53 protein-coding genes (2 of these 53 cut by a window edge) are annotated in these 56564 nt (G+C 62.6%); 14 read left to right on the top strand and 39 right to left on the bottom strand.

Translation table 11 applies throughout. From position 1 onward, the window contains the following. Together QQJ96_RS18715 and tldD are read left to right on the top strand one after the other, a co-directional pair. Positions 1-603, top strand: the 3' end of a protein-coding gene (locus QQJ96_RS18715; protein ID WP_284333550.1) for a YhdP family protein. It extends 3249 nt beyond the left edge of the window; 603 of the gene's 3852 nt are visible here — the last part of the coding sequence; its start codon lies off the left edge, out of view; its stop codon occupies positions 601-603. A 105-nt stretch (positions 604-708) separates the two neighbouring features. Further along, entirely contained in the window at positions 709-2148 is a 1440-nt protein-coding gene (tldD, locus tag QQJ96_RS18710; RefSeq protein WP_284333549.1) for a metalloprotease TldD, read from the top strand. A gap of 76 nt (positions 2149-2224) precedes the next feature. Here tldD and yjgA read toward each other — a convergent pair whose 3' ends face one another. Further along, entirely contained in the window at positions 2225-2749 is a 525-nt protein-coding gene (gene yjgA / locus QQJ96_RS18705; protein WP_284333548.1) for a ribosome biogenesis factor YjgA, read from the bottom strand. Further along, positions 2746-2997, bottom strand: a complete 252-nt coding sequence (locus tag QQJ96_RS18700; protein ID WP_284333547.1) for a DUF1653 domain-containing protein — start codon at positions 2995-2997, stop codon at positions 2746-2748. Before QQJ96_RS18700 ends, yjgA begins: the two co-directional genes overlap by 4 nt. Before the next feature lie 103 nt (positions 2998-3100). On the opposite strand from QQJ96_RS18700, the gene pmbA reads away from it, so the two are divergent. After that, the gene (gene pmbA, locus QQJ96_RS18695) at positions 3101-4471 is read left to right on the top strand and encodes a metalloprotease PmbA (protein WP_284333546.1); all 1371 of its coding nucleotides are present in this window, start codon (positions 3101-3103) and stop codon (positions 4469-4471) included. Between the two features lie 219 nt (positions 4472-4690). Continuing rightward, a complete protein-coding gene (locus tag QQJ96_RS18690; RefSeq protein ID WP_284333545.1) occupies positions 4691-5125 on the top strand; it encodes a DUF4870 domain-containing protein in 435 nt (144 codons plus the stop codon). Positions 5126-5300: 175 nt separating this feature from the next. On the opposite strand, the gene QQJ96_RS18685 is transcribed toward QQJ96_RS18690, so the two are convergent. After that, positions 5301-5558: an exodeoxyribonuclease VII small subunit gene (locus QQJ96_RS18685; RefSeq protein WP_284333544.1), complete on the bottom strand. Its 258-nt coding sequence runs from the start codon at positions 5556-5558 to the stop codon at positions 5301-5303. Positions 5559-5770: 212 nt separating this feature from the next. Between QQJ96_RS18685 and QQJ96_RS18680 the strand changes: the two genes are divergently transcribed. Next, entirely contained in the window at positions 5771-7066 is a 1296-nt protein-coding gene (locus tag QQJ96_RS18680) for an MFS transporter (protein ID WP_284333543.1), read from the top strand. Positions 7067-7075: 9 nt separating this feature from the next. Here the strand turns inward: QQJ96_RS18680 and tilS are convergent, their stop codons facing one another. The 23 genes from tilS to pyrH all read right to left on the bottom strand — a co-directional run bounded on the left by tilS (position 7076) and on the right by pyrH (position 34840). Further along, positions 7076-8368, bottom strand: coding sequence for a tRNA lysidine(34) synthetase TilS (gene tilS, locus QQJ96_RS18675; RefSeq protein ID WP_284333542.1), 1293 nt, complete (start codon positions 8366-8368; stop codon positions 7076-7078). Positions 8369-8372: 4 nt separating this feature from the next. Further along, on the bottom strand, positions 8373-9122 hold the full coding sequence (locus QQJ96_RS18670; RefSeq protein WP_284333541.1) for an NYN domain-containing protein: 750 nt from the start codon (positions 9120-9122) through the stop codon (positions 8373-8375). Between the two features lie 71 nt (positions 9123-9193). After that, a complete protein-coding gene (locus QQJ96_RS18665; protein ID WP_284333540.1) occupies positions 9194-10687 on the bottom strand; it encodes an adenosine deaminase family protein in 1494 nt (497 codons plus the stop codon). A gap of 135 nt (positions 10688-10822) precedes the next feature. Further along, complete coding sequence (locus QQJ96_RS18660; RefSeq protein WP_284333539.1) at positions 10823-11209, bottom strand: VOC family protein; 387 nt, start codon at positions 11207-11209, stop codon at positions 10823-10825. A gap of 11 nt (positions 11210-11220) precedes the next feature. Continuing rightward, on the bottom strand, positions 11221-12177 hold the full coding sequence (locus tag QQJ96_RS18655) for an acetyl-CoA carboxylase carboxyltransferase subunit alpha (protein ID WP_284333538.1): 957 nt from the start codon (positions 12175-12177) through the stop codon (positions 11221-11223). Between the two features lie 220 nt (positions 12178-12397). Then, entirely contained in the window at positions 12398-13153 is a 756-nt protein-coding gene (locus QQJ96_RS18650; RefSeq protein ID WP_284333537.1) for a Mut7-C RNAse domain-containing protein, read from the bottom strand. 54 nt (positions 13154-13207) lie between these two features. Beyond that, complete coding sequence (locus QQJ96_RS18645) at positions 13208-16180, bottom strand: ATP-binding protein (protein ID WP_284333536.1); 2973 nt, start codon at positions 16178-16180, stop codon at positions 13208-13210. A 64-nt stretch (positions 16181-16244) separates the two neighbouring features. Next, entirely contained in the window at positions 16245-16661 is a 417-nt protein-coding gene (locus tag QQJ96_RS18640) for a response regulator (RefSeq protein WP_284333535.1), read from the bottom strand. Between the two features lie 104 nt (positions 16662-16765). Continuing rightward, positions 16766-20311 carry a DNA polymerase III subunit alpha gene (dnaE, locus tag QQJ96_RS18635; RefSeq protein ID WP_284333534.1) on the bottom strand — a complete coding sequence of 1182 codons (3546 nt, stop codon included), beginning with the start codon at positions 20309-20311 and terminating at the stop codon, positions 16766-16768. 155 nt (positions 20312-20466) lie between these two features. Continuing rightward, the gene (locus tag QQJ96_RS18630; RefSeq protein WP_284333533.1) at positions 20467-20661 is read right to left on the bottom strand and encodes a hypothetical protein; all 195 of its coding nucleotides are present in this window, start codon (positions 20659-20661) and stop codon (positions 20467-20469) included. A gap of 214 nt (positions 20662-20875) precedes the next feature. Next, positions 20876-21529, bottom strand: coding sequence for a ribonuclease HII (rnhB, locus tag QQJ96_RS18625; RefSeq protein ID WP_284333532.1), 654 nt, complete (start codon positions 21527-21529; stop codon positions 20876-20878). Continuing rightward, the gene (lpxB, locus tag QQJ96_RS18620) at positions 21519-22721 is read right to left on the bottom strand and encodes a lipid-A-disaccharide synthase (RefSeq protein WP_284333531.1); all 1203 of its coding nucleotides are present in this window, start codon (positions 22719-22721) and stop codon (positions 21519-21521) included. The genes rnhB and lpxB overlap by 11 nt, the downstream gene beginning before the upstream one ends. A gap of 21 nt (positions 22722-22742) precedes the next feature. Then, positions 22743-23516, bottom strand: coding sequence for an acyl-ACP--UDP-N-acetylglucosamine O-acyltransferase (lpxA, locus tag QQJ96_RS18615; RefSeq protein ID WP_284333530.1), 774 nt, complete (start codon positions 23514-23516; stop codon positions 22743-22745). Continuing rightward, positions 23513-23986, bottom strand: coding sequence for a 3-hydroxyacyl-ACP dehydratase FabZ (gene fabZ, locus QQJ96_RS18610; RefSeq protein ID WP_284333579.1), 474 nt, complete (start codon positions 23984-23986; stop codon positions 23513-23515). Before fabZ ends, lpxA begins: the two co-directional genes overlap by 4 nt. Next, complete coding sequence (gene lpxD, locus QQJ96_RS18605; protein WP_284333529.1) at positions 23986-25008, bottom strand: UDP-3-O-(3-hydroxymyristoyl)glucosamine N-acyltransferase; 1023 nt, start codon at positions 25006-25008, stop codon at positions 23986-23988. The genes fabZ and lpxD overlap by 1 nt, the downstream gene beginning before the upstream one ends. Positions 25009-25450: 442 nt before the next feature. Beyond that, on the bottom strand, positions 25451-26290 hold the full coding sequence (locus QQJ96_RS18600; protein ID WP_284333528.1) for a hypothetical protein: 840 nt from the start codon (positions 26288-26290) through the stop codon (positions 25451-25453). Between the two features lie 105 nt (positions 26291-26395). Next, entirely contained in the window at positions 26396-27256 is an 861-nt protein-coding gene (locus QQJ96_RS18595; protein ID WP_284333527.1) for a hypothetical protein, read from the bottom strand. A 128-nt stretch (positions 27257-27384) separates the two neighbouring features. Continuing rightward, a complete protein-coding gene (gene bamA, locus QQJ96_RS18590; RefSeq protein WP_284333526.1) occupies positions 27385-29814 on the bottom strand; it encodes an outer membrane protein assembly factor BamA in 2430 nt (809 codons plus the stop codon). A gap of 213 nt (positions 29815-30027) precedes the next feature. Further along, positions 30028-31377: an RIP metalloprotease RseP gene (gene rseP, locus QQJ96_RS18585; RefSeq protein WP_284333525.1), complete on the bottom strand. Its 1350-nt coding sequence runs from the start codon at positions 31375-31377 to the stop codon at positions 30028-30030. 168 nt (positions 31378-31545) lie between these two features. Beyond that, complete coding sequence (locus QQJ96_RS18580) at positions 31546-32373, bottom strand: phosphatidate cytidylyltransferase (RefSeq protein WP_284333524.1); 828 nt, start codon at positions 32371-32373, stop codon at positions 31546-31548. A gap of 85 nt (positions 32374-32458) precedes the next feature. Next, positions 32459-33205 (bottom strand): polyprenyl diphosphate synthase, encoded by a 747-nt coding sequence (uppS, locus tag QQJ96_RS18575; protein ID WP_284333523.1) that lies wholly within the window; start codon positions 33203-33205, stop codon positions 32459-32461. A 264-nt stretch (positions 33206-33469) separates the two neighbouring features. Further along, a complete protein-coding gene (gene frr, locus QQJ96_RS18570) occupies positions 33470-34027 on the bottom strand; it encodes a ribosome recycling factor (protein WP_284333522.1) in 558 nt (185 codons plus the stop codon). 90 nt (positions 34028-34117) lie between these two features. Further along, entirely contained in the window at positions 34118-34840 is a 723-nt protein-coding gene (pyrH, locus tag QQJ96_RS18565) for a UMP kinase (RefSeq protein WP_284333521.1), read from the bottom strand. Between the two features lie 196 nt (positions 34841-35036). Between pyrH and QQJ96_RS18560 the strand changes: the two genes are divergently transcribed. Continuing rightward, on the top strand, positions 35037-35465 hold the full coding sequence (locus QQJ96_RS18560; protein WP_284333520.1) for a VOC family protein: 429 nt from the start codon (positions 35037-35039) through the stop codon (positions 35463-35465). A 130-nt stretch (positions 35466-35595) separates the two neighbouring features. On the opposite strand, the gene tsf is transcribed toward QQJ96_RS18560, so the two are convergent. Together tsf and rpsB are read right to left on the bottom strand one after the other, a co-directional pair. Continuing rightward, positions 35596-36477, bottom strand: coding sequence for a translation elongation factor Ts (tsf, locus tag QQJ96_RS18555; protein ID WP_284333519.1), 882 nt, complete (start codon positions 36475-36477; stop codon positions 35596-35598). A gap of 57 nt (positions 36478-36534) precedes the next feature. Continuing rightward, the gene (gene rpsB / locus QQJ96_RS18550; RefSeq protein ID WP_284333518.1) at positions 36535-37440 is read right to left on the bottom strand and encodes a 30S ribosomal protein S2; all 906 of its coding nucleotides are present in this window, start codon (positions 37438-37440) and stop codon (positions 36535-36537) included. Between the two features lie 313 nt (positions 37441-37753). Between rpsB and map the strand changes: the two genes are divergently transcribed. The 6 genes from map to dapE all read left to right on the top strand — a co-directional run bounded on the left by map (position 37754) and on the right by dapE (position 44348). Beyond that, on the top strand, positions 37754-38518 hold the full coding sequence (map, locus tag QQJ96_RS18545) for a type I methionyl aminopeptidase (RefSeq protein ID WP_284333517.1): 765 nt from the start codon (positions 37754-37756) through the stop codon (positions 38516-38518). Between the two features lie 93 nt (positions 38519-38611). Further along, positions 38612-41260, top strand: coding sequence for a [protein-PII] uridylyltransferase (gene glnD, locus QQJ96_RS18540; RefSeq protein WP_284333516.1), 2649 nt, complete (start codon positions 38612-38614; stop codon positions 41258-41260). Between the two features lie 130 nt (positions 41261-41390). After that, positions 41391-41864: a PepSY domain-containing protein gene (locus QQJ96_RS18535; protein WP_284333515.1), complete on the top strand. Its 474-nt coding sequence runs from the start codon at positions 41391-41393 to the stop codon at positions 41862-41864. A gap of 68 nt (positions 41865-41932) precedes the next feature. After that, positions 41933-42760: a 2,3,4,5-tetrahydropyridine-2,6-dicarboxylate N-succinyltransferase gene (gene dapD, locus QQJ96_RS18530; protein WP_284333514.1), complete on the top strand. Its 828-nt coding sequence runs from the start codon at positions 41933-41935 to the stop codon at positions 42758-42760. A 64-nt stretch (positions 42761-42824) separates the two neighbouring features. Beyond that, the gene (locus QQJ96_RS18525) at positions 42825-43184 is read left to right on the top strand and encodes a Spx/MgsR family RNA polymerase-binding regulatory protein (protein ID WP_284333513.1); all 360 of its coding nucleotides are present in this window, start codon (positions 42825-42827) and stop codon (positions 43182-43184) included. 3 nt (positions 43185-43187) lie between these two features. Beyond that, positions 43188-44348, top strand: a complete 1161-nt coding sequence (gene dapE / locus QQJ96_RS18520) for a succinyl-diaminopimelate desuccinylase (protein ID WP_284333512.1) — start codon at positions 43188-43190, stop codon at positions 44346-44348. A 71-nt stretch (positions 44349-44419) separates the two neighbouring features. Here the strand turns inward: dapE and QQJ96_RS18515 are convergent, their stop codons facing one another. Both QQJ96_RS18515 and QQJ96_RS18510 read right to left on the bottom strand, forming a co-directional pair. Continuing rightward, positions 44420-46831 (bottom strand): penicillin acylase family protein, encoded by a 2412-nt coding sequence (locus tag QQJ96_RS18515; RefSeq protein ID WP_284333511.1) that lies wholly within the window; start codon positions 46829-46831, stop codon positions 44420-44422. Next, positions 46828-47640 carry a phosphodiester glycosidase family protein gene (locus QQJ96_RS18510; RefSeq protein WP_404649136.1) on the bottom strand — a complete coding sequence of 271 codons (813 nt, stop codon included), beginning with the start codon at positions 47638-47640 and terminating at the stop codon, positions 46828-46830. Before QQJ96_RS18510 ends, QQJ96_RS18515 begins: the two co-directional genes overlap by 4 nt. A 95-nt stretch (positions 47641-47735) precedes the next feature. Between QQJ96_RS18510 and QQJ96_RS18505 the strand changes: the two genes are divergently transcribed. After that, a complete protein-coding gene (locus QQJ96_RS18505; RefSeq protein WP_284333510.1) occupies positions 47736-48224 on the top strand; it encodes an NUDIX hydrolase in 489 nt (162 codons plus the stop codon). 242 nt (positions 48225-48466) lie between these two features. On the opposite strand, the gene QQJ96_RS18500 is transcribed toward QQJ96_RS18505, so the two are convergent. From QQJ96_RS18500 to parC, 7 genes are all read right to left on the bottom strand, one after another. Further along, positions 48467-49681, bottom strand: a complete 1215-nt coding sequence (locus tag QQJ96_RS18500; RefSeq protein ID WP_284333509.1) for a beta-ketoacyl-[acyl-carrier-protein] synthase family protein — start codon at positions 49679-49681, stop codon at positions 48467-48469. A 5-nt stretch (positions 49682-49686) separates the two neighbouring features. Continuing rightward, on the bottom strand, positions 49687-49941 hold the full coding sequence (locus tag QQJ96_RS18495) for an acyl carrier protein (RefSeq protein WP_284333508.1): 255 nt from the start codon (positions 49939-49941) through the stop codon (positions 49687-49689). 194 nt (positions 49942-50135) lie between these two features. Then, entirely contained in the window at positions 50136-50576 is a 441-nt protein-coding gene (locus QQJ96_RS18490) for a DMT family transporter (protein ID WP_284333507.1), read from the bottom strand. Further along, on the bottom strand, positions 50573-50932 hold the full coding sequence (locus tag QQJ96_RS18485; protein ID WP_284333506.1) for an EamA family transporter: 360 nt from the start codon (positions 50930-50932) through the stop codon (positions 50573-50575). The genes QQJ96_RS18490 and QQJ96_RS18485 overlap by 4 nt, the downstream gene beginning before the upstream one ends. Before the next feature lie 9 nt (positions 50933-50941). Then, on the bottom strand, positions 50942-51781 hold the full coding sequence (locus tag QQJ96_RS18480) for an alpha/beta hydrolase (protein ID WP_284333505.1): 840 nt from the start codon (positions 51779-51781) through the stop codon (positions 50942-50944). A gap of 177 nt (positions 51782-51958) precedes the next feature. Then, the gene (locus tag QQJ96_RS18475) at positions 51959-52438 is read right to left on the bottom strand and encodes a hypothetical protein (protein ID WP_284333504.1); all 480 of its coding nucleotides are present in this window, start codon (positions 52436-52438) and stop codon (positions 51959-51961) included. Between the two features lie 156 nt (positions 52439-52594). Beyond that, positions 52595-54835: a DNA topoisomerase IV subunit A gene (parC, locus tag QQJ96_RS18470; protein ID WP_284333503.1), complete on the bottom strand. Its 2241-nt coding sequence runs from the start codon at positions 54833-54835 to the stop codon at positions 52595-52597. A gap of 228 nt (positions 54836-55063) precedes the next feature. Here parC and QQJ96_RS18465 point away from each other — a divergent pair, with 228 nt between their 5' ends. Continuing rightward, positions 55064-55525: a hypothetical protein gene (locus QQJ96_RS18465; protein WP_284333502.1), complete on the top strand. Its 462-nt coding sequence runs from the start codon at positions 55064-55066 to the stop codon at positions 55523-55525. Positions 55526-55560: 35 nt separating this feature from the next. On the opposite strand, the gene QQJ96_RS18460 is transcribed toward QQJ96_RS18465, so the two are convergent. Both QQJ96_RS18460 and cfa read right to left on the bottom strand, forming a co-directional pair. Further along, on the bottom strand, positions 55561-56433 hold the full coding sequence (locus tag QQJ96_RS18460) for a TraB/GumN family protein (protein WP_284333501.1): 873 nt from the start codon (positions 56431-56433) through the stop codon (positions 55561-55563). 8 nt (positions 56434-56441) lie between these two features. After that, a protein-coding gene (gene cfa, locus QQJ96_RS18455) for a cyclopropane fatty acyl phospholipid synthase (RefSeq protein WP_284333500.1) crosses the window boundary here: on the bottom strand, positions 56442-56564 show its end. It continues 996 nt past the right edge of the window; 123 of the gene's 1119 nt are visible here — the last part of the coding sequence; its start codon lies beyond the right edge, outside the window — the gene reads right to left on this strand; it ends in the stop codon at positions 56442-56444.

Raw genomic sequence — 56564 nt, 5'->3', positions numbered from 1 at the left:
CAGGCGCAACTCAACGCCACCTGGCCGGGCGGGCCGTGGGCCTTCGAATTGGGCAACATGGAGGGCACGCTGGGCGTGGATGTCAGCAATGGCAGCATTCCGAAGGCCTCGCCTGGCGTTGGCCGTCTGTTTGGGCTGGCATCCATCGCGGAACTGCCGCGCCGCCTGTCATTCGACTTCAATGACGTGTTCGGCAAAGGCTTCGGCTTCGATTCGATCAAGGGCGACTTCAAACTGACGGGCGGCAGCGCGTACACCGACAACCTGAAAGTTCGTGGACCTGCCGCGGAAATCAACGTCAAGGGCCGTACCGGTTTGCGCAACCGCGACTACGACCAGCAGATGGCGGTCATCCCGCACATCGGCAGCAGCTTGCCCGTGGTTGGCGCCGTGGTGGCCGGTCCGATCGGCGCGGCGGCGGGGCTGGCGGTGCAAACCGTGTTGGGGAGGGGACTGAACCATGCCATCGTTCAGCACTATCACATCACGGGCAGCTGGGAGAAACCCGTGTTTACCAGCGTGGGCGGGGGAGCTTCCTCGCAAGCGGCCCCGGCGAGCGGTGCTTCCGCACCCGCTCCAGCATCCAGCGCGGGGCATCAATGATGTTCTGATCCAAGCCACGTCGTCGACCGTGTGTCCGGCGGGTTTTAAACTGCCGGACCCGACCCCAGATCGGTTCGACCTCCTTAAATCACCCGGCCCCCATCCATGACTTCTCTTATCGCCCAGGCCGAACACCGTCTGCTCACCCCCGGCGGCCTGGCCACCGGCGACCTCGAGCGCGTGTTTACGCAGCTGATGGGGCCGTCCATCGATGCGGCCGACCTCTACTTCCAGCATTCCCGCAGCGAGTCCTGGGTGCTGGAAGAAGGCATCGTCAAGGATGGCAGCCATTCGATCGAGCAGGGCGTAGGCGTGCGCGCCATCAGTGGCGAAAAGACCGGCTTTGCCTATTCGGACGAGATCGTTCTGCCGCAGCTGCTGGAGGCCTCCAAAGCCGCACGCGCCATCGCACACGGAGGTAACGGCGCGGGCAAGCCGTTGGCGATGCATGGCGTGAAGCCGCTTTATCCGGCGATCGATCCGGTCGACAGTTTGCCCAACCCCGACAAGATCGCCGTGCTGCGCGAAGTGGATGCCTATGCACGTTCGCGCGACCCGCGCGTGAAGCAAGTCATCGTCAGCCTCAATGCCACGCTTGATACCGTGCTCATCGCCGGTTCCGACGGCACCCTTGCTGCCGACGTGCGACCGCTGGTGCGTTTGTCCGTGCAGGTGATCGTCGAGCAGGGCGGTCGCCGCGAGCAAGGCTATGCCGGTGGCGGTGGTCGCTACGGTTATCGTGAGTTACTCGAAAACGGTCGCGCCAAGGCGTTCGCGGATGAAGCCGTGCGCCAGGCGCTGGTGAACCTGGATGCCGTCGACGCACCTGCCGGCAGCATGACCGTGGTGCTCGGCCCCGGATGGCCCGGCGTGCTGCTGCATGAAGCCATCGGCCACGGCCTCGAAGGCGATTTCAACCGCAAGGGCAGCTCGGCCTTTGCCGGGCGTATCGGACAGCGGGTGGCCGCGCCGGGCGTTACCGTGGTGGATGATGGCACGCTGCCAGGGCGTCGCGGCTCGCTGACTGTGGACGACGAAGGCACGCCAACGTCGTGCACCACGCTGATCGAGGACGGCATCCTCAAGGGCTACATGCAGGACAAGCTCAATGCGCGCCTGATGGGCATGGCGCCTACCGGCAACGGCCGCCGCGAATCCTTCGCGCAGTTGCCGATGCCGCGCATGACCAACACCTACATGCTGGCCGGCCAGCATGATCCACAGGAAATCATCCGCTCGGTGAAGAAAGGCTTGTACGCCGTCAATTTCGGCGGCGGCCAGGTGGACATCACCAACGGCAAGTTCGTGTTCTCCGCCAGCGAGGCCTACCTGATCGAAGACGGCAAGGTCACCGCGCCGGTGAAAGGCGCCACCCTGATCGGCAGCGGTCCGGACGTGCTTACGCGCGTGTCGATGATCGGCAACGACCTCGCGCTGGACGAGGGCATTGGCGTGTGCGGCAAGGATGGGCAGAGCGTGCCGGTGGGCGTCGGGCAGCCGACGTTGCGCGTGGAGAGCATGACGGTGGGCGGCACCGCGTCCTGACGTGGTGGGTAGGCTGGGATGACAATCCCAGCATCGCCATGCATGGACTACGCAATGCTGGGATTGTCATCCCAACCTACGCATTGTCCTCGGGCAGCTCTTTGAGCAGCTGGAAAATTTCCCGGTAGGCCCGTGGCGGCTTGTTGCCGTCACGCTCAATCCGCGCTTGGCGAATCAGCGAGCGCAGGTGCTGGCGATCGATGCCGGGGTGCCGGTCGATCAACTCCTGCAACACTTCGTCGCTTTCCAGCAGGCGTTCGCGCAAGGCTTCCAGGCGATGCATTGCCGCCGTCTCCTTGCGCTGCTGCTCGCGATTCTCGCCGAGCAACGCACGCGCGCCATCGAAGACTTCGTCGTCATGCCGGCGCATGACTTTGGCGAGAAAGCCAAGTTGGCGCTTGCGTGCGATATGCGAAGTAATGCGGCGCAGGTTGTCGATTTCGCGCAGCACGTCTTCCGGCAGGTTGGCGCGGGCGAGCTTCGCTGGTGGCATCTCGGCTAGTTGCGAGGCGAACGACAGCACGGCCAATGCGTCGCGACGCTGCTGCGTGCGGGTAGGGCCGTAGTCGTGGTCGGGGTCGTCGGTGTAGGTGCGGTTCACGGCGTGTTCCGGTCGGCCTGGGCGAATTGGGCCGGCATGGCTTCGATCAGGGCGAAGCGGGGAATGGGCTCGCCCTCCAGCTCCACCGTCTCGGCGAACATCGTCGCCGGGCGCACCCACAGGCCGTAATCGCCGTAGAGCGCCTGGTAGACGACCAGCTCCTCCATGGTTTCGCTGTGCCGGGCAGTGCCGATCACGCGGTAACTCTGGCCTTTGTAGTGACGGTAGATGCCGGTGGCTATGGACATGGGCCGCTCCTATGGCAACCTTTGACGTTTGGAAGTATTGGCAACGGGTCTGGGCGGCCCCACGTCTGCGTATTGTACCCATCCCCGTGCAGGAAACCCCTAAGTGAGCGACGTTGCCATCAGCCAGGACACCAGCCAGCGCGAACTCGACCGATTGGCCGAGCTGGCCGAAGACGTGATCCGCCGCGCCCGCGCCGCCGGCGCCAGCCAGGCGGAGGTTTCGGCCAGCATCGATAGCGGCCTGAACGTCAACGTGCGCCTGGGCGAGGTCGAGACGGTCGAGCACACCCGGGACCGCGGTTTCGGCCTCACCGTGTATTTCGGCAAGCGCAAGGGCTCGGCCAGCACCGCCGACCTGAATGCCGATTCGATCCAGGCCACGCTGGACCAGGCTTGCGCGATTGCCAAGTACACCGAAGAGGATCCCGCGGCCGGTCTGGCCGATGCCTCGCGCATGGCCAGCGAGTTTCCCGATCTCGATCTCTGGCATCCGTGGGCGATCGACACGCCGGCGGCGATCGCGTTGGGCCAGGAAATCGAAGCGGCCGGGCGGGCCCATGCGGGCATAACCAATTCCGACGGCGCCAGCGTGCAGACAGGCGAGAGCTTGTCCGTCTACGCCAATTCGCACGGCTTTGTGGGGCGCGAACGCGGCACGCGGCATTCGCTTTCGCTGTCATTGATCGCAGGCGATGAAGCTGGCATGCAGCGCGATGACTGGTACGACTCCGTACGCAGTGCAGGCGATTTCATGAGTGCGCGGGCGTTAGGCGACAAGGCCGCCGAACGAACACTCGCGCGCATGGGTGCGCGGCGTTTGTCGACACGACAAGCGCCGGTGCTGTTCGTACCGGAAATCGCACGCGGGCTGGTCGGCCACCTGATCGGCGCGGTAAGCGGCGGCGCGCTGTATCGCCGCGCCAGTTTTCTGCTCGATCATGCCGGCAAGCAGATCATGCCGGCATGGCTCAAACTGGTCGAACGCCCTCATCTGAAGCGCGGACAAGGCTCGGGCAGCTTCGACGCGGAAGGCGTGGCAACGCGGGATAGCGTGCTGATCGAAAACGGCGTACTCGCGCGCTACATCATGGGCAGCTATTCCGCACGCAAGCTCGGATTGGAAACCACCGGCAATGCCGGCGGAATCCATAATCTAGTGGTTGAACCGGGCCATGGCGATGGCGGCCCGGCAGACGACTTCAACGGCATGCTGCGCCGTCTTGGCACCGGGTTGCTGGCCACCGAGGTGATGGGGCAGGGCGTCAATGGCATCACCGGCGATTACTCGCGCGGCGCCGCGGGCTTCTGGGTGGAGAACGGCAAGATCGCCTATCCGGTGGAAGAGATCACCATCGCCGCCAATCTGCGCGACATGTTCTCAGGCATCGTCGCGGTGGGCGGCGACGTGGACAGGCGCTCGCATCTGCTCACCGGTTCGATCCTGATCGATCGCATGACGATCGCTGGCGAGTAGGTCAAGGGTGCCCAGATCTATTCCACGTGCCCGGCATGACGTCCAGAAGGCCCGCAGGGTGGCGGTCTGTTCAACCGCGGGGCACGCATACAGTGCAGTGACGGGTGCGTGGAATAGATCAGGGCATCCTTAAAGCCGCGCAGCAAGTTCCTGGACACCCTGCTAGGATGCCTCGTACCGGCATCGGCCGGTGTTTGCACGACTTGAAAGGAGATGCCTATGAGCGTTCCGCCCGAGTCCGTTGTACCGCCACCACCGAGTGAGCCCATCGGTGGCGATGTTCCCGCTGAAGAGCGTACCTGGGCCATGTTCGCGCATTTGTCTGCACTGCTGGGCGCCTTGTTTACCGCCTCGTTGGGTGCTGGCTGGGGGTGCTTCATCGGGCCGCTTGTGATCTGGCTGGTGAAGAAGGACACCATGCCCTTTGTCGCCGATCAGGCCAAGGAAGCGCTGAATTTCAATATTTCCGTGGCGATCGCTACCTTGGTACTGGTAGTACTGTCGGCGATTACTTTCGGGATTGGCCTGATCATCGCGATTCCGCTGTGGGCGATCATTGGCATTGGGTGGCTGGTGCTGACCATCATCGCTGGCGTGAAAGCCAACGAAGGCGTGCGTTACCGCTACCCGTTTGCACTGCGCTTGATCAAGTGAGCGGCAATCGACCCCATTACGGACGTCATTCCCGCGAACGCGGGAATCCATTTGCAAAGGTGCATTAGAGCAAAATGGGTTGACGGATTGCTCCGGCAATCCGCCCTTCGGGCCGCCTTCGGCGTTAGCTACGGCGTCCTGCCTCGCTGATCCGCTTTCGCGGGAATGACGGTCATCAGGCTTCCGGTGCAAACGGCTCGGCTTGGTCCGGCGCATCCGGATCGAGCAGCAGGCGCACCCGCAGCTCGGCCTGGTCGAGCGCCTGCTGGCAGTGGCGGTAAAGGCCGATCCCGCGTTCGAAGGCGCTGAGCGATTCGTCCAGGCTCATTTCGCCGCCTTCCATGCGCGCCACGAGTTGTTCGAGCTCGTCGAGCGAGTGCTCGAAGTCGGCGACCGGAGGCGTTTCAGCGGGGGCGGGAGTGGGCTTGGCCATGGCGGGCAACGCTAGCGCAGCGTTAGCGCGGAATCAATCGTTACAGCGAGCCGCTGTGACCCAATGAGACGTTTGCACAGTAGGCCGCGCGGATATCCCGATTTGTCAGCAGTGATAGTTCCCAGGGCTTGATTTCGATATATCGAAATACTATTCTGCCAGCCTCCCCCAAACCCGAGTGAGCCGAGGGAAGGCTCGCCTTAGGAGTTTTTGTGACGACGATTGCGTCCGCGCCTGCCGCCCAACCGGGCGGCATGGGCTTTTCCGGGTATCAGAAATTCGTGGTGGCCGTGCTGGCTTTCCTGCAATTCACCATCGTGCTGGACTTCATGCTGCTGGCTCCCTTGGGGGCTCTGGTGGTGCCGGCCTTGCACATCACGCCCGAGCAATTCGGCCGGGTGGTTTCGGCTTACGCCTTTGCCGCGGGTGTCTCGGGCATTCTTGCGGCGGGCTTTGCCGATCGCTTCGATCGGAAAAAGATCCTGCTGGTGTTCTATGCCGGCTTCATGCTTGGCACCTTGTTCTGCGCACTCGCCCACACCTATACGCTGTTGCTGCTGGCGCGCATGGTGACCGGTCTGTTTGCCGGCGTGGTGGGGGCGTCGTCGATGGCCATCGTCACCGACCTGTTCCCGCTTGCCATGCGTGGACGGGTGATGGGTTTCATCCAGTCGGCGTTCGCGGCGAGCACCGTGCTGGGCTTACCCTTGAGCCTGTGGATGTCCAGCCGTTGGGGCTGGAATTCGCCGTTCTTCCTGATCGTGGTGGTGTGCACGGTCGTAGGCGGTTCGATCATCGGGCGCCTGCGTCCGGTCAATGCGCATCTGGCGCTGCGTCCGGACAAGAACCCGCTGCATCATCTGCTGCATACCTTGACCACCCGCTCCTACCTGATCGGCTTCGCCACCACGGCGTTGCTGACCATGGGCGGCTTCATGCTGATGCCTTATTCCACCTTGTTCGTGGTGCACAACGTCGGCATTCCGATCGAGATGCTGTCCGTGGTGTATCTGATCACGGGCCTGGTGTCGGCAGTGATGGGGCCGTTGCTCGGACGGGCCAGCGACACTTTCGGCAAGTTCCGCGTATTCGCGTTTGGCTGCGCGGTGACGGTCGTGATGGTGCTGATCTATACCCGGCTTTCCAATGTGCCGCTATGGACCTTGATCGTGGTGAGCGCGTTCCTGCAGATCGGCATCTTCTCGCGCATGATTTCCTCGTCGGCCTTGATGTCCGGCTTGCCCAAGCCGGCCGACCGCGGCGCGTACATGTCGATCAGCTCGTCGCTGCAGCAGATGTCGGGCGGTCTCGCCGCCATGCTGGGCGGCATGGTGGTGGTACAGCTCAATGACGGCAGGCTGATGCACTTCGATACCCTCGGCAACATCCTGGTCTGCACTACGCTGGCCTCGTTCGTGCTGATGTATTTCGTCAATCGCCGGGTGATGGGCGCGATTGCCGCGGCTCCTGCGGCGGCGCTGGAAAGCAAAATCAGCCAGGAATCTTGAGCCGGATAATTAACGGCCCGGCCGCCAGCGCGGCCGGGCTCGTGCTTCACGGAAGATCGTTTCGGCGCGTGCGCTCAACCAGCGATCAGCCACCGCAATAAGCTGATCGCCTTCATAAAGCAGTGGACAAAAATCCCGTTGCCACGGCGGAATGGCGCCGCTCTGGAATAGCGCGCGCAGGTCGCGGGTATGGCGGTCGCCGGCCGGCTTGATGCGCTCGCCTCCGCTACGCCAGCGCACGTTGAGCGCGGTAGCCAACCGCGCACTAGGCTCCAGGGTCAATGAGCCGCCATCGGGGAGCATCAACGGCTCACCTTGCCACGCCATTTCATCCGGCGGCGATGGTTGGTTGCCAGGGGCCAAAGCCCATAAGCGGTTCTTCCACACGTGTACTTCGGCACCTGGCCATCGGATGCATGGCAACTGACCCTCCTGTGCCGTGCATTGCCGTTCAATCTGCTGACGCTGCGCCGTGGTAGGTGCCGATAAACCTTGTGCATGCAGCCAATGCGCCAGCAGCGGATTACGCAACGCGGAAGGCAGCTTGAGCCAGCCGCCTGCATCGAGGCTATTGCTGGCGTCGTCGCGCAAGTTTTCGAAGGCGGCAAGCCAATCCTGCTGCAAAGTATTGGCGGCCATGCGGCACAGTGCAGCGCTGTGCGTGATGGATATCGTTGCTTGCGGCCAAAGTGCCTTAAGCAGCGGCATTACTTCATGGCGCAGATGATTGCGGGCCAGCTGGCGGTCGTCGTTCGAAGGGTCGTGGATGCAGGGCAGGTCGTGCGCCTGGACGTAGTCGCGCAATACCTGGCGCGGCACATCGAGCAACGGCCGCCATGCCAAGCCAGGGCCGACTGGACGTTCCGCACGCATGCCGGCCAATCCTTCCGGCCCGGCACCGCGCAGCAGTTTCAACAGTACGGTTTCCGCCTGATCATCCTGATGATGGCCGAAGATCAGCCGCTCATGCGCGTGCAGGTGCTCGGCGAAGATGGCATAGCGCGCATGCCGCGCGGCGGCCTCCAGGCCGATACCGCCGGAGCGGTCCACTTTCGCGACGTGCACGTCGCAGGCGAGTCCCAGCGCGGCACTGAACGCACGGCAATGGGCAGCCCAGCGAGCGCTTTGCGCGTGCAGGCCATGATCCACGTGGATGGCTCGCAAGTCGCGCGTACGCGCTGCGGGAAGATGCGCCAAAGCATGCAGCAGTGCGGTGGAATCGGGGCCGCCGCTGTAGGCGACGCAGAGCTGCCCATCAGGATGCTCGTACAACGCCTGCCGCAGGAAATCGGATAAGGACACGCGCTCAGCCACGCGCCACCGCTTTCTTCTTGTTGCGCACATAGATCGCCTTGGGACGACCTTCGCCCGGACTGCGCCGATCCAGCTCGAACAGGTCGATCGCCGCGATCAGGTCGCTCAACTTGCCGTAACCGAAACTGCGCGAATCGAAATTCGGTCGCTGCTTGGTAATGATCGAACCCACGCCGCCCAGGCCTGCCCAGCCTTCGTCGTCGGACGCTGCATCGATGGCGTTGCGCAGCAAGTTGATCAGGCCAGTGTCCTTCTTCAATTGCGCCGGCGAGCGCGGCTGCAGCGGCTGTTCTTCATCCGGCTTGGCGGCGAGGATTTCGGTGTAGATGAACTTGTCGCAAGCGGCGACGAACGGATGGGGTGTCTTGCGTTCGCCGAAGCCGTAGACGATCAGGCCCGATTCGCGGATGCGCGCCGCCAGCCGGGTGAAGTCGCTGTCGCTGGAGACGATGCAGAAACCGTCGAAGCGGCCGGAATAAAGCAGATCCATCGCATCGATGATCATGGCCGAGTCAGTGGCGTTCTTGCCGCTGGTGTAGCTGAACTGCTGGATCGGCTGGATCGATTGCGTGAGCAATTGCTCCTTCCAGCTCTTCAACTGATTGCCGGTCCAATCACCGTAGGCGCGCTTCACGTGGGCGGTGCCGTATTTGGCCACCTCGGCCAGCAATCCGTCCGCGATGGCCGGCTGGGTGTTGTCGGCATCGATCAGGACGGCGAGCTTGATGCTGTCGCTGGCCATGGCGGCCTCCTGCGCGTGGGAAGACCGGCTAAGTGTGCCTCAGATCGGCACTCAGTCGGTCTACCTGTTGTTCAGTGGGCCTCCTCGAAGGCCTTCAGGCGACGCTCCAGTTCCCATTGGGCCGCGGCTTTTTCGCTGGAACTCAACAAACGCCGGCAAGCGGCGCCAGGCTGGCTGCCGCCCGGCGACTGGCCCTGGCAGGCCGTAGACATCCACAGGCTCTCGCCGGGCAGGAAGCTGTAGCTGAGGCTGTTGCGCGCGAACTGCTTCAAGCTGGGATAGTCGAGGTGGAAGTCTTCGGCGGCGCGCGCGTATTCATGCGTAAGATCGATGCGCGAGACGCCTTCATCATCGGTGGATAGCGCGACCGGCACCCCGTGCTGCAAGTACATCGGCAGCGGATGATCGGCGCCGCGCACGCCGAGGATCACGTCGTTGCTGGTGAGGTTGACCTCGACCAGTACATGGCGCGCGGCCATTTCATCCAGCAGTTCTTCGGGGCGATCTTCATACATCACGTCGACACCGTGGCCGATGCGTTCGGCATGGCCCACTTCCACCGCCTGGCGGATGTGGAAGCGCAGGCCGTCGGGCGGCACCAATCCAGGCGCCAGTTCTCCCGCATGCAGGCTGATATGCACCTTCGGGTAAAGGCGATGAAGGTAGTCGAGCATGCGCATCTGCAAGCTGTAGTCACGCATCGACAGATAGCCATCTTCAGGCATCACAAAATTGATGCCGACCCAGCGCGAATCGACCGAAGCCAGTTCAAAGCCGAGCAGCGTTTGCGCAAACACGCGCTCGGGTGCGGCTCCGCGTAAAACCTGATAAAGGAAGTGAATTCGCACTGCGCAGGCCGCATCGGCGCGGGCACTGCCGCAATGCTGTAAACGTTCCCGCGCGGCCAGCGCCTGGGTGAGCAATTGCTCGTCGGCGGTCAGCTCGTCCTTCAAGCCATGCTCAAGCAACTGCTGGCGCATGCGCTCGAAGTCGGCTTGCCAGCCCAGAGTACGGGCCAGCTCCCTGGCATGCGCGAAGGGCGGCGTCACCATCAATTCCAGGTATTGCTCGTTTTGCGCAGCGGCGCGAGTACTTACTTCGTTGAGCCAGTCGCCCATGTGCTGCTGCGGGGTGACGGCCTGCAAGCGGCCGAAGGTCTCAAAGAACTGGTCATGGCCCGAGTGGCCGTTGGCAGGCACGAAGCTGCGCATGGAGAATGCATCCACCAGCGTGTCGTAGAAATGCTGGTCGCCCAACGCGTCGGCGGCAGGCCGTCTGCCATTCCCGCAATTGGGAGCGCTGGCGTCGTGCTTGTCGACCAGGCTCGAGGTGGCAATGTCCACGCATAGGCCATCGGTGGCAGCCTGGGCAACCCACGATTCGGCGTACACCGCACCGCTGAGATGATTGTGCAAGTCGCCACCCTTGGGCATGGCCACAAGAAAGGCATGCAGGGCGAGCGGGCCTTGTTGGCGCGCAGTCTCGAAAGCTCTGGCCGTACGCGTCTCGGCGGCATCGGCGCGCAGCGGGACGGCCTGCGCCGAAACCTGGGCGACACATGTCATGGCCGCTGCCAGGATGGCGCAGCGCAAAAGGGAGTGGGCCTGCATGGAAGCACCGCGTGAGTGAGTGTCAGGCGATTCTTCAGCAAAACCCGAAAGGCCGCCAGCTATTCCTGGCCGGCGCTTGCAAGGGATCGCTCAGCTGCGGAAATTCAATTCCACTCCGACACCAGCGGGGTCGGTCAGGAACACTTGTACCTGCGGCGGCATGTCCACCACGTCGACGCGATAGGAGACGCCGGCGGCATCCAGCTTGGCGCGCATGGCGGGAAGACCGGTGCAGGCGAAGGCGATGTGGTCCAGCCAGCCGGTGCCTTGTGCGATCGCTTCGCCACCGCCGCGCGAGGTCAGATGCATGACTGGCTCGGCGCCGGCATACAGCCAGTAGCCTCGCGAACCGGAACGGAACGTGGGACGAGGCCCCTCGTGCAGGCCGATGATGTCCACGTAGAAGTTACGCACTCGTTCCAGCAGCTCGGCGGGTGCGCTGAGGTTGACGTGGTCAATGCCTTGCACACCCGCCATAGCGCAAGCCCTTACTCGGTATACGCGCCGTAGTTGCGCAGGCGACGGTAGCGCTGCTCAAGCAAATCCGGCAGCGGAACGGCTTGGAGTTTATCCAGCTCGTTGAGCAGCACGGCTTTCAGGCGCACCGCCATCGATTGCGGGTTGCGGTGGGCGCCGCCCAGCGGTTCGCGCACCACCTTGTCGATCAGGCCCAGCTCCAGCAGCCGCGGAGCAATCAAGCCCAAGGCTTCCGCCGCGTCTTTGGCCTTGTCCGCGCTCTTCCACAGAATGGAGGCACAGCCCTCGGGAGAGATGACCGAGTAGGTGGAGTACTGCAGCATGATCGTGCGGTCGCCCACGCCGATCGCCAGCGCGCCACCGGAACCGCCTTCACCGATGACGGTGCAGATAACCGGCACCTTCAGCTCGGCCATCTCCAGCAGATTGCGAGCGATGGCTTCGCTCTGGCCGCGTTCCTCGGCGCCGACGCCCGGATACGCGCCTGGCGTATCGATCAGGGTAAGCAGCGGAATTTTGAAGCGCTCGGCGAGCTTCATCAGCCTGAGCGCCTTGCGGTAGCCCTCGGGGCGCGGCATGCCGAAGTTGCGGCGAATCTTGCCCTTGGTATCGCGCGCCTTCTGGTGGCCGATGATCATCACCGAGCGCCCGTTGATGCGACCCAGTCCACCGACGATGGCTGCATCGTCGGCATAGGTGCGATCGCCGGCCAGCTCGTGGAACTCCTCGCACATCACGCCGATGTAATCGAGCGTATAGGGGCGGGCGGGGTGGCGCGAGAGCTGGGTGACTTGCCAGGGGGTGAGGGTGCGGAAGATATCTGCCGTCTTGAGCTTGAGCTTCTCGCGCAGGCGGCCGACTTCCTCGTCGATGTTGAACGCCTGGCTGGAGCTGGCATGCCGCAGCTCCTCGATCTTGGCCTCCAGCTCGGCAATCGGTTGTTCGAAATCGAGGAAATTGGGGTTCATTCGGTCACTTACGTGGCGCAGAAGCGGGCCAGTATACCCGGGGTCCGTGACGGGGCGGGAACGGCGGCGTATGGGGCCAGGAATGCCAGGTCATGCCGGGCGACAAGGGGCCGCAGTACGCCCTGGCGGGTCTTGCTCCAGCCGGTACGCGCGGTAAACCCAGTCCCGGCCTCGATCCGGGGGGAGGGCCAGGGGAAGCCTACCGGCCCGACAGGGGGAACTACGCATCCCTGACGCCAATGCCGGCGCTTGTCCGCAAAAAATCCCGCATGTGCCGCCAGTGCGAGCCGCCCCAGTACACGCGGTGGCATCGATCACAAGCGACGAAGCGATCCTGGCGTTGCAGCACGCTTGCCGGAACGCGTCGCCGCACTGCTGCCATGTCGATATCGTGCAGAGGGACATTGCATTGCAGGCATAGCGAGAACGGCCGGGCGCTGGCAGCAAGGTCCAGTCGCGTGACGACTTCACGCAGTTGCTGCGGCGACTTGAGCGCATGGACAAAGCATCCATGCGTGACTTCGCGCCGCTTGAGCAGTTCCCGGTCACGAGTAAGGATGATGCGCTCTTGCTCCAGCGATATTTCCACGATGCGCTCGTCCTGGAAGTGATTGTCGTACAGGGTGTCGAAGCCGCACATGCGCAGCAAGCGCGCCAGGCCACCCAAATGCGCATCGGCCACGAAGCGGGTGACGCGCAATGGCTGCGCACGCACTCGCAATAGCGGCGTGATGTCCAGTGTTTCGAATTTGGGGTACACCGCCACGCGATCGCCGTCGCGCAAAATCTGGCTGAAACCGGTGGACTGGCCGTTGACCAGCACCAGCTCGACTTCGGTATGCGGTACGCCGAGCGCTTCGATCATGTGTTTGGTGGTCGCTGCACGTGCGCAGCGCTGCCGGAACTCGCGCCGGCGCAGGGCGGGTGCGAGGAAATCGTTCAGTTCTTCATAGAAGCGGAAACTTGCCGTGACCATGGTTGTTGCGGTCGAGGAGGCGCGTGTGCTGATCCGAGCGTACGCAAAGCCAGCCTAAGGCAAGGTGAAGTAGAAAGTCGCCCCTTGGCCCTCCGCCGCATCCGCCCAGATCCGCCCGCCATGCCGGCTGATGATGCGGTGGACGGTGGCGAGGCCGATGCCGGTGCCGGGGAATTCCTTTTCGCTGTGCAAGCGCTGGAACGCAGCGAACAGCTTGTGGGCGTATTTCATGTCGAAGCCGGCACCGTTGTCGCGCACGTAATAGGCCACTTCGCCGTTTGCCTTGGTCGCGCCGAACTCGATGACGGATTCCTGCCGCTTGCTGCTGTATTTCCAGGCATTGCCGATGAGATTGTCGAGCGCCGTGCGCAGCAGGCCGGGGTCGCCTTCGGTGGTGAGTCCCGGCATCAGCTTGAACTGTATTCGTCGACCGGGCTCCTGGCGTTGCAGCACGTCTATGACCTTCCGGGTTAGATCGCTCAGATCAACTGTATCCCGTCGAAGTTCAGCGCGCCCAACGCGTGCAAGCGTAAGCAGGTCGTCAATCATCTGGCGCATGCCCTTGGCAGCCTGCAGCACATCTTCCAGCAGCCTGCGCGCTTCTATATCGAGCGTTTCGCCTTGCTGCATGAGCAGGATGCTGGTGAAACCATCGATGCTGTTCAAGGGCGTACGCAGATCGTGTGCTACCGAATGGCTGAAGGCTTCCAGTTCCCGATTGGCACGCACAAGTTCCTCATTCAAGGCGTTGCGCGTGGCAGCCATGGTCAAGTGGGTGCGCACGCGGGCGATGAGCTCTTGCGTAGTGAATGGTTTGGCCAGGTAGTCATCCGCGCCGTAATCGAGCCCTTCCAGCATCGCTTCTTCGCCGGCACGAGCAGACAGCAGGATCACGGGGATGGTGCTGGTTCTGCTTTCCGCGCGCAGCGCCCGCAGCAAGGCGAAGCCATCCAGGCCCGGCATCATGACGTCGCTGAGGATCAGGTCCGGGGGGTGGTGCAAGGCGCTTGCCAGGGCCGTCCGTCCGTCGCCGACTGCCTCCACCTCCCAAAAGGGACGCAGCAACCGGAGCAGGTATTCGCGCATGTCGCGGTTGTCGTCTGCAAGCAGGATGCGACCTGCCGCGGACACAGCTTGCCGGTCCATTTTTGAGTCGATGGCGCGGCCGGACGGGGGCGCGGCTGGAATGCCGCTTCGATGGCTCGATGCACTCCATTGGGCTGCCTCCAGGACGAGGGCCGAGGCGCTGGTCGGTCGCGTGGCTGCGACAGGTGTTTGAACGATACGGTCGGCCGGCAAATGAGCGGTGCCGGCTGGAACGGCGACAAAGAAGGTGGTTCCTTCGCCTTCGACGCTTGCGGCGTGCACGGTTCCTCCATGCAGATTGACGAGGTCCTGCACCATCGCCAGACCCAGTCCACTGCCTTCGAAGCTACGGCCCTGCGAATGCTCGACGCGATGAAAACGATCGAAGATATACGGCAGTTCGTGAGCAGGAATGCCCACTCCGGTATCGCGTACCCGCAATTGGGCGTACGTGCCATGCCAATGCAGGGAGACTTCGATCTCGCCCTTCAGGGTGAACTTGAATGCGTTCGAGACCAGGTTGAGTACGATCTTCTCCCATTGCGCCGGATCGACGTAGACCGGCTCGGGCAGAGGCGGACAGTGAATGATCAGCCGCATGTCGGCCTGTTCGACGAGTGAATCGAACGCGCTGGCCAATTCGCTCGTCGACCGCGAAAGATCCGTGGGCACGAAGGACAATGGGAGACGCCCGGCCTCGATACGGGTGAAGTCCAGCAGGCTGTTGACCAGGCGAAGCAGCCGGATGCCGTTGCGATGGACCATGTCCAGCTCATCGCCGCCCAAGGGCTTGTGCCGGGCGAGCGTGTCTTCAATCGAGCCGAGAATGAGCGTAAGCGGAGTCCGGAATTCGTGGCTGACATTGCTGAAGAAGGCGGTCTTGGCCCGGTCGATCTCAGCCAGCGCTTCGGCACGCAGTTTTTCCTCCTCCAGCGCACGCGCCTTGACCATGGCATTGGCCACTTGATCGGCGGTAGCGAGAAAGAACGCGCGATAGCGTTCATCCAGCTTCCGGTGCGGACTGATCCCGGCAACGAAAAACGCGGAGGGAGCAGCTTGGCCCGTACCGTACAGGGGAAGCACGATCGCCTGTTCCGTTCGCGCGTTCCATCGACCCATGGGCATGGGACCGAATCGGGCGGAGAGATTGTCAACGGTGACTTCCTGCGCGGATTGCATGACGGCGGCAAAGGGCCAGTCCTGGGTATTGGCCTGGTCGTTGATGGGGACTTGGGCAGCCACCGGTTGGCCGTCGATCTGCTTCCAGCCATGAGAGGCGACAAGCGTTGCGCTTTGTGCCGACTGGTCCATGCCGTACACCAGCACGAAGGGTAGATCCAGCGCGTTGGCGGCCAGTACGTCCACGGCGATCAGACAGGCTTCGTGCTCGGACTTGGCGTCGGCTACGCGCCTGGCCAGGTCGTGCAACATGCGGATCTGGCGTTCGCTTTGCACTTTCACCGTTGTTTCCTGCACGGTGTTCAGCACACCCGCAACGCTGCCATCGTCACCTCGAACAGGGCTGTAAGAGGACGTGAAATACGTTTCCTCGGCCATCTCGTCACTGCTGATGAACAGCTGCCAGTCTTCCATCCAGGTCGCGGGACGGCCTTCCTGGATGCTTCGCACCAGCGGCCCGGCCTCGTCCCATACTTCAGCCCAGCATTGCGCGCCGGGTTGAGCCAAAGAAGCAGGATGCTTGTGGCGCAGGATGGGGCGGTAGGCGTCGTTATACAGCTGCAGCAGTTCGGAGCCCCACCAGATCATCATGGGAAACCGGCTGCCGAGCACCACGCCGAGCATGGTCTTCAGGCTGCTCGGCCAGTTTTCGACGGGACCAAGCCTGGTCTTGGACCAGTCGGTGGCGCGCATCAGCGCACCCATCTCGCCGCCATCGACGAACAGGTCCGACCCAGTGCTCGCAGATGACTTATTGCTCATACCGAGTAAGGTGATATGGCTGTGTACCCTTGAGCTTATGCAGCGATGGATACTTTGAATCAGTTCACCGTTTTAGCCACTGCTGTTCAATCCGTTTGATCATCGCGCAGATCTCCCTGAATTCGGCGGGTTTGCAGAGGTAGCCGCTGGCGCCATGGTGCATGACTTCGGCTTCCACCGCTTCGGCATCGGCGCCACTGTAGATGAGCACCGGTATCTGCCGGGTCCGTTCATCGGCGCGCAATTGCGCCAGCACTTCCAGCCCATCCACCCTAGGCAGATGCATATCGAGCAAGATCAATTGCGGTAGCGCAGTCGGGCTGGTCGGGTTGCCGCCGAGCAACATTTCCAGCGCGGCCTCGCTATCGTGCACGGCCTGGACGGTGGTTTGGGACTTGTTGGCGCGCAGCGCGTACTTGAACAGGTCAGCCGTGGTGGGGCTGTCGTCGATCAGCAGGATATCCGGTGCACCCGTGCTCATTTGGCTCCCCTGGGAATGCTCTGATCCATTCCCCTACCGTCACCGCATTTTAGGCACATCTGGCGGCGTAGGCTGGGATTGCCATCCCAGCCTACGCGCTAATCCTAATCGCCGTTACCAGTCTTGACGATACGTACACTGGCGTCCAGTACGCCAGGCATGCCGCGCAGCGTACGCAGCAGCTCGGGAATGGCATGTACCTTCCATTCCTGCCCCAGCTCCAGGTCGGCCTGGGCGCTGGTGTTGCGGTAGCCGTTGAGGATGACGCTGGCGTTGCCGCCACGGTGGCCGGCGAGGGCCTGGCGGAAGGGCGCGATGAAATCGGGGTTGATGCCGTTCACCTTGACCCGCAGCAAGCGTGCAAAACGGCGGCAGGCGTCGGCCAATGACATGGCGCTGCGGGCACGCAGCTGGAAGCCGCCGCCGGAGAATTCGTCGATGCGCAACCCGCCTTCCACCACCAGCAGTTCGTCACGGGTGAGCAGTGGAGCGACCTGCTGGTACAACTCGCCAAAGAAGCTCACCTCGATGATGCCGGTGCCGTCTTCCAGGCGTACGAAGGCGTCGCTGTCGCCACGCTTGCGCACGGCTACGACCATGCCGGCCACTGTCCATGGCGTATCGGGGCCACGGCGGAAGCGGTTGTCATCGCCATCGTTCTTGCGCGGGCGCGGCGGCTGGTAGCGGTCGACGATCTCGCCCAGCGGGCAACTGGAGAGCTGGGCCAGTTCCTCGCGCCAGGGATCGGTGGGATGGCCGGACAGGTAATGGCCGAGCGTTTCGCGCTCGTACTGCAGCTTCTGTTCCAGCGGCCATTCGGGCGCCGTCGGCAGGTCCACCTGTACCACCGGCGCCACCGCACCTACCATCGCGCCAAACATGTCGTTCTGGCCCGACTGGCGGTCGCGCAGGTGCTGCTCCGCCGCCTTAATGGCATCCGGCAGCTGCAGCATCAGGCTGGCACGGGTGGGCGCCAGGGCGTCCAGCGAGCCGGAGTGGATCAATGCCTCCAGCACGCGCCGGTTGAGCTTGGTCGGGTCGACGCGGCGACAGAAGTCGGCCAGGTCCTTGTACGGGCCGCCTTGCTTGCGCTCGTCGGCGATGGCTTCGCAGGCGCCCTGGCCGACTCCCTTGATCGCACCCAGGCCGTAGCGGACCACCCTGGATTCGACCGCCTCGAACATGAACTCCGAAGCGTTCACATCGGGAGGCAGGATCTCAAGGTTGATGGCACGCGATTCGTTGAGAAAGATCACCACCTTGTCGGTGTTGTCCATGTCCGAGGAGATGGTCGCGGCCATGAACTCGGCGGGGTAGTGCGCTTTCAGCCACGCAGTCTGATACGACACCACGGCATAGGCGGCAGCGTGCGACTTGTTGAAGCCGTAACCGGCGAACTTTTCCATGTCGTCGAAGATGGCGTCGGCTTTCTCGCCGCTCAGTCCGTCCTTGGCCGCGCCTTCGCGGAACTTGGCGCGCTCCTTCGCCATTTCCTCGACTTTCTTCTTGCCCATCGCGCGGCGCAGCAGGTCGGCGCCGCCGAGCGAGTAGCCGCCGACGATCTGCGCCATCTGCATCACCTGCTCCTGGTAGACCATGATGCCGTAGGTCTCTTTCAGGATCGGCTCGACGCGCGGATCGGGATAGATCACGTCCTCGCGCCCGTGCTTACGCGCGACGAAGCTGGGGATCAGGTCCATCGGGCCGGGGCGGTACAACGCCACCAGCGCGATGATGTCCTCGAAGCGGTCGGGTTTCGCATCCTTGAGCATGCGTTGCATGCCGGAGGATTCGAGCTGGAACACTGCGACGGTTTGCGCGCGTTTCAACAACTCGTAGGTGGGTACGTCGTCCAGCTGCAGCGCTGCAATGTCCAGCGGTTCTTCGCCGGTCTTCGCCCGGCGCGCATTGATCGCCTTCACCGCCCAATCGATGATGGTCAGTGTGCGAAGCCCAAGGAAGTCGAACTTCACCAGGCCGACTGCTTCCACATCGTCCTTGTCGTATTGCGTCACCACGCCGGCGCCGCCTGGTTCACAGTACAGCGGCGCGAACTCAGTCAGCGGTTTCGGGCCGATCACCACGCCACCGGCGTGCTTGCCGGCGTTGCGGGTGAGGCTTTCCAGCTTCAGCGCCAGGTCGATCAGCGATTTGGCTTCTTCGTCCTGCTCGTAGAGTTCGCAGAACTCCTTCACCACGCGATCGGGCTCTTTCTGCGCTTTCTCGGAGCGGCCCAGCACGCACGACAGGGTCAGGTCGAGCGGGCGCGGCGGAATCAGCTTGGCGATCTTGTCGACCGCGTTGTAGCCCATGCCGAGCACGCGACCGGAATCGCGCAGCACCGCCTTCGCCGCCATTGAGCCGTAGGTGATGATCTGGCTGACGTGGTCGCGGCCGTATTTGCGCGCCACGTAGTCGATCACTTCGTCGCGCCGATCCATGCAGAAGTCGATGTCGAAGTCCGGCATCGAAATACGTTCTGGATTCAAGAAGCGTTCGAACAGCAGGTTGAACTGCAGCGGATCCAGGTCGGTGATTTTCAGCACCCATGCCACCAGCGAGCCGGCGCCCGAACCGCGTCCCGGCCCGACCGGAATGCCGTTTTGCTTCCCCCAGTTGATGAAGTCGGCCACGATCAGGAAGTAGCCGGGAAAGCCCATCTTGACGATCACGTCCAGCTCGCGTTCCAGCCGCGCCTGGTAATCGGCCAGCGTGTGGCCGGCTGCCAGTGGGGCATGCGCAAGGCGTTCCTGGAGGCCCTCGCGCGCGATCTCGCGGATGTAGCTGGCCAGGTCATGGCCTTCGGGCACCGGGAAATTCGGCAGGTAATAGGTGCCGAAGGAAAGCTCCAGGTTGCAGCGTTTGGCCAGTTCGACCGTGTTTTCCAAGGCTTCGGGGATGTCCGCGAACAACTCGGCCATCTGCTCGGGCGTTTTCAGGTATTGCTGGTCGCTGTAGTCGCGCGGCCGCTTCGGGTCAGCCAGCACGCGGCCCTGGTGAATGCACACGCGTGCCTCGTGGGCTTCGAAGTCGTCCTGCTTCAGGAAGCGCACGTCGTTGCTGGCGAGGACCGGCAGATCCAGTGCACCGGCCAAGGCGAGTGCGGCGTTGTTCCAGGCTTCTTCGCCTTCGCGGCCGCAACGGGTGAGCTCCAGGTACAGGCGATCCGGGAACAGCTGCGCCAGCGGATGCAGGCGTGGCGTAGCGGCATCCGCTCCCTGATTGACGGCGATGCGCGCGACCTCGCTTTCGCGGCCCAGCAGCGCGATCAAGCCGGCCGTCGCATCGGGCGTGAGCCAGGTGGCGTCGACCAGCGCGCGGCCGCCTTGCTGGCCTTCGCGCCAGGCGCGCGAGACGAGGCGGGACAGGTTGAGATAGCCGTCGCGGTTCTGGCACAGCACGGTCATGCGCCAGGGGCGCGGATCGTCGGGGGAGCTGATCCACAGGTCGCAGCCGCCGATCGGCTTGATGCCTGCCGCGCTGCACGCCTTGTAGAACTTCACCAGGGCGAACATGTTGCATTCGTCGGTGAGCGCCACGGCAGGCGCGCCGGCCTGCACGCTGGCAGCCACCAGCGCCTTGATGCGGATGGTCGAATCGACCAGCGAATATTCGCTGTGCAGATGCAGGTGAGCGAAACGGACGGACATGGCGCGCACGCGAAGTAATGGCTCAGCCTAGCGAGCCGTTGGGGTGCGAGCAAGCATTGACAAGAGCTGGGAACGGGGAGTGGGGAACAGGGAACTTCACGTTTATCGCAAGCTTTACGTTCCCCGTGATCCGATCCCTGTTCCCTGCGTTCAGATCAGTGCACCCGGAACCGCTCGTCTTCGACGATCGGCTCGATGTAATGGGAAAGGCTTTCCACGCTCAGCGGCTGCAAGTCGTAGTCCAAATGCTGTAGTTGCAGTTTGGCGACATCCGGCTGCGGCTCGGCGGCCTTCGCTGAGCGCTGCTTGGCGGTCTTCGGTTTTTGGCGCCGGCGGAAGGAAAGCATCATGACACCCTCCTCGAAAGTCCGGTGTCTGATGGGTTGGTAGGGGCACCGGACGACTGTGGCGCGTCCATGCGGGACGATCGCTACGTCGCTTTTCGCATGCCGGCGCAGCAGCTTTGCAACTCCATTCCTATACCTGCTCGGATGCGCGAGCAATAGGTAAGGTTGCATAGAGAGATGAACATCGCACCGGCAGAACCAAGGGCCGCGCTTGCGTTCAGAAAAGCCGCCCTTGGTCCAACAGCAGCTTGACCGGTGCGAAGCTGCGACGGTGCTCGGCGCAGGGGCCTAGCCGTTGCAGTGCGGCCAGGTGGCCCGGCGTGGGATAGCCCTTGTGCACGGCAAAACCGTAGCCCGGGAATTGCGCATCCATTGCGATCATCAGTCGATCGCGACTGACCTTGGCGAGGATCGACGCGGCGCTGATCGCCGGCTCCAGCGCATCACCGTTGACGATGGCGCGGGCGGGGCAGGGCAGGTCCTTGGGCAGCTTGTTGCCGTCGATCAGTGCTTCGGCCGCGGCCGGCGTCAGGCCTAGCACCGCCCGTGTCATGCCGGCCATGGTGGCCTGGAAGATATTGATGCGATCGATTTCCTCGCGCTCGACCACCACCACGCTATAGGCCAGCGCGCGTTCCAAGATCAGCGGGAAAAGTTCTTCGCGTCTTGTCTCGCTCAGTTTCTTGGAGTCGTTCAGGCCGTCGATGGGATGCTGCGCATCGAGGATGACGGCGGCAACGACTACTGGCCCGGCCAGCGGGCCACGACCGGCCTCGTCCACGCCGGCGACATGTTGACTGACGCGCTTTTCGCGCTTGCCCCCTCTGTCCTGCGAGGAGGGCAGAGTGTTCGGCTTGTGCTTATCGTCCATGGCCGAGCAATTCAACGATGGCCGCAGCAGCATGGTCACCGGCATGGCCCGGCAGATGGCCGCGCAAGGCTTCGTGCAGTTGTTCGAAGGCGGCAACGATGGCGCCGCGCCGCTCGCTGTCGCGGAACAGTTGCAGCGTGGCCTGCGTCAGTTTTTCCGCCGTGAAGTCGTCCTGCATCAGTTCGGGTGCCAGCAGCGTGTCCTTGCCCATGCCGCAGGCGCGGGCAAGGATGTTGGGCAGCGCATACACATCGGTCTTGAGCATGTTGAACAGGCGCGCGATGCGATAGCTCAGCGGCGATACGCGATAGCCCACCACCATGGGACGTTTGGCAAGCATGGTTTCCAGCGTTGCCGTACCCGAAGCCAGCAACACCACGTCGGCCGCCAGCATGGCCTCGTGCGCATGGCCGTCGACCAGGATGGGGGCGGAGTCATCGCGCGGCCCACGCGCGAGCATGCCTTGGAGCGTGGCCAGGGCGCGCGAATTGGCGGCTGGAATCACCACGCGCAAGCCAGGCATCGCGGCGGCTATGCGTTGGGCGGCTTCCAGGAAGGTGTTGCCCATGCGCTCCAGCTCGGAGTGGCGGCTGCCGGGCAGTAGCGCGAGCACCGGGACGTCCAGCGGCAATTGCAGCGCACGGCGTGCCGGTACGCGATCGGAAACCAGCGGAAAGCGATCGGCCAGCGGATGGCCGACGAAGCGCGCATCGATGCCGTGGCGCGCATAGATCGGCGGCTCCATCGGAAACAGGCACAGTACGCGATGCACGCTTTGGCCGATCTTGTCCGCACGCTTCTCGCGCCAGGCCCAGATCGACGGGCTCACGTAATGCACGGTACGCAGGCCTGCCTGCTTCAAGCGGCGTTCAAGGCCGAGATTGAAATCAGGCGCGTCGATGCCGACGACGATGGCGGGCTTGGCGGCAAGCAGGCGCGCCATCAGTTCCTTGCGCAGCCGCAGCAGGCGCGGCAAATGGCTGATGACTTCCGCAAAACCGAACAGCGACAGTTCGCGGATGTCGTACCAGGATTCGAAACCGTGTTCTTGCATGCGGCGGCCGCCGATGCCGACGAAGCGTGCGTCAGGATAGTGCTTGCGCAGCGCCGTGATGAGATCCGCGCCGAGTTGATCGCCGGAGTCTTCGCCGGCGATCAACGCGATCAGCGGGGCTGCGGCGTCAGTGGGCATGATCTGCGCGATGCACGGCGGTTAGCGAGCCAAACCGCGTTCGCTGCGATCCAGGAAATCCAGCATCGCCCGCACGTCCTCGCTCTCCTGGGCTTGCGCCACCAACTGCTCGCGCGCCTCGGCCAGCGACAGGCCCGAGGTGTAGAGCGTGCGGTAGGCGCGCTTGATGGCGGTGATGCGATCCGGCTCGAAGCCGCGGCGCTTCAGGCCGGTGGTGTTGAGCCCGCGCGGGCGGCCGGCCTGGTCGTTGGCCATCATCAGGAACGGCGGCACGTCGGCGCCGAGCAGGCAGCCCATGGCGATGAAGGCGTGGGCGCCGATCTTGCAGAACTGGTGCGCGCCGGAGTAGCCGGAAAACACCGTCCAGTCCCCCACTTCGACATGGCCAGCCAAGGCCGAATAGTTGGAAAAAATGGTGTGGTTGCCGACGTTGCAATCGTGAGCTACGTGCACATACGCCAGCAGCCAGTTGTCGTTGCCGATGCGGGTGACGCCGCCGCCATCGCCGGTGCCGCGGTTGATGGTAGTGAATTCGCGGATCAGGTTGCGATCGCCGATCACCAGCTCGGTACGTTCGCCGTTGAACTTCATGTCCTGCGGATCGCCGCCCAGCGAGGCGAATTGCGCAATGCGGTTGTCGCGGCCGATCCGGGTGGGGCCCTGGATCACCACGTGCGGTCCGATCACCGTGCCGTCGTCGATCTGAACCTCCGCGCCGATGACTGTAAAGGCACCAATGCTGACATTGGCGCCGATGACGGCCGACGGGTCGATTTGCGCGGTGGGATGGATCATTTCTCCGACCTCGCGGCGCATAGCAGCTCGCAGCTCGCTACTTCGCGGCCATCCACCAGCGTGCGTGCCTCGAACAGACCCATGCTGCGCAGCAGACGCTTGAGTTTCACTTCCATGCGCAGCTGATCGCCTGGCACGACCGGCGCGTTGAAACGCGCGTTGTCGACCTTGGCCAGATAAAACAGCGGGCTGGGCGAACCGCCCTTCAGGCTTGCACTGATCTGCGTAAGCAGGCCTGCCGACTGCGCCATGGCTTCCACGATCAGTACCCCGGGCATGACCGGATGGCCGGGGAAGTGGCCGTCGAAAAACGGTTCGTTGATGGTGACGTTCTTCAGCGTCACCACGCTCTGTTCGGGCACGATCTCGATTACGCGGTCCACCAGCAGGAACGGGTAGCGGTGCGGCAGCAGTTCCCGAATTCGCTCCACGCCCACCGGTAGCGTGATCGGGGTAGTGTTGTCAGTCATCATTTCTTATCCTTTTCCAGCGCCGACAATCGGCGCGCGTACTCGTCCAGGTGCTTGAAGCGCGCAGCATTGCGGCGCCACTGTCGGTTCTCCTGCAGCGGCACCCCGGAGGAATACTCGCCAGCCTCCCGAATCGAATGAGTCACCAGGCTCTTGGCGGTAATGGTAACCCGGTCGGCCACCTCAAGATGGCCCAACACGCCGGCGTTGCCGCCGATCATGCAATAACGGCCGATTTTGGCACTGCCGGCCACGGCGGCGCAGCCGGCCATGGCGGTATGCGCGCCGATGTAAACGTTGTGAGCGATCTGGATCTGGTTGTCCAGCCGCACGTCCTCTTCCAGCACGGTATCCTCGAGCGCGCCGCAGTCGATGGTGGTGTTGGCGCCGATTTCACAGTCGTCGCCAATGCGCACACCGCCCAGCTGCGGCAGCTTTACCCAGTGATCGCGATCGAAAGCCAGGCCGAAACCGTCCGATCCGATGACTGCCCCTGGATGCACCAGCACGCGCTTGCCGAGCGTGACGCGCTTGACCAGGGTTACCCGGGCAACCAGGCGCGATTGTGCGCCGACGACGCAATCCTGGCCGATGATGCAATGCGAGCCCAGCACGGCACCCTCTTCCACCACCGCGCCCTCTTCAATGACGCAGTGCGGGCCGACGCTGGCGGATGGGCTTACACGCGCGCTCGGCGCTATCACTGCGCTGGGATGCGCACCGGGCGTTGCTGCCGGCAAGCGTTCGAACAGGGCGGCGATATGCGCATAAGCTACATAGGGATCGCGGGCAATCAATGCAGCGGTAGGGCAGTTTTCGGCGGCCTCACGGTTCAATACGACCACGCCTGCATGCGTGGCGGCCAGTTGCCCGGCGTACTTGCTGTTGGAGAGAAAGCTGAGTTGGGAAGGGCCCGCCCCGGCAAGCGTGCCGACGCCGTCAATGACGCGCGTTCCGTCGCCACGAAATTCCAGGGCGAAGCGCTCGGCAAGTTGGGCAACGCTGTATCGGGTCGTGCTCATCCAAGGCTCCAGGGTGATCCGCGCATTGTAGGGGTTCGCCCTTGCCCGGGGTACCTGAGAGATGGCCTGCCTCATGCCGCCCATCCGGTACGGCTTCCCTGGGCGAGCAGCTTGTGTCGTGGGGGATAGCGGTTTGGGCTGTGTTGCCGGCTGGGATGGCAATCCAAGCCTGGGGCGGCGCGCGGCACGCTCGGACGGTCATCTCCCCCAAAAGGGCTCGCGTTGTAGGGGATGAGCGCTACTGAGGTATCGATGTCGCTTGCTCGTCAGCTTTTAGATGCCGTTGGCGGACAGGTGGAAAAGGCGAGATATGGTTTGTGATACGGATGGCCATGTATGAAAGCCTCCCGCTTCCTCACCGCAAACGGGTGCCTGCGTATAAGGCGTCAAAGGCGGTATCCGGCTATGGGGAAGCTGGTGATGGCTTTGGCTTGATTTATTATTAGTCAAGCTTCCAGTAGGCATAAAATACGGTGCCATGCTCTTCAATTTCGTTATATATCGTAAAATCGTCAAGATTATTTAAAGCTTGTTTTCCAGGATAAGCAGCGTTCAAATAAAAGTACTGTCTCAGATACCTCACATGGGTATTTGCCGTGCATTGTTCAAAAGAATCTGTCGAAACGATATATATGTACGACGTGGCCTGTGTAGTTTGCGTACAGTCGGCCTGGCTGGGGGTTGATACTACGAGTTCGGCTTCCAGGGTGATATCTCCCAGGTACAGGCGACTTCGATCGATCTTGAAAGTATGGCTTTGATTGAGATTCAGATAGCTTGAATCAACGGTATATCCACGCCCCAGTGGATCCTTGCAGTCGGGATCGGGGTCGGCGGGATCACAGAAATCCTCTTCCGGTTTATCGATGGCAACGTGGTTGGCCCATAAATAAATGGTATTGCTTACCCAGGCAAAGTTTTCTACGAAAATGTCGGCCTTGATATCGCCAGTGGTGCTTTGATCGGGGCTGTCTGAATATTCGGCAGCATAGGCTGGCGATACACACGTGCTTAGGCCTATCCCTATCAGGACAAGCATGGCTCTTGCTTTAACGGTCATTTTGAACGCCCCTTTGGCTGATTTCAGCGATGGCCCGTTGAGCGCTTCCATCCTGGCCGCAGCGATAAAAAAAGAAAGCGTGGCATTGCCACGCTTTCTGTAGGCGTCGAACTGAAGGGTTTGTAGCTTAAAACTGGCTGCCGAAGGTGAACTGGACTCGCAAGCCTCCCGAATCGAATGAGTCACCAAGCTCTTGGCGGCAATGGCAATCCGGTCGGCCATTCAGATGGCTGAGCACACCGGCATTGCCGGCCATGACGGTATGTGCGCCGATGTAAACGTTTTAGGCGATCTGGATCTGGTTGTTCAGCCGCCTAATAAGCTAAGCTACCAAGTGTATTTGTATATCGGCAACGTTGAGCCGAAACAGGCGTCAGGTGGGCCATAACAGCTTGGTCCTTTGCTTTGATGACCGTCGGGTGGGGCATACGGAGAGTAGGAGACGAATACTCTTTTTGGAGTATATGTAACCAAATTGCCGTCAGCCTGAAGGGCTAAATATGTAGATCTCTGTTCGGTGATGGTGTAATTGGACATTTGTGACGCTGAAAGCGTAGGGATGCTTAAATATATACTGCCATTTTTATCGTGAAAAAATACGACACCCATTTGGAGATACGCAAACTTTGCTCTTCCTGTGGTCGCCGAAGACCATGTTGCACCTAACGGGCTATATAACACTAGATTTCCGTCAGCCTGGAAAACGAAATTATATTTTCCTGCACTAAATACTTTTTCTTTATCCAAATATCCATCTGGACCGATGACTGCGGCGTTTGCACCTACTGGGTTGCTATGATCAGAAGTATTGGAGGACCAGATAGGGTCGACCCTGAAAACAATCCATTGACCATAGTCAGTAATTGCAGCGTAGGCTGGTTTGTTGTACGCAGTGTTTGAGGACCAGATGGCTCTTCCTTGCGATTTATTGTAAAGAACGAAATTGCCATCTTCTTGCATAACGGCCCAGTCGGCTCCTGACCCGATCGTATTAGTGGACCAAAGCGCTTTGCCTGCCGATGTATAGACTACAAAGTTTCCATCACCCTGCATGACCGCGAAGTAATTTCCGTTGTTTGAATAAAGCATTTCTCCTGCAGACAATCCTTGTCCTGCATTGAGTAGGCCTGCAAAAGCCTGGCAGGTCCACAATATTAGCGTGCTGAAGACTAGAAGTTTCGTTTTCACGACAAGCCCTCCCTAAGGGTCGCAAGGCAATCGGTTGCCTTGAGGGGTATCGTCTAAAAAATAGCGATAAAAAAGAAAGCGTGGCATTGCCACGCTTTCTGTAGGTTTCGACTTGAAGGGTTTGTAGCTTAAAACTGGCTGCCGAAAGTGAACTGGATGCGTTCAGCGTACTGGCTGTCGCCCGGCTGTTTGCGGAACGGAACGCCCAGGCTGATGATCAGCGGACCGATCGGCGCCTGCCAGTGCAGGGACACGCCGGCGGATGCGTCAAGCTGCTTGGCGCTGAAGCTCTGCACGTCCTTGTAGGCCTGGCCGACGTCGAGGAACAGCGACACGCGCGCGGTGTTGATGTCCTTCAGGAACGGTAGCGGCAAGTACAGTTCCGCCGTGCCCAGCACCTTGAAGGCACCACCGATAGGCTGTGCATAACTATAGGCGCTGCCAGGGCAGAAGCCGTTGCGGTTGGGCTGGATGGGCGCGCCGTTGACGTCGCCTGCACAAGCACGCGGGCCCAGGGTGTTGTCCTGGAAGCCGCGCAGGTCGGTCACGCCGCCAGCATAGAAATTCTGCCAGAACGGATAGGTGACTTTGTCGCCGGCTTTGTAGCCCACGCCGGTGGCTGGATCGTAGTCGGTCGTGGTGTTCTTGAAGGTCTTGTTGCCGTAGGTGTCACCGTAAGCGACCTTGCCGTCCAGGTACAGCACAAAGCCCTTCCACATGGGCCAGTAATGATTGGCCTCGGCGTTGAAGGTCCAGTACTGCACGGTGGAACCCGGCAGCGCCACGTTCACGCCCGCGCTGATCGAGCCGCCGTGGGTGGGCGCCCAGTACGAGTTGCGCGTGTCATGCACCCAGCCCAGCGAGCCGGTCCAGCTGTGGATGGTTTCATGGCCCAGCGCATTGATGTAGTCGACCAGCACCTGCGGCGTGTAGCCGACGTAGGTGTTGAGCTTGGTGCTGCCGATACCGAGGCTGCCGCTCAGGCGGTCGAAATCGGTGATCGGGATGCCCAGGGTGGTGGAGAACGATTTGGTGCTGTTCGAGTAGCTGGCGTACTGATTGCCCAGGCTGCTGTAATCGGCCTTCGAAAAGGTCGCGTTATAGCCGATGCTGATGCCGTTGTCGGTCAGGTATGGGTTGAGGTAGCCCGCGTTGACCGAGGTAAGGTAGTCGCTGCGCTGCGCGCCGATGGTGAAGTGATCGCCGGTGCCGAGGAAGTTGTTCTGCGACACCGAAGCGGACAGGATGATGCCCGAATACTGCGAATAGCCCACGCCGAAGGTCAGGCTGCCGGCGGACTGCTCCTCCACCTTCGCCGTCAAGTCGACTTCGTCGTCGCTGCCGGGGACGGTCTGCTTGTCGATGGTGACGGTCTTGAAGTAGCCCAGCTGTTGCAGGCGGATCTTCGAGCGGTCGATCGCCGCCTGCGAATACCACGAGCCTTCGAGCTGGCGCATTTCACGCCGCAGCACGTCGTCTTCCGTGCGCGTGTTGCCCTGGAAGATCACGCGGCGAACATAGACGCGCGGGCCCGGCTGGATATACCAGGTGACGTCCACCGTCTTGTTCTGCTTGTCGAGCTTGGGCACCGAATTGACCTTGGCGAAGGCGTAGCCGATGTTCGCCAGCAGTGCCTTGATCGAATCGGAGGTTGCCTCGATCGCGCGGCGATTGAACAGGTCGCCGTCCTTCACGAAAACCAGCTTGCGCAGCGTGTCTTCGGGCAGGATGAGCTGGCCGAGCAGGTGCGTGCCTGAGATGTGGTAGATGTCGCCCTGGGTCACGTCGGCGGCGATGTACATCGCGCGCTTGTCCGGCGCAATGGTCACCTGGGTGGAGTCGATGCCGAAGTCGGCGTAGCCGCGGTCCATGTAGTAGGACTGCAGCTTTTTCAGGTCGCCCGACAGCTTGTCCTGGGAATACTGGTCGTTCTTGGAGTACCACGACAGCAAGTTGGTGGTGCCGGTTTCGAAGTTGTCTTCGATTTCCTTGTCGGTGAACGCCGTATTGCCGACGATGTTCACTTCCTTCACCTTGGCGACCTTGCCTTCGCGGATTTCGATGTCGACCGAAACGCGGTTGCGATCCAGTGTCGTCACGTGCGGCGACACCGAGACGTTGTACTTGCCGCGGTTGTAGTACTGGCGGATCAGTTCCTGCTGTACGCGGTCCAGCGCCAGGCGGTCGAAGGTTTCGCCTTCGGACAGACCGATGTCCTTCAGGCCCTTCTTCAGGTCGTCGGTCTTGATGTCGCTGTTGCCGCGGATCGTCAGCTTGGCGATCGACGGGCGTTCGGTCACCTTGATCACCAGGATGTTGCCGTCGCGCTCCAGCTCCACGTCGCTGAAGAATTTGGTGCCATACAAGGCGCGGATCGCTTGCTGGGCTTCCTCGCTGGTGAGCCGGTCGCCCTTGTTGATCTGCAGGTAGTTGAAAACCGTACCTGCGGAGATGCGATTGAGGCCCTCGATACGGATGTCGGAGACGACGAAGGGTTCCAGCGCGAACGCGCCGGTCGAAAGGGAGGCAAGCAGGATCAGGGCGGCGATACGCTTCATCGTCGATTCCGTTGTGTTATTCGGACGGGGCGGCCATGCGGCCGCCCCGCTGCATTTTTTTCAAAACCGGCATCATGCCAGCCTTAAGTGTGTTCCCCACCTGCGCCGGCGCAGCCGGCGAAAAAACGCCGGATGCCGCACAGGGCGCAGGCTTTGCCACGCGATCGGAAACGCTGGCACCCCAACCCAGGTTGCAGGCGGCGCGCATCCGTCTCACGAGGGCAGGATGATGCGATGGATGTCGTTGTAGAACGCCAACCCCATCAGCGTGACCAGCAAGGCGATGCCCACATACTGGCCCGCGATCATGGTCCGCTCGCTGACCGGACTGCCTTTGATCAGCTCGATAAGGTAATACAGCAGATGGCCGCCATCCAAGACCGGGATGGGCAACAGGTTGATGATGGCCAAACTCAGTGACACCAGGCCGAGGAATTCCAGGAACCGGTCCAACCCCATCTGCGCGGCCGCGTTGGCGACCTGCGCGATGCCGATCACTCCGGAAAGGTTCCGCGTGGACGCCTCGCCGGTGACCATCTTGCCGACCATGCCGAAGGTGTCGGTGGTGCGTTGCCAGGTGAGGGCGAGCGATTCGGTGAACGCCTTGGCCGGACCGTAATGCTGGATGGCGGCCTCGGCGGCCGGGCCGCTTATGCCGATGATCCACTGCATCGGCAGCCCCTGTTCCGATTTCATCTGGGCCGTGACGGTGAAACTCATCGGCTTGCCGTGACGTTCGACGTCCACCGAGAGTCGCGGCGATTTTGCAGCGTTGGCCTTGATCAGCGTGCCGATGTCGTCGAAGTTCTTCACCGCATTGCCGTTGATGCTCACAATGCGGTCACCGGCCTGGAGGCCGGCCAGCGCGGCGGGATCACCTGCTGAGAGGCTGGCGATGACAGGCGGTGGGGGCGCCGGCGACAGACCCAGCTTGTCCAAGTATTGTCCGAGATCTTCGCCCGCCGGCAGGCGATTGAGCGGCAGCACCAGCGAGCGCTCCTTGCGGTCGGTGCCCAGCACGGTGATCGCCAGCGGCGTGCGACTCAGCAGCGCATTGGCGATGGCATCGTAGGAGTCACTCCAGGTGCTGACCTGCATCCCGCCGATCGTGAGCAAGCGGTCGCCCGGCTCGATGCCGGCCTGCGCGGCCAGGCTTTGCGGTGCGGCGGTAACGATCGGTGCGTAGTCGGTACGGCCGATCAGGAACATCAGCCAGAAGGCGGCGATGGTGAAGATGATATTGAAGCCGGGGCCGGCGGCCACGATGGCAATGCGCTTCCAGATCGGCTGCGCGGTGAATTCCTGGTGGCGTTGAGCGGGATCGACTTCGCCCTCGCGCGCGTCCAGCATCTTGACGTAGCCACCGAGCGGAATCGCCGCGATCTGATACTCGGTACCGTCCCGGCCGATGTGCTTCCATACCGCGCGGCCGAAGCCGATCGAGAAGCGCAACACTTTCACACCGCAGCGTCGGGCGACCCAGTAGTGTCCGAATTCGTGAAAGGTCACCAGCACGCCAAGCGTGACCAGCAGCCAGAACACCGAGCCAAGAAAGGGATTCATCAAAGCAGGTACGTCTCTCAGGAACTCAAAGCTTATCAGCAAGCGTTGCAAAGTACCTGCCGAACGGCCTGGACGGCTGCCAGTAGGCCTGCACTCAGGATTGGACTTCGACCATGGCAGATGGCGGCAGTTCCTTACGCCACGCTATCGGGAGCGCGATGGGGCCGCCTAAAACCCTAGCAGCAGCTTCCCCAGCGCAAACACCGGCAAGGCCGCAAACACGCTATCCAGCCGGTCCAGCAGCCCGCCATGGCCCGGGAACAAGGCACCGGAGTCTTTCACGTTCGCGTGGCGTTTCATCAGGCTTTCCAGCAGATCGCCGATGATCGAGCTGGCGACCGTCACGACGGTAACCACGATCAAGCCCAGCAGGCGCAGGTCGCGGACGCCCAGTAGCCATCCCGCCACAGCGGCCACCAGCGCACTGGTGGCGAAGGCGCCATAGACCCCGACCCAGGTCTTGCCGGGGCTGATCTGCGGGGCCAGCTTGCGCTTGCCCTTGCCGAACCAGCTGCCAGCGAAATAGGCGCCGGTATCGGCGGCCCACACCAGCAGCATGGCCAGGAACGTCCAGGTATGGCCGTGGGGTTCGCTGCCATGGATGCTCAGCGCCGCCACCCAGGCGGGGAACACCACCAGGGCGCCGGCCAGCAGTTTCAGATTGCGATTTTCCGGGGTAGGCGCGGCCGCGAAGGCGAAATGGCGCAGCCATACGCACGTCAGCAGCCACCAGGCCACTCCGGCCACGATCAATGCGTGCCATAGCCATGGCGAATCGCGCAGCATCCACAGCGCAATGAAGCCCAGCAGGACGACTCCCAGCAGCATGCCGCGGGCTACGCGGCTTTTCATGCCGGCCAGCCGCGACCATTCCCATGCCGCCGCCAGAAAGGCCACCGCCAGCAGGCAGGCGAACACGCTGGTCGGCAAAAGCAGGATCAGCAGGATCGCCAGTGGCGCGAGGAGCAGGGCGGTAATAACACGCTGTCGCAGCATGACGGGTCCTAGCGGCTGGCTACAGCCGCCACGCGGCCTGGGTGGCGATGGCGTGACAGGCGGATAAGGGTGCTGGCAAGCCGGCTCAACGTGTCGCCGCCTGGGCGACTTGGTCGCCAGTGCGGCCGAAGCGCCGTTCGCGCCGGGCAAAGTCGTTGATGGCCAGTTGCAGCGAAGCCTGGTTGAAGTCCGGCCATAGCGTCTCGGTGAAATAGAGCTCCGCATAGGCTAGCTGCCACAGCAAGAAATTGCTGATGCGATGATCGCCGCCAGTGCGAATGAACAGGTCCAGCGGCGGCACTTCGGCCAGGCTGGTGCAGCGGTCGAAGGCGGCTTCGTCGATGGCCTCGACGGCAAGTTCGCCCCGCGCCACCGCCATGGCTGCCTTGCGTGCCGCTTGCACGATGTCCCAGCGGCCCCCGTAATTGACGGCGATATTCAGATTCAACTTGGTGTTTCCGGCGGTACGTTCGGCAGCATCAACCATGCGCTTGTGCAGCGCCTTGTCGAAGGCCGACAAATCGCCGATGAAGCGCAGGCGTACGCCGTTCTGGTCCAGCTCGTCCACCTCCTTGTCCAGCGCGCGCATGAACAGATCCAGCAACGCGCCGACCTCATCGGGCGGACGCTGCCAGTTCTCGCTGGAGAAGGCGAACAGCGTCAGCGCTTCCACGCCATGGCGGATGCAGCCTTCCACCACCTCGCGCACCGCCTTGCGGCCGGCGTTGTGGCCGAAACTGCGCGGTCGGCGGCGTGCTTTCGCCCAGCGCCCATTGCCATCCATCACGATGCCGATATGACGCGGGATATGTTTGAGCGTGGTCGTGGTCATGGATGGAGAGTAACGGTGGCGGCCGTGCCAGCTTCGCCTGGAGCCATGCAGAACACGCGTTGGTCAGGAAACGGCCATATGACGGCCCCCTTCTGCCTCGTCGCGGCAAGGATGATGGCGGAAGCGGGGCTCACGCGGCCAGCTGGCCTGGAGTCCGCATGGGGGCTGCGGTTGTGCAAGATGGACCCCTCACCCTTCTTTGCCCCTCCATCAGGTGGCGTGGACGGCGCGTGCCAACGTCTACTTCTGCGTCAGTCGATGTCCTTACATGGACATCAACTCTTCTTCCTTGGCCTTGGCCAGCTTGTCGACTTCCTTGACGAACTGGTCCGTGAGCTTCTGGATCTCATCATCCGCCCGACGTTCCTCGTCCTCGGTGATCTTCTTTTCCTTGAGCAGGTCCTTCACGTGTTGCAGCGCATCGCGGCGCACGTTACGGATGGCGATCTTCGCATTCTCGCCTTCGTGCGACACGTGCTTGGCCAGTTCGCGGCGGCGCTCCTCGGTGAGCGGCGGCATGTTCAGGCGGATCACCGTGCCGGCGGTGGTGGGCGTGATACCCAGATCGGAGGCCAGCAAGGCTTTTTCAACCGGGCCGACCATGTTCTTCTCGAACGGCGTGATGACGATCGAACGCCCGTCGGCCAGGGCAACCGTTGCCACCTGGTTCAACGGCATGTCCGAACCGTAGTAGGGCACCTTGATGCCATCGACCAGCGTGGTGCTCGCGCGGCCGGTGCGCAGGCGGGACAAGTCGTGCTTGAGGGCATCGATGCTCTTGCCCATGCGGGTCTGGGCATCGTGTTTGATGTCGTTGAGCATGTTCAATCACCCGATGGCGTGCAAGCCGGCAAGTATAGCAGTAACTCCCCGGCCCTCTTCGCAGAGGGCTTGGGAGGACAAAGCCGCCAGTCAGCTGGCGTCGACCAGCGTACCGATCGGCTCGCCGTGCATGATGCGCATCAGGTTGCCCGGCACGGTCATGTCGTAAATGCGCAGGGGCATGCGATGGTCGCGGCATAGTGCGATCGCGGCGGTGTCCATCACGGCCAGCTTGCGCTCGATCACCTGGTCGTAAGTGAGTTTTTCGAAGCGCGTGGCGTCGCTGTGCTTGGCCGGGTCGGCGGTGTAAACGCCATCGACCTTGGTGGCCTTGAGCAGCAGGTCGGCGCTTACTTCGATGGCGCGCAGCGCCGCCGCCGAGTCGGTGGTAAAGAAGGGGTTGCCGGTGCCGGCGGCGAACAGCGCGATGCGGCCTTTTTCGATGTGGCGAATGGCGCGGCGGCGGATGAAATCCTCGGCCACGTCATGGATCTGGATGGCGCTCATCACGCGGGCAAAGCCGCCGCGCTTTTCGATGGCATCCTGCATCGCCAACGCGTTCATCACCGTGGCCAGCATGCCCATGTGATCACCGGTGACGCGATCCATGCCGGCGGCAGCCAGGCCGGCGCCGCGGAAGATATTGCCGCCGCCGATGACTACGCCGATCTGGATGCCGGCCTTCTGTACCTCGATGATTTCGTTGGCCAGCCGGCCGATGACTTTGGGGTCGATGCCATAGTCGGCTTCCCCCATCAGGGCTTCGCCGGAGAGTTTGAGCAGGATGCGTCGGTACTTAAGCGGGTCGCTCATGGGGGCTCCGGATGGTGGGGTGTAGCCCGGGATACGGCCAAAGGGGTCGTATTCCGGATCGCTGCCGGGCATCGCATGCAAATGCCCCAAGCAAAACGGCGGCATTGTAGCGGAGCTCGCCGCAGACGTCAGCGCGTCATACTTTTATGCTCAGCCTGTGTCAGGTTTCACAGTGCAGTCACGACGGGAGCCATCCATGCACCACACCATCGCCGCCATCGCCCTGCTGGTGCGTGACTATGACGAGGCGATTGCGTTCTACACCGGTTGCCTGGATTTCGAACTGGTCGAGGATACGCCGCTCGGCGGTGGCAAGCGCTGGGTCCTGCTCGCGCCACCGGGCTCAAGCGAAACGCGCCTGTTGCTAGCCCAGGCGAGCACCGCCGAACAAGACTCTCATGTAGGGGAGCAGGGCGGCGGACGCGTATTCCTGTTCCTGCACGTCGACGATTTCCATGCGCGCTATGAAGCGATGCGTTCGCGCGGCGTGCGGTTCCTTGAGCGACCGCGTGACGAGCCCTATGGCACCGTGGCGGTGTTCGAAGATCTGTATGGCAACAAGTGGGATCTGTTGCAGCCGCGCACCAAACCGGCCGCCCCGCCGCTTCGCCCAGTGAATACGTAGTCTGGGATGACAATCTCGGCATGGTCATGCATGTCATATCGCGATGCCGGGATTGCCATTCCAGTCACGCGATCCAAAAAAGAAAGGCCGCGATGTCCCGCGGCCTTTCGTACAAACCAGCTGCGACGATTTACGCCAGGCCGGCCTGCTTCATCACTTCGGCGGCGAAGTCCTCTTCCACCTTCTCGATACCTTCGCCAACGGCCAGGCGAGCCACCGCGATCACATCGGCGCCTTCCTTTTTCAGCGCCTCGGCGACGGTGACATTGGTGTCCAGCACGTAGGCCTGGCCGAGCAGGGTGACTTCGGAAATGATCTTGGCGACCTTGCCGCTGACGATCTTTTCCAGGATGTCGGCCGGCTTGTTCTTTTCCTTGTCCGACATCTGGCTCAGCGCGATTTCCTTTTCCTTGGCCAGGAAGTCGGCTGGCACGTCTTCGGCGCGCACGAACTGCGGATTCATCGCCGCCACGTGCATGGCGATGCCCTTGGCCAGCTCCTCGGAGCCGCCCTTGAGGGTGACCAGCACGCCGATGCGGCCGCCGTGGACGTAGCTGGCGATGACGCCGGTGTTGGACGCGTGCGCCAGACGACGAACCTGGATGTTCTCGCCGATGGTGGCGACCAGGGCCTTGGCAGCTTCTTCAACGCTGCCACCGTCCGGGTAGGCGGCGCTCTTCAGTGCGTCAATGTCCTTGGCGCCGGACTTCAGGGCGATCTGGGCGACATTGTCGCTGAACTTCACGAAGTCGGGGTTCTTGGTGACGAAGTCGGTTTCGCAGTTCACCTCGACCAGCACGGCGTTGCCGTCGGCCTGGGCGGTGACGATGCGGCCTTCGGCGGCCACGCGGCCGGCCTTCTTGTCGGCCTTGGCGAGGCCCGACTTGCGCAGCCACTCCATCGCGACCTCGATGTCGCCGTTGTTCTCGACCAGCGCCTTCTTGCATTCCATCATGCCGGCGCCGGACCGCTCGCGGAGTTCCTTGACCAGTTGGGCGGAGATATTGCTCATGGGATCCTCGGAAACTTGGGGCGCCGGACGCTGCTGCGTCCGGCGCGTTTTTAAGACTTAGTCAGCGTCGCCGGCGTCGTGCTGCACACGGCCGCCACGACCACCGCGGTCACCACGACCGCCACGGCCACCGTCGCGGTCGCCACGGCCGGCACCCTTCTTGGGCGGCGGGTTGCGGCGCGGTGCGGCAGCGCGGCGTTCATCCTCTTCCTTGGCGACCGGGTTGCCTTCGCCGTCCAGCTCGACGAACTCGTTGGCGTCGCCCTGGGCAGCGGCCGGGGCGGCAGCCTTGCCTTCCAGGATCGAGTCGGCGGCGGCGCGCGCGTACAGCTGAATGGCGCGAATGGCGTCATCGTTGCCCGGGATGGGGTAATCCACCAGCTCGGGGTTGTAGTTGGTATCGACCACGGCGATCACCGGGATACCGAGCTTCTTGGCTTCCTGCACGGCGATGTTTTCATGGCCGATGTCGACCACGAACAGCGCGTCGGGCAGGCGGTTCATGTTCTTGATGCCGCCGAGGGAGTTTTCAAGCTTGGCGCGCTCGCGGCGCAGAGCCAGCACTTCGTGCTTGACCAGCTTGTCGAAGCTGCCGTCGGTTTCGGCTGCTTCCAGTTCCTTCAGGCGGCCGACGGACTGCTTGACGGTGCGGAAGTTGGTGAGCATGCCGCCGAGCCAGCGGGCGGTCACGAAGGGCATGCCGGCGCGAGCGGCTTCTTCGGCCAGGGCTTCGCGGGCGGAGCGCTTGGTGCCCACGAACAGCACGGTGCCGCGCTTCTGGGCCAAGCCCGAGAGGAAGTGCATCGCGTCGGTGAACAGCGGCAGCGTCTTCTCGAGGTTGATGATGTGGATCTTGCCGCGGGCGCCAAAGATGTACGGGGCCATCTTCGGGTTCCAGTAACGGGTCTGGTGACCGAAATGCACGCCAGCTTCCAGCATCTGGCGCATGGTGACTTGAGCCATGGTAGTACTCCTGCAGTGGGCCTTTTTCGTTTGGCCCGGGGGTTGGGACCTCCACGTATCCCCGGCTTCGACCGTAGCGCCCTCGAGGCTTGGAGAGGGGCGGCTACGGCACCCCGAAGACGGTGCCGATACGTGTGTGGCATTGGTTGGGCTTGTACCGCATGGCGGTTACAATCCCGCTTCGCTTTGCGCCGTGGTCGGCCATTCGTGGCCGGAAGCGGTCTGCAAAACCCGGAAATTGTAGCCGGGACCACCGCTTCGCGGCAAGTTGGCCTGGTTTTTGGCCGCGCTGCCGCCATATCACATCGGACCTATGGCAATCACCCTCAAATCCGCCCAAGACCTCGAAGGCATGCGCATCGCCGGCCAGCTGGCGGCCGAAGTGCTGGCCATGCTCAAGGAGCATGTGAAACCCGGCGTCACCACCGAGGACCTGGACCGGCTCGCCTACGAGCACATCGTTAACGTGCAGAAGGCGGTCCCGGCCAATGTGGGCTACCACGGCTTTCCCAAGACGCTGTGCACCTCGGTCAACCATGTGATTTGCCACGGCATACCCAGTCCCGGCAAGGTGCTCAAGGACGGCGACATCATCAATCTGGACGTCACCGTCATCAAGGACGGCTGGCATGGCGACACCAGCCGCATGTATTTCGTGGGCACGCCCGGCGTGCTGGCCAAGCGCCTGGTGGAAACCACCTACGAGGCAATGATGCGCGGCATCCAGGCCGTACGCCCCGGCGCCACCCTGGGCGATGTCGGCCACGCGATCCAGAAGCACGCCGAGGCGGCTGGCTTTTCGGTGGTGCGCGAGTACTGCGGCCACGGCATCGGCAAGGTCTACCACGACGAACCGCAGGTGCTGCACTACGGCAAGCCGGGCACGGGCGTGGTGCTGCAGCAAGGCATGACCTTCACGGTCGAGCCGATGGTCAACGCCGGCAAGCCGCAGACCAAGCAACTGCCGGACGGCTGGACGGTGGTGACCAAGGATCACTCGCTGTCCGCCCAGTGGGAACACACCATCGCGGTGACAGATGATGGATTTGAGATTCTGACGCGCTGGCCGGATGCCTGATCGAAGCTTGGGGTGCAAACCCCAACATCGCGCGGTGTGAACATGGCAATGTTGGGGTTTGTACCTCAACCTTCGCGCCAGGCAGGCTTCCGGATGACCTCGTCCGCCGTACCCCTCCCTCCATTACCCCGCCTCCCGCTTGCGGTCCCGCGCTCGGGTGTTTCCAGCGAGGCGCGCGTTGCCCTTCGCCAGCTGGTCGGCGACCTTGACCGGGCCATTGCCGTGGCCTTCCGCGATGGCGCCGGCGCCGCCGCGCTCGCACGGCGACGCAGCGAATCGGTCACGCGCATCGTGGCGCACGTGTGGACAGCTTGTCTGGGCGAGGTAAGCGGTGCGGCGCTGTTCGCCATCGGCGGATTCGGGCGCGGCCTGTTGTTTCCGTATTCGGACATCGATCTGCTGGCGCTGGTCCAGCAAGCGGATGCTTCGCGTTTGCGCGCGCTCGAACAATGCTTCGCAACCTTCTGGGATATCGGCCTCAAAGTTGGCCATGCCGTGCGAGATCCGGAGCAATGCAAGGCGCTGGCGGCTTCCGAGGCCAGCGTGTTCACCAGTCTGCTCGATGCACGCCGTCTGACCGGCGATCCCGCGCTCGACGCAAGCCTGCGCGACATCGTCGAGGCGCCGGATATGTGGCCACCGCAGGCTTATCTGCAGGCGCGCCTGGCCGAGCGCGATGCGCGCTATGCGCGTTTCGACGACACGGCCTACAACCTGGAGCCCAACCTCAAGGATGGCCCGGGAGGACTGCGCACGCTCGATTCGCTGCGCTGGCTTGGCCAGCGCCTGGCCCATGCGCCGGATTTTCCGGACATGGTGGTTGAAGGCCTGCTCGACCCGGCCGAATGCGACACGCTGCTGCAGGCCGAAGCCACGTTGCGCCGTTATCGCTTCGCCCTGCATCTGGAAGCGGGGCGTCCGGAAGAACGATTGTTGTTCGACTATCAGCGCGCGCTGGCCGCACGGCTGGGGTTCGAAGACGAGCACGAAAAAAATCTCGGTGTCGAGCAATTCATGCAGGGCTACTACCGCGCCGCCAGCCAGGTGGAGCGCCTGGGCTGGCAGATTGCCGAACGCTTTGTGGAAATGCTGGAGCCGCCCAGCGAGGCGCAGCCGGTCGGCACGGATTTCGTGCGTTACGGTGCTCGCATTGCAGTACGCGATCCTGACTTGCTTACGCATCGTCCTCAAGCGCTGGTGGACATATTTATCGCGAGACTGGACCAGAAAGGCGTAATCGGCTTCACCGCCGACACCATGCGTCGCGTCCACCAGGCCACCGCAACGATGGGCACGCAGCTGGCCGATGACCCACAAGTGCTCGCTTCCTTTCTGCGCTTGCTGCGGCATGGAGCACCGGCCGTGGATGCGCTGTGGCGCATGAATCGTCACGGCTTGCTTGCGGCCATCCTGCCTGCGTTCGGCAAGGTGTTCGGCCGCATGCAATACGATCTGTTTCATGTCTACACCGTGGATGAGCATACGTTGCGCGTGCTGCGCAACGTTGCGCGTTTTGCCGATGCATCCACGCAAGCCGAATTCCCGCTCGCATGCGAAGTGTGGTCGACGCTGCCCAAGCCTGAGGTGCTGCTGCTGGCCGCACTCTTTCATGACATCGCCAAAGGGCGTGGTGGCGACCATTCCGTGCTGGGAGAAGAGGATGCGCGCGCGTTCGGCGACAAGCTCGGTTTGCCGGACGAAGATATCGAACGGGTGGCGTGGCTGGTGCGCTGGCATCTTCTGATGAGCACCACTGCCCAGCGCCAGGACATCACCGACCCGGATGTCGTGCACCGATTCGCCGAGAAAGTGGCCGGACGCGAGCGATTGGGACAGCTGTATCTGCTCACCATCGCCGACATCATGGGTACCAGCCCGCGCCTGTGGAACGCCTGGAAGGACCGCCTGCTCGCGGATCTCTATACCGCCACGCGCTATGCCTTGCGCAGCGAGGCCAAGCCGTCGTCCGGGGCCGCCGCGCGCGCGCAGGCGTGTCGCGAGCAGGCCATGGATCTGCTGCTGGCCGATGGCGGCGACAGGGTTGCCGTTGTCCAATTGTGGGATAGCTTCCCGATGGTCAGCTTCCTACGCCATCGGCCCGAACAGATCGCCTGGCAGACCGCGCAGATCCTGCATGGACAAGGCAAGCTGCCGCTGATTGCGGTCAATCCGCTGTCGGTGCGTGGCGGCACCGAATTGTTCGTCTATGCGCCCGATCGCGACGGCCTGTTCGCCAACGTCACCGCCATGCTGGATCGCCTGCATTTCTCGGTGATGGAGGCGCGCGTGCTCAGCTCGCCGGATGGCAAGGCGATGGATACCTTCCTGTTGCTGGAAGCGGAAACGCAGAAACCTGCGAGCCACGAGCGGGCCGAAGAACTGCAGCAACGCCTGCATCGAGCCCTGCAGCAATCGGCGCCGATCATGCCGTCACGGCGCAGCATGTCGCGTCACCTGAAGCACTTCCAGATGACGCCGCGTATCGATTTCAAGCTATCCGACGGGCGTACGCAGATGGCGCTGGTATGCAGCGACCGTCCCGGTCTGCTTGCCGCCGTCACGCAAGTGATGATGGCCTGCGAAGTGCGCGTGCATGATGCCCGCATCGCCACCTTTGGCGAGCGCGTGGAGGATTTTTTCCAGCTCACCGACCGTCGCAACGAGCCGCTGAACGAGACACAACAGCAGCGTTTGTGGCAGGCTTTACGGGAGCGGATCGGGCCACAGAGCCTGTCCGCATAGCCCAGGCGCAGCCGTTCCTACCCAACGCTATGCACGCTCACACGAGGTGATCGGACCGTTCCAGCGGCCTGTCATCGCCAATCTCCCTTTCTCGTTTTGGCTGAGATTCGCCACCTAAGGCTGTGCCTCCATGTCCGCATCCCATACCTTTCTCAAGCTTGCCCGCCAGCTTCACCTTTACATTGGCGTGTTTATCGCACCCGCCTTGCTCTTCTTCGCGGTTACCGGCGGTTTGCAGGTATTTGGCTTGCACGAAACCTCCCGCGATAGCGATTACAAGCCGCCGGCGTGGCTGGCCGTGGCTGCGCAATTGCATAAGAAGCAAACGGATGTACTACCCCAGCGCCGTGCACGTCCTATCGAAGCCGGCCCGCCCGCCGCCGCGTCGAGGCCGAACGCTGCGGCGGTGCAGCCGAACAAGCCGGCAACACCTGCCAGGCATCCCTTGCCGCTGAAGATATTCGCCGCTTTCGTCTCGCTAGGCTTGTTCGTATCGACCTTGCTCGGCCTCTACATGGCGTATCGCTATACGCGTAAGCATGTGCTGATCAGCGTATTGCTGGCGGCGGGAGTCATATTCCCGATCGTCCTTGCCTTAATTTGAGAACGCTTGCGGCAACGACTGGCAAGTGGTTGTAATCTTCACTGTCGACCCGAACACGAGCCTCGCTCATGCAGCCCATCGAAACCCTCATCAACGACGCCTTCGAACGCCGCAACGACCTCACCCAGGCCGAGATCGAAACCCACTTGCGCCCGGCGCTGACGCAGGTGATGGATCTGCTCGAATCGGGCGAGCAACGCGTCGCGGCACCCGACGGCCAGGGCGGCTGGACCGTCAACCAGTGGCTGAAGAAAGCGGTGCTGCTGTATTTCCGCATTCACGGCAATCGCGTGGTGGACGGCGGCCCCGCCCTGGCGTTCGACAAGGTGCCGTTGCGCTTCCAACACGGCAACGGCGCGGAACTGGAAAACCTCGGCGCGCGCGTGGTGCCCGGCGCGCTGGTACGCCGTGGCGCTCACGTCGCGAAAGACGCAGTGCTCATGCCCAGCTACGTGAACGTCGGCGCCTATGTTGGCGCAGGCAGCATGGTCGACACCTGGGCGACTGTCGGCTCCTGCGCGCAGATCGGCGCGGGTGTGCATTTGTCCGGCGGCGTCGGTATCGGTGGTGTGCTCGAACCGCTGCAGGCCAATCCCACCATCATCGAAGACAATTGCTTCATCGGCGCTCGTTCCGAAGTGGTGGAAGGCGTGGTGGTGGAGCGCGGCAGCGTGATCGGCATGGGCGTGTTCCTCGGCCAGTCCACCCGCATCTACAATCGCGCCACGGGTGAAATAAGCTATGGCCGCGTTCCGACCGGCAGTGTGGTGGTGGCCGGCAATCTGCCGGCGAAGGACGGCAGCCACAGCCTGTACGCCGCGATCATCGTCAAGCAGGTCGATGAGAAGACGCGCAGCAAGACCGGCATCAACGAGCTGCTGCGTAGTGGTGAGTGAGCAGCCACTTTCTACTTTATCTGCGCATGCTGCAGCGACAAAAACTCAAGATGGATCGGGACCGATGACAGTCACCACGCTTTATGGCCTGCCCAATTGCGACACCTGCAAGAAGGCGCGCAACTGGCTTACTCGTTTCGAGGTGGCGCACGAGTTCGTCGACTACCGCGCCAATCCCGTGCCGCCGGCGACCTTGAAAGCCTGGGCGCAACATTTGGGCGGCTGGGAAAAACTGGTCAACAAATCCGGCACTACCTGGCGCAACCTGCTGCCGCAACGCAAGAACCCGGGGACCGATCCGGAATGGACCTTGCTGCTGAAGGAATATCCCGCACTCGTCCGCCGTCCGGTGGTGGTACAGGCCGATGGCGCGGTGAGCGTGGGATTTACCGATAACGGCTTCAAGAAACTGTTTGGACGCTGAAAAATGTCGGACGTATTCGATCTCGCTGTCGACCTGATCCGCCGTCGTTCCATCACTCCGGAAGATGGTGGCTGTTTGCCGGAAATCGGTGCGCGACTGGCGCGACTGGGTTTCCGTATCGAGCATCTTCGCTACGGCGAGGTCGATAACTTCTGGGCCACGCATGGTGCGAACAATACGCCGGGCGAGGGGCCCTTGCTGGTGTTCCTCGGGCACACGGATGTAGTGCCGAGCGGACCGGAGGAGGAGTGGCAGAGTCCACCGTTCGAGCCGACGGTGCGCGACGGCCATCTATACGGTCGCGGTGCGGCGGATATGAAAAGCGGGGTCGCGGCCATGACAGTGGCGCTGGAGCGCTTCGTGAACAAGCATCCGGACCATCCTGGCCGGGTTGGCCTGCTGCTTACCAGTGATGAGGAAGGACCGACCAATCTCGATGGTGTTCGGCGCATTGCGGCCTACTTGCGCGAGATGGGCGAGCGCATCGATTGGTGCGTGGTGGGTGAGCCTTCATCCAAGGAAAAGCTGGGCGATCTGATACGTGTCGGCCGGCGCGGTTCGCTTTCGGGAACCTTGATCGTGCGTGGTGTGCAAGGCCACGTGGCTTATCCGGACAAGGCTCTCAATCCCATCCATGCCTTTGCACCCGCGCTGGCCGAACTGGCCGCCGAGCGCTGGGATGAGGGCAACAGCGATTTTCCGCCCACCTCGTTCCAGGTTTCCAACTTCAATGCCGGCACCGGCGCGACCAACGTCATTCCCGGTTCGCTCACCGCCCTGATCAACTTCCGCTACAGCACGGCGAGCACGGCGGAAAATCTGCGCCAGCGTACCGAGGCGATTCTTGCCAAGCATGGCCTGGATTACGCGCTGGAGTGGACGCTTTCGGGTGAGCCGTTTTTGTGTCCCTCGGGCGGACGCTTGCGCGATACCGTGGTGTCCATATGCCGCGAGCTATGCGGTACGGAACCCGAGCAGAGTACGGGCGGCGGCACCTCCGATGGCCGCTTTATTGCGCCGATGGGGGCCGAAGTGGTCGAGCTGGGGCCGGTCAATGCCACCATCCACAAGGTGGACGAGTGCATCGACTTGGCTGAATTGGAACGCTTGCCGGATTTGTATTTGGCGATTTGCGAGCGGATGTTGCTGAGGTCGCTTTGCTGAGTGTGTAGGTTGGGGTGTAAACCCCAACATTGCCATCTATATGCCGCGCGATGTTGGGGTTTGCACCCAGCCTACGGCGAAGGTTCCAGTACCAGCGTGTATTTGTCCGGGCCTGGCATCAGCGGTGTAGGTCGCCCATGCACCCAATCTTCGTGACCGGCGCCGTAGAACGGCGACAGCGGGTTGTCGCTTTGCCCGCCCGGCATCTCAAGGATGCCTTCGTCTTCGTGGCCGGGCGATACATCCAGACGTTCCGATGCGCCGGCCGCAGGTCGCGCGACACGTGGCATGTTGTTGTCGCCGGGCAGCTCGTCGTCGGGCATATCCAGCCATCGGCCGATAAAGTCGGGCAGGGAGCGCGATAACGGATGGCGGATGCCGGCGTGATTCACTTCGCCCCAGGTACGGGCGGCAAGTCCGCCTGGTTGCTTGCCCAGCGTATCGGCAACATTTCGCGCAGCCTGCACCAGTAGTGCGTGCCAATCGTGGTAGCCAGGATCGAGCAACTGCGGCGGTTGCTGCTGGATCAGCATCCATATGGCCGCTTCCTGATTGCCTGGTCCGGGCCATTGGAAATCCGCAAAGCGCTGCTGGATCCGGCTGGTGAACGGCGCGAGTACCAGTTTGTGCACTTCATCCCGGAATGCGTGTACCAGACGGTAGTCCACGCTATCGGACGCGGCCTGATTGCGCCAGGCGGCGGTGAGCTGGCGCAGTTGGCCGAGCGAGGGATCCTGCGTATTGGCGAGGGTGGTTTGCAGCAATTGCTGCCAGCGGGCAAGGAACAGCGCATGGTCGTCCAGTTGGATATCCAGCAGATTGCCGGGTCCGAAATCCGCTCTTGCGCGCAGGTCGTCGCGAATCTGCTGCGCACGCGCGCCCACGTCGTGCCCGCCTTCGCCGAGCAGGGCCAATTCGTCGCTGCCAACCGTGCGATTGTTGGCTGTCCAGAGGCGCCCATCGGCGGGATTCTCGATCCGCGGGTATTGGGACGCTGCGGCCCAGCCGATCCAGCCGGTGTTCGGCTGGGACCAGTCGGCGGGTCGCTGCGGATCGAAGCCGCTGCGCAGCGGGATGCTATTGCCTGCGATGGTCCAGCCGATGTGGCCTGCGCTGTCGGCAACGAGGAAGTTTTGCGGTGGCATGCCCAAGCTGGGTCCCAGGTCCAGGGCCGCGGAGACACTGCTGATGTGCTCGAGCTGCATCAAGGCCAGGTTATACGCACGCGGCTGATCGCCGATCCAGGCGAGCGCAAGCGGGGTACCGTCAGTGTCGTTGGCCAGGATCGGCCCCCAGCGCGTGTCCTCCACGTGCAGAGTGTGCGGCGCCGAACCCTTGATGCCGATGATTTCGTCGTGCGACGCGATCGTCGCCCAGCCCTCAGGCACCTTGTAGCGATTGGGGTCATGCGGGTCACGCTGGACGCGCACCCAATCCATCCAGTCGCCATAGCTGTTGGTGAAACCCCAGGCGATCTGGCCGTTCGATCCCACCACCAGCGCGGGTGTGCCGGGCAGGCTAACGCCCAACACATCGCGCTGTCCCTTCGGCGCGGTTGCATCGGGATAACGCAGGCGCGCGCGGAACCAGATGTCCGGTACGCGTAGCCCCAAGTGCATGTCGTTGGCGAGGATGGCCGATCCACTGCGCGAAATGTTGCCTGCCACCGCAAAACTGTTGCTGCCAGGATAGAAGCGATCCACCGACGGTATCTGTGTTTCGGCAAGCGTCACGGTGTTGCCCGGTGCGCCGAGCTTGCGCAGATCAAACACATCCGCCGCGGGAACGACAGGTGACGGCGACGTCCCGTCCTTCAACGGCGCCTCCCAGGTAGGATCGGGCGAGATCAGGAACTTCACCAGCGGCTCGGGCAGCACGGCACGCATCTGGGCGACGTGCTGTTCGCGCTCGTCGCGGCCGTCGTCATTGAGATCCAGGTACATGGCCGCGATCACCAGCATGGTGTCTTCCGAGCGCCAGGGCTGCGGCTTGGCCTTCAGCAGCAGGTATTCCCAGGGTTTCTCGCGCAGGTTGGAGAGACCCGCATTCACCCCGTCGCGGTACAGATCTAGCAGATGCTTCTGCTCGGGGGTGAACGCCGCATAGGCGGCCTGGGCAACCGCGCGCAGGCGATGGCTACGGTGATGGATGTCGATGTCGAGGGCCGCAGGCCCCACCAGCTCCGAAAGTTCACCCGCCGCCACTCGCCGCATTAGGTCCATCGGAAAGAACCGTTCCTGTGCATGCACGTAGCCGAGCGCATAGGCTACGTCTTCGCGCGACTGGCCGGTGATGGTGGCGGTGCCTAGCGCATCGCGGGTAATGGTGACCGCGTGCTGCGGCCCGATCACCCGCTGGTGGCCATCGAGCTGTGCGCGGCCGCCGGCCAGCAGCCACCATCCGGTGACGAACAAGCCTAGTGCCGCGACAAGCACGAGTATCAGTAGTGCGCGGAACCAACGGAAGCGAGGTTTCGTCGTCATTGTTCGGCAAACACCGCGAAGATGCCCGCATAGGGCTTGACCATGAAGGTGGGAGCGCCGGCATAGCCGGTGCCGTCGATATAGAACTGGGAAATGCTGCCATCGAGGTACAGCGCGTCGCGGCAGTCGAGCTTGTCGCGGAACAATTGCGCGAAGGTATGAAAATTCACCGGCGATTCGCTCACTGCGAAAATGACCTGATAGGGGCTGCGTGCGCACACGCCACTGCGCCATTTGTTGCTGGTCGAATCATGTACGAACTGGTCGTTGATCTTGCCTTCGATCACCAGCATGGGCCCCGATTGGGTGGCCCAGTCCACCGGCTTGGCGTCCGCCTTGAAGTCACCGCTGGTGCGAACGGCTGCATGGCCATCACGATAGATGGCGAACACGCCATTGGGACGGATCGAAAAATTGCCGGCGGCCGGGTTGCCGTGGAACAAATTCAACGGCACCACGGTCTTGCCGTTTTCCACATACAGCCCCAGCGGCGCGTAGGATTGATCGTAGATGCCCGCATTGGTGGCGAACATCAGCCGCTTGCCATGCGCCGCCCCCCATTCGCGCAAACTCTGGATATCTCCGAAGGGCTGGCCGTTGTCGGCATTCTTCCAATGCAGCGTCAGCGCTTCGCGGTGCAGATCCAGGCTCACCACGGTGAAATCCTGGCCCTGGAAGGTCACTTCGCGGCTTTCCATCGGCTGCAATTGGTTGGCGCAGGCGGCCAGCAGCACCGGCACCCCCAGCAGGGCGAACAGGCGAGGCGGGAGGCTGCGACACAACCGTCGGAAGGGGGTGAACGAGCGCATCTGTGGATGGTCGCCGCCCGGCCGTGACGGATGCAAGAGCATCGGCGCGGATTGAGCGCTTAAACTTCAGCTTTAAGCCGAAGGAAAGGGATGCCATGCCCTATACACCCATCGTCGCCACGCTCGGTTACGTGCTCTCCCCGGATCGGCGCAAGGTCCTGATGATCCACCGCAATGCGCGGCCCGACGACCAGCACCTGGGCAAGTACAACGGCCTGGGTGGCAAGATGGAGCCCGGCGAAGACATCGCCGCCTGCATGCGTCGTGAAATCCGCGAAGAGGCCGGTATCGAATGCGAGTCGATGCACTTGCGCGGCACGCTGAACTGGCCCGGCTTCGGCAAGCAGGGCGAGGACTGGCTGGGCTTCATCTTCGTGATCGACAGCTTCAGCGGCGAGCCTGGCACGCACAACCCCGAGGGATCGCTCGAATGGATCGAGATCGAGCGCATCATGGAGCTGCCGATGTGGGAAGGGGACCGCCACTTCCTGCCGCTGGTGTTCGACCGCGATCCGCGACCGTTCCACGGTGTGATGCCCTACAAGGATGGGCGCATGCAGTCGTGGGCGTTTACGAGGCTGTGATCGTGTTGGGGGTTAGCCCCCAACATCCCCCTTTTGTCGTCGCGCGGTTGCTGCATGTCGCTGGCAGCTACATTGCCTGCGGCGCTTTCGGTCGCAAGCGACCGAGTCACTTCTCTTTGCTGGCCAGCAAAGAAAAGTGACTCGGGCCCTTTAGGGTCCGAAAGCGCCGCAGGCAATGGTCCGGCGTACGAAATGCAGCAACAGTGCGACGACAAAAGGGGATGTTGGGGCAAACCCCCAACCTACGGCGCCTGTCGTAATGCCACCACCGCATTAAGCCCCCCAAACGCAAACGAATTGCTCAACGCCGCACGTACCGTCATGGCGCGAGCCTCATGCGGTACGTAATCGAGATCGCAAGCCGGATCGGGGCCAAGGTAATTGAGCGTCGGCGGCACGATGCCGTTACGTAGGGCGCCGATCACGGCAATCAATTCAAGCGCGCCTGCCGCACCCAGCGCGTGGCCATGCATGGGCTTGGTGGAACTCACGGCCAGCCGGCGAGCATGTTCGCCGAATACATGGTGGATGGCGCGAGTTTCGGTGTTGTCGTTGGCGGTCGTGCCGGTGCCGTGCGCGTTGATGTAGTCGATGTCCGTTGGTTGCATGCCGCCGTCCTGCAAGGCGATGCGCATGGCCGTGGCGGCGCCCACGTCGGACGGTGCCGCGATATCGCCAGCGTCGGCGCTCATGCCGACGCCGGCTAGTTCCGCCAGAATGGTGGCACCGCGCGCTTGCGCGCTTTCCAGCGTTTCGAGCACGAACATCGCGGCGCCCTCGCCGAGCACCAGCCCGCGCCGGTTGCTGCTGAATGGTCGGCAGGTATCGGGTGCCAGCACGCGCATCGAGTCCCACGCGCGTACCACGCCTTCTGTGATGCAGGCCTCTGCACCCCCGGCCACCGCAATGTCCACCAGACCGGCCCGTATCATCATGGCGGCTTGCGCGAAAGCATGATTGGCCGAAGCGCAGGCGCTTGACACCGAGAAGGTGGGGCCAGTGATGCCGTGCACCATGCTGATCTGGCTGGCCGGCGCGTTGCTCATGATGCGCACAATGCCCATTGGGCTGAAACGGCTGGCGCGCTCCACATAAAGCTTCTGATACAGGCCCTCGCGCGTTTCCTCTCCGGCCGCGCCTACGCCGACTACGACGGCGCTGCGTGGGGCGAGTTCGGAACGAAACTCCAGGCCGGATTGGCTTATCGCTTCACCGGCAGCGACCAACGCATATTGGCTCAACGGGTCGAGAAACGGCATGCGCGCTTCTTCGATGAAGGTCAGCGGATCGAAACCGGTGATCTCGGCCGCGATCGGCTTGTTGCGCATCTGGCTGGTATCGAAGTGCCGCAAGGGGCCGATGCCGCTGCGCCCCTCGATCATGGCTTGCCAAATGTCGGTAGCACGGTGGCCCAGGGCGCAGATGCCGCCCATGCCGGTGATGACGATACGACGCATGGATGTTATTGGTCAGCAGGCTTCAGTGCGATCTGGCGTTCTACCGCCGCGATCAAGTGGGCAACCGTGCCGTTTTCGAAGTCGATGTCTTCGTTGGGCAGGTTGATGTTGAAATGCTCTTCGATGTCGAAGATCACTTCGATGGCGTCCAGCGAGGCAATGCCCAGATCCTTGAGCGTCGATTCCATCTTGATGGTGGCGATGTCGATCTTCGCTTGCTTGCTGATGACTTCAAAAATTTCTTGTTGCACGTTGCTCATGAAATTCCCCGATGGCATCCCTGCTTCAAGCGTGGCGAAGTAGGGGCAAGTTGTCCATATGAACTAGTGAAAAGTGCAATGTACCAAGCATCTGGCAGGGCGGCATCTGCCAGGCGCAACTTAAATGGAAACTGGGCGGCTCCTGAGCGACTTTCGTTGCGTGCGATAGGTGAACCTGGCAGTTCGCGAATCGCTCAATCGCTTCCTTCAATGGCAAAAGCGTTCCCGGCTTCGGCCGCATACTCCCGGGGCAGCCTGCTCTCGGCGGCTGCAAGGCAGATGATCCCCAGCATGATGACACCTGCGCCAAGCAAGCGCATCGGGGTCAGTGCCTCATGGAACAGCCACGCGGAAGCCAGCATTACGCTGACCACATCCAGATGCGAGGCGGCAAAAGCCGGACCGATAGGCGCGTGTCTGAGCAGATTCATCCAGGTAAAGAAGTTGCCGACATAGCCTATCAGGGCCAGGTAGATCCACGGCTGCGAGAGAATGCGCAACACCCATGCCGTGCTTGCTGCGGGTGGAAACGCGTGCGCCCCGGTCAGCTTGAAGCTCAATTGCACGATGGTGTCGAAAACCAGCAGCAAAGCGAAGCCGCCCAGGTAATAGCGCCAGGTGCGCGTAGTGCTCATCCTCCGGCTCCCACGATGGCTACACCCGCACTCACCAGCAAAATGCCGGTGACGCGCAATGGCGTAAGTCTTTCCCGGAACAGCAGGCGGCCGGCGACCATGATCGCCACCATGTTGATCGAAGCGAGCAGCATGCCGCGGGAAAGATCAACCAGCGACAGGAACGCGATCCAGGACAGCAGATGCAGTGCATACGCGGACAGGCCCAGCCATAGCCATGGACGGCCGGCCATATGACGCCAGTGCGCCATTCCAGCTTCCGAACGCGATTGGCTGGATGCAGCTTTGAAAGCGAGCTGCCCGGCTGTATCAAGTGTCACGTTGACCAGCCACAGCGTGGCGATGAGCACAGACATGCGACGGCTTCAGGCAGCGGCGCGCGCGGCAGGCTCGCTGCTGGCGGCGATGCGCGCAAAGAATTCGGCCGAGCGATCGATCAGGGTGCGGCGCTCCTGGTCGATGGTGATCATGTGGTAACTGTCTTCCAACAGCAGCATTTCGACCGGGCCGGACACCGACTGCGCTACCAGATGAGCGTTGTTCAGGCTGGCGACGTCGTCTTCGGTGGCGTGCGCAACAAGGCAGGGCGCCGTCACTGTAGGCAGCTCGCGACGTACCAGCTTGGCCATGTCATACATCTCGGTGAGCGATGGCCACGGGTTGCCGGGCAGGCCGGCGGCCACGCTGTCGCCGCTTAGCATCAGCCCGCTGATCTGGGCACGCAGGCGCTCATCGCGCAGGCCATAGGGTTCGCCTTCGTACACCATGCGCTGTTGGCCGAAACCGATCAGACGCGCCACCGGCAGCATGAAGGAAAAGCGGCTGTACCACGGCATCGCCCAACCGTCGTAACGGAAGGTGGCGCCATATACGCCCACGCCGCACACCCATTCCGGACGCTGCGCGGCCAGTTTGAGCGCGAGAATCGCGCCCATCGACAAGCCGGCCACGAACAGATGATCGACCTCGTGCCGGAACGTCTCAGCAGCGGCTTCCACGCTGCTATACCAATCTTTCCAACCGGTGGCCAGGAGATCGGATACGTCGCCGCAATGGCCGGCCAACTGCATGCCGTAAACGCTGAAACCGGCCCGGTTCAACCCCTTGCCGACCAAGCGCATTTCGTTGGGAGTGCCGGTGAGACCATGGATAAGCAGGACGCCGCTACGGCCACCTTCAAAGCGGAATTCGACGTTTTGAATCACTGGGGTCTCGACTGCGGACGCAATAGCAAAATGTGTCCACAGTCTGTGGGGAGCGGCTTTCTAGTTGCTTTCGCCGACGTTCACAGGCCGATCGACGCCGTCAAGGATGCCCCTCCTGGTGCATTCCAGATGTCCTTAGCCGCGCTGCTTGAGCGCATGCCGGACTTTGGGCCAGGTTCAGTGCCCGTTAAACCCTAGCCGGCTAACCCCGATGGAAACGCCCACCGAGCCGGTCGGATGCTCGCAACTGCCGGTGTTCTGCATCACGCTGACGGTGCCGGACTGATAGTTGCCGGTACCGATATGGCTGCCGCTGACCACGCCCATGCCGACCGAACCGTGCACCTGTGCCTTGTTGTAGGCGGAATCGTCGCAAACGGGTACGGCGGCATCTTGGTTGCCGCGCGCGCCACTGGTGTCGCCGTAGTAGACGCCTGGCGCCGGGCTGATGGACGCGGAATGGCCGTTTACGGTCACCACCCCCTTGTTCGTCGAGGAACTGCTGGATGAAGCCGGTGGCGTGCTGCTGGAGCCGGAAGCCGGATAGCCCTGGTAGCCGGGAGGTAGCTTCAGATTCAGCGGCGCATTGCCTGTTTGCGCCCAGGCAAAGCTAGCCAGCAAAGTTGCGGCCAGGGCGGTGATGGCACGGCGTTTCATGAGGGGGCTCCAAGATTCTTCACGCATTTAACGCACGGCAATACCTTGCCGTGCACATGCCCGTTGGATGACGTGCGGGCGGATCAAGTTCCATTCAGGCGTGAAATCTTCACGGCGCAGTGAAGGCTTAGGATCGTTATCCCACTCTTCACCCCACTAACCGCTGGTTTCGATCCGCTCCACCCGACGCAGGCCACGCGGCAGTACGCCGCCACGGGTGGCGCGATTGCCGCCATACTCGACTAGGTCAGCCCAACGCAGTGTGAGCTTGCGCTGGCCGGCGAACAGTGTGACTTCGCCCTTGCCTTCGGCGACCACGGCAATGCCGGCGACGCGTTCCTCGCCGTTGCCGAGTTTGGCCTTCGGGATCTCGATCAGCTTGTTACCCTTGCCCTTGTCGAGCTCCGGCAGTTCGGCGACTGAGAACATCAGCAAGTGGCCGTCCGTGGTGGCGACGACGATGCGGTCACGGGCCGGATCGGCGCTTACCTGTGGCGCCAGCACACGCGCCCCGTCACCCAGCGTGATGATCTGCTTGCCCGCCTTGTTGCGCCCGGTGAGCGCTTCGAAGCGGGTAACGAAGCCATAGCCGAAGTCGGTGGCCAGCACGAGGCGAGTCTCGTTGTCGCCGGCGGTGATGGCGTCGAAACGCGCACCTGCCGGTGGCGTGAAGCGACCGGTAAGCGGCTCGCCATTGCCGCGTGCGGATGGCAGGGTATGCGCCGGCGTGGAGTAGCTGCGTCCGGTGGAGTCGATCACCGCGATCTGCTGCGTGGTGCGCGTTTTTACGGTGGCGAGCAGGTTGTCGCCTTCGCGATAGGACAAGCCTTCGCCATCCACGTCATGGCCCTTGGCCGCGCGAATCCAGCCCTTCTGGCTCAGTACCACGGTGACCGGCTCGCTGGCGACCAGTGCGCTTTCGTCCAGCGCTTGTGCCGCCTCGCGTTCGACCAGCGGCGATCGGCGATCGTCGCCGTACTTCGCTGCGTCGGCACGCAGTTCTTCCTTGATCAAGCCTTTGAGCTTGGCCGGCGATTTCAGCAGCACGTTGATTTTCGCGCGCTCTTCCTCAAGCTGATCGCGCTCGGCGTTGATCTTCATTTCTTCCAGGCGCGCCAGCTGACGCAGCCGGGTTTCGAGAATGTAGTCGGTCTGTTCCTCGCTCAGGCGGAAGCGCGCCATGAGCACCGGCTTGGGCTCTTCCTCGGTGCGGACGATGCGGATCACTTCGTCGAGGTTGAGATAGGCGATGCGCAAGCCTTCCAGCAAGTGCAGGCGGCGCTCGACCTTCGCCAGTCGGTGGTTGAGGCGGCGAGTGACCGTGTCGACACGGAAGCTCAGCCATTCGGAAAGGATGCGCTTGAGGTCCTTTACCTGCGGCCGTTCGTCCAGGCCGATCATGTTGAGATTGACGCGGAAGCTCTTTTCCAGATCGGTGGTGGCGAACAGGTGCTGCATCACCTCGTTCACGTCCACACGGTTGGAGCGTGGTACGACCACCAGGCGGATCGGGTTTTCGTGATCGGACTCGTCGCGCAGGTCCTCGATCATCGGCAGCTTCTTCGCGCGCATCTGCGCGGCGATCTGCTCAAGGATCTTCGACGGGCTGACCTGGTGCGGCAGCGCGGTGATCACGATGTTGCCGTCTTCCTGCGTGTACACGGCGCGTGCGCGAATCGATCCGACGCCGGTCTGGTACATCGCGATCAGTTCGTTGCGCGGCGTGATGATTTCCGCCGGGGTCGGGTAGTCCGGCCCGCGCACGTGTTCGCACAAGTCGGCGACGCTGGCGTCCGGATCATCCAGCAGGCGAATGCAGGCGCTGGTGATCTCACGCAGGTTATGCGGCGGAATATCCGTGGCCATGCCCACGGCGATGCCCATCGAGCCATTCAGCAGCACGTGCGGCAGGCGCGCAGGCAGCCAGCTCGGCTCTTCCAGCGTGCCGTCGAAGTTCGGCACCCAATTGACCGTGCCCTGGCCCAGTTCCGCCAGCAGCACTTCGGCCAACGGATTGAGCTTGGACTCGGTGTAGCGCATGGCCGCGAAGCTCTTCGGATCGTCTGGCGAGCCGAAGTTGCCCTGGCCGTCGATCAGCGGATAGCGGTACGAGAACGGCTGGGCCATCAGCACCATCGCTTCGTAGCAGGCGCTGTCGCCGTGCGGGTGGAACTTACCGATCACGTCACCGACAGTGCGCGCGGATTTCTTCGGCTTGGCGCTGGCCGCCAGGCCCAATTCGCTCATCGCGTAGATGATGCGGCGCTGCACCGGCTTGAGGCCGTCGCCCACGAAGGGCAAGGCGCGGTCCAGCACCACGTACATGGAGTAATCGAGATAGGCCCGCTCGGCGTATTCCTTGAGCGGGATCTGTTCGTAATTGGCTTGCAGGGTCATGGGGATAGGACTGCCAGGGGGCGGCGCCGAAGGTGGTGCCAGAACCCCAAGATGGTGCCAGATGGCGGGGCGCCAGGGCTAGAATCTCCGGCGCCCAGGCTGATATGGCAATTCCAGCAGCGGGATGCGGCATGGAAGCGGGGATTGGCATCCCAGCCCGCCTGCCGGGTGCGTGCAATGGATCAGATCATCCCTATAATGCCCCGATCCATTCGTTCCGGGTGAGTCATGCACTATCTACGCACCGCCGCCGTGCTCATGGCCTGCACGCTTGCCGCAGGCTGCTCGCATTTCGCCGGCCGGCGGCCGTTGCTCGGCTACGCGGACAAGAATCATCCGGCGGCGGATACCGCTTTGGTCGTGTGCGGGGAACCGTCCCAGTACACCTGCGGCATCACCGGCGTGAACCAGGTCGCCACCTGGGAGAAGTTCAACGGCGGCAAGACACCATGGGTGCGCGTGTTGCCGGGCAAGCAGATGATCAAGCTCACGTTGTCCAATTCCCATCTGCTCAATCGCCAGCAGGTCGTCATCGACCAGGTCGAGGCCGGTCATGTGTACCGCATCGACGTGGGCTTCAACGGTGCCATGCTGACGGCGTCGTACCAGGACCTGGGCCGGATGGATTCGTATACGATCCATATGCCGCGCTTCCCGTTTTCACCCAAGGCGATTACCGCTTCGTTCTGAAGCGCCGGTTGAGGCTTGCGTCCCAGCCTGTATCGTCAATCCTGCTGTGTCGTAATCCCGATCTTCGCCAACTGCGCCTGCACGCTGTCTGGCCCGGCCAGGTGCGCTGCGCCCACCGCGACAAACACCGTGGCGCCGGGCTGCCTCAGCAGGTCCTTGATCCTGGCCGCCCAAGCCTGGTTCCGTTGCACCAGCAGTTTCTGGTACAACGCCGGTTCCTGCGTTTTGAGCTCATCGTTCTCCAGCTTGGCGATGGCGGCGACGTCGCCAAGCTTCCAGGCATCGACCAGCGACAGCAGTTCCTCCTTGTCTTTATCAACATCGCGCAAGGTGTCGCGCAGAAACGCAAGCTGCAGTGAGTTCGGCAGATCGGCGAGAAAACGGATCTGCTGCTCGGCGGTTTCCAGGCCACGCACCGGTTTGCCCGCATGTGTCATCTGCTCCCGCAATTGCTTGTCGACGCCGGCAGCGGGATCCAGGCCTGCTTTCATCAAGGGCGCGACCGCAAGCGTCAAGGCGGCGAGCCACGGTTTCATCGGCTGCAATGCGGTGGTGCCGCCCGGCAGCCCGGCCAGTTGCGCGGCTTTGGCCAGGGCGGCGTTGTCGCTTTCGTTGAGCAGTGTGGACAACGGATGATCCGTGTCCACGCCGTAGTGAAGCACCAGGGAGGCCATGCCGGCCTGGTCGTCGTCGGTCAGCTCGATATACAAGACTTGGCTTTTGGACAGAGCCTCGTTCAAGGCGGGAAAACGCCAATCCGTGTCGTTCGGCAGCAGATGCACGGTGCCGAACAGATAGATCGTGCTGTTGCCGTTCTTGACCTGCCACAGAGCCGGATGGGCAAGTGCGTTGCCGCACAGCAGGAACAGCAGCGAAATCAGAACGAGCAAGCGTCGATAGAGGCTCATGGGCAGACTCAGCGCGGAGCGCGATAACCGCCGGCTACGCCGCGCGGACTTAAGGTGAGTTGCCAGAGCTGGTCGCGCCGGCTGCGGAAAACGGCGGTGGAGACCGCCAGATAGAAATGCCACATACGGCG

The sequence above is a fragment of the Dyella flagellata genome, from assembly GCF_030160275.1.
Taxonomy (GTDB): domain Bacteria; phylum Pseudomonadota; class Gammaproteobacteria; order Xanthomonadales; family Rhodanobacteraceae; genus Dyella_B; species Dyella_B flagellata.
The sequence above is the reverse complement of the archived record's forward strand: the minus strand, read 5'-3'. Positions and strand labels throughout refer to the sequence as shown.

Excerpts from the sequence above, each read along its gene's own strand:
- tldD (WP_284333549.1), top strand. The coding sequence starts at position 709 with ATGACTTCTCTTATCGCCCAGGCCGAACACCGTCTGCTCACCCCCGGC.
- QQJ96_RS18700 (WP_284333547.1), bottom strand. The coding sequence starts at position 2,997 with ATGTCCATAGCCACCGGCATCTACCGTCACTACAAAGGCCAGAGTTAC.
- QQJ96_RS18690 (WP_284333545.1), top strand. The coding sequence starts at position 4,691 with ATGAGCGTTCCGCCCGAGTCCGTTGTACCGCCACCACCGAGTGAGCCC.
- QQJ96_RS18685 (WP_284333544.1), bottom strand. The coding sequence starts at position 5,558 with ATGGCCAAGCCCACTCCCGCCCCCGCTGAAACGCCTCCGGTCGCCGAC.
- QQJ96_RS18670 (WP_284333541.1), bottom strand. The coding sequence starts at position 9,122 with ATGGCCAGCGACAGCATCAAGCTCGCCGTCCTGATCGATGCCGACAAC.
- QQJ96_RS18665 (WP_284333540.1), bottom strand. The coding sequence starts at position 10,687 with ATGACATGTGTCGCCCAGGTTTCGGCGCAGGCCGTCCCGCTGCGCGCC.
- QQJ96_RS18660 (WP_284333539.1), bottom strand. The coding sequence starts at position 11,209 with ATGGCGGGTGTGCAAGGCATTGACCACGTCAACCTCAGCGCACCCGCC.
- QQJ96_RS18655 (WP_284333538.1), bottom strand. The coding sequence starts at position 12,177 with ATGAACCCCAATTTCCTCGATTTCGAACAACCGATTGCCGAGCTGGAG.
- QQJ96_RS18650 (WP_284333537.1), bottom strand. The coding sequence starts at position 13,153 with ATGGTCACGGCAAGTTTCCGCTTCTATGAAGAACTGAACGATTTCCTC.
- QQJ96_RS18645 (WP_284333536.1), bottom strand. The coding sequence starts at position 16,180 with ATGAGCAATAAGTCATCTGCGAGCACTGGGTCGGACCTGTTCGTCGAT.
- QQJ96_RS18640 (WP_284333535.1), bottom strand. The coding sequence starts at position 16,661 with ATGAGCACGGGTGCACCGGATATCCTGCTGATCGACGACAGCCCCACC.
- dnaE (WP_284333534.1), bottom strand. The coding sequence starts at position 20,311 with ATGTCCGTCCGTTTCGCTCACCTGCATCTGCACAGCGAATATTCGCTG.
- QQJ96_RS18630 (WP_284333533.1), bottom strand. The coding sequence starts at position 20,661 with ATGATGCTTTCCTTCCGCCGGCGCCAAAAACCGAAGACCGCCAAGCAG.
- rnhB (WP_284333532.1), bottom strand. The coding sequence starts at position 21,529 with ATGGACGATAAGCACAAGCCGAACACTCTGCCCTCCTCGCAGGACAGA.
- lpxB (WP_284333531.1), bottom strand. The coding sequence starts at position 22,721 with ATGCCCACTGACGCCGCAGCCCCGCTGATCGCGTTGATCGCCGGCGAA.
- lpxA (WP_284333530.1), bottom strand. The coding sequence starts at position 23,516 with ATGATCCATCCCACCGCGCAAATCGACCCGTCGGCCGTCATCGGCGCC.
- fabZ (WP_284333579.1), bottom strand. The coding sequence starts at position 23,986 with ATGACTGACAACACTACCCCGATCACGCTACCGGTGGGCGTGGAGCGA.
- lpxD (WP_284333529.1), bottom strand. The coding sequence starts at position 25,008 with ATGAGCACGACCCGATACAGCGTTGCCCAACTTGCCGAGCGCTTCGCC.
- QQJ96_RS18600 (WP_284333528.1), bottom strand. The coding sequence starts at position 26,290 with ATGGCCGACCGGATTGCCATTGCCGCCAAGAGCTTGGTGACTCATTCG.
- bamA (WP_284333526.1), bottom strand. The coding sequence starts at position 29,814 with ATGAAGCGTATCGCCGCCCTGATCCTGCTTGCCTCCCTTTCGACCGGC.
- rseP (WP_284333525.1), bottom strand. The coding sequence starts at position 31,377 with ATGAATCCCTTTCTTGGCTCGGTGTTCTGGCTGCTGGTCACGCTTGGC.
- QQJ96_RS18580 (WP_284333524.1), bottom strand. The coding sequence starts at position 32,373 with ATGCTGCGACAGCGTGTTATTACCGCCCTGCTCCTCGCGCCACTGGCG.
- uppS (WP_284333523.1), bottom strand. The coding sequence starts at position 33,205 with ATGACCACGACCACGCTCAAACATATCCCGCGTCATATCGGCATCGTG.
- frr (WP_284333522.1), bottom strand. The coding sequence starts at position 34,027 with ATGCTCAACGACATCAAACACGATGCCCAGACCCGCATGGGCAAGAGC.
- pyrH (WP_284333521.1), bottom strand. The coding sequence starts at position 34,840 with ATGAGCGACCCGCTTAAGTACCGACGCATCCTGCTCAAACTCTCCGGC.
- QQJ96_RS18560 (WP_284333520.1), top strand. The coding sequence starts at position 35,037 with ATGCACCACACCATCGCCGCCATCGCCCTGCTGGTGCGTGACTATGAC.
- tsf (WP_284333519.1), bottom strand. The coding sequence starts at position 36,477 with ATGAGCAATATCTCCGCCCAACTGGTCAAGGAACTCCGCGAGCGGTCC.
- rpsB (WP_284333518.1), bottom strand. The coding sequence starts at position 37,440 with ATGGCTCAAGTCACCATGCGCCAGATGCTGGAAGCTGGCGTGCATTTC.
- map (WP_284333517.1), top strand. The coding sequence starts at position 37,754 with ATGGCAATCACCCTCAAATCCGCCCAAGACCTCGAAGGCATGCGCATC.
- glnD (WP_284333516.1), top strand. The coding sequence starts at position 38,612 with ATGACCTCGTCCGCCGTACCCCTCCCTCCATTACCCCGCCTCCCGCTT.
- QQJ96_RS18535 (WP_284333515.1), top strand. The coding sequence starts at position 41,391 with ATGTCCGCATCCCATACCTTTCTCAAGCTTGCCCGCCAGCTTCACCTT.
- dapD (WP_284333514.1), top strand. The coding sequence starts at position 41,933 with ATGCAGCCCATCGAAACCCTCATCAACGACGCCTTCGAACGCCGCAAC.
- QQJ96_RS18525 (WP_284333513.1), top strand. The coding sequence starts at position 42,825 with ATGACAGTCACCACGCTTTATGGCCTGCCCAATTGCGACACCTGCAAG.
- dapE (WP_284333512.1), top strand. The coding sequence starts at position 43,188 with ATGTCGGACGTATTCGATCTCGCTGTCGACCTGATCCGCCGTCGTTCC.
- QQJ96_RS18515 (WP_284333511.1), bottom strand. The coding sequence starts at position 46,831 with ATGACGACGAAACCTCGCTTCCGTTGGTTCCGCGCACTACTGATACTC.
- QQJ96_RS18510 (WP_404649136.1), bottom strand. The coding sequence starts at position 47,640 with ATGCGCTCGTTCACCCCCTTCCGACGGTTGTGTCGCAGCCTCCCGCCT.
- QQJ96_RS18505 (WP_284333510.1), top strand. The coding sequence starts at position 47,736 with ATGCCCTATACACCCATCGTCGCCACGCTCGGTTACGTGCTCTCCCCG.
- QQJ96_RS18500 (WP_284333509.1), bottom strand. The coding sequence starts at position 49,681 with ATGCGTCGTATCGTCATCACCGGCATGGGCGGCATCTGCGCCCTGGGC.
- QQJ96_RS18495 (WP_284333508.1), bottom strand. The coding sequence starts at position 49,941 with ATGAGCAACGTGCAACAAGAAATTTTTGAAGTCATCAGCAAGCAAGCG.
- QQJ96_RS18490 (WP_284333507.1), bottom strand. The coding sequence starts at position 50,576 with ATGAGCACTACGCGCACCTGGCGCTATTACCTGGGCGGCTTCGCTTTG.
- QQJ96_RS18485 (WP_284333506.1), bottom strand. The coding sequence starts at position 50,932 with ATGTCTGTGCTCATCGCCACGCTGTGGCTGGTCAACGTGACACTTGAT.
- QQJ96_RS18475 (WP_284333504.1), bottom strand. The coding sequence starts at position 52,438 with ATGAAACGCCGTGCCATCACCGCCCTGGCCGCAACTTTGCTGGCTAGC.
- parC (WP_284333503.1), bottom strand. The coding sequence starts at position 54,835 with ATGACCCTGCAAGCCAATTACGAACAGATCCCGCTCAAGGAATACGCC.
- QQJ96_RS18465 (WP_284333502.1), top strand. The coding sequence starts at position 55,064 with ATGCACTATCTACGCACCGCCGCCGTGCTCATGGCCTGCACGCTTGCC.
- QQJ96_RS18460 (WP_284333501.1), bottom strand. The coding sequence starts at position 56,433 with ATGAGCCTCTATCGACGCTTGCTCGTTCTGATTTCGCTGCTGTTCCTG.